The 57,671-nt window shown below is 54.7% G+C and carries 50 protein-coding genes (2 of these 50 cut by a window edge); 15 read left to right on the forward strand and 35 right to left on the reverse strand.

All coding sequences use genetic code 11. The features are described from left to right. A protein-coding gene (locus GP473_RS05095) for a DEAD/DEAH box helicase (RefSeq protein ID WP_186276651.1) crosses the window boundary here: on the forward strand, nucleotides 1-739 show its 3' end. The gene continues 1,832 nt to the left of window position 1, outside the view; the window shows 739 of its 2,571 coding nt (coding positions 1,833-2,571); its start codon lies beyond the left edge, outside the window; it ends in the stop codon at nucleotides 737-739. Between the two features lie 78 nt (nucleotides 740-817). Here the strand turns inward: GP473_RS05095 and GP473_RS05100 are convergent, their stop codons facing one another. Both GP473_RS05100 and GP473_RS05105 read right to left on the reverse strand, forming a co-directional pair. Beyond that, a complete protein-coding gene (locus GP473_RS05100) occupies nucleotides 818-1,777 on the reverse strand; it encodes a hydrogen peroxide-inducible genes activator (protein ID WP_186276652.1) in 960 nt (319 codons plus the stop codon). 139 nt (nucleotides 1,778-1,916) lie between these two features. Further along, nucleotides 1,917-4,019 (reverse strand): neutral/alkaline non-lysosomal ceramidase N-terminal domain-containing protein, encoded by a 2,103-nt coding sequence (locus GP473_RS05105; RefSeq protein WP_246394693.1) that lies wholly within the window; start codon nucleotides 4,017-4,019, stop codon nucleotides 1,917-1,919. A 142-nt stretch (nucleotides 4,020-4,161) separates the two neighbouring features. On the opposite strand from GP473_RS05105, the gene hrpA reads away from it, so the two are divergent. Then, nucleotides 4,162-8,223 (forward strand): ATP-dependent RNA helicase HrpA, encoded by a 4,062-nt coding sequence (hrpA, locus tag GP473_RS05110; protein WP_281381079.1) that lies wholly within the window; start codon nucleotides 4,162-4,164, stop codon nucleotides 8,221-8,223. Nucleotides 8,224-8,274: 51 nt separating this feature from the next. Here the strand turns inward: hrpA and nrdR are convergent, their stop codons facing one another. After that, on the reverse strand, nucleotides 8,275-8,751 hold the full coding sequence (nrdR, locus tag GP473_RS05115) for a transcriptional regulator NrdR (RefSeq protein ID WP_185770693.1): 477 nt from the start codon (nucleotides 8,749-8,751) through the stop codon (nucleotides 8,275-8,277). A 950-nt stretch (nucleotides 8,752-9,701) separates the two neighbouring features. Between nrdR and lexA the strand changes: the two genes are divergently transcribed. Beyond that, complete coding sequence (lexA, locus tag GP473_RS05120) at nucleotides 9,702-10,451, forward strand: transcriptional repressor LexA (RefSeq protein WP_185769865.1); 750 nt, start codon at nucleotides 9,702-9,704, stop codon at nucleotides 10,449-10,451. 228 nt (nucleotides 10,452-10,679) lie between these two features. Continuing rightward, the gene (locus tag GP473_RS05125; RefSeq protein ID WP_185770694.1) at nucleotides 10,680-11,492 is read left to right on the forward strand and encodes a DeoR/GlpR family DNA-binding transcription regulator; all 813 of its coding nucleotides are present in this window, start codon (nucleotides 10,680-10,682) and stop codon (nucleotides 11,490-11,492) included. Nucleotides 11,493-11,683: 191 nt separating this feature from the next. Here the strand turns inward: GP473_RS05125 and GP473_RS05130 are convergent, their stop codons facing one another. Both GP473_RS05130 and hflX read right to left on the reverse strand, forming a co-directional pair. Continuing rightward, nucleotides 11,684-13,015, reverse strand: coding sequence for a uracil-xanthine permease family protein (locus GP473_RS05130; RefSeq protein ID WP_185770695.1), 1,332 nt, complete (start codon nucleotides 13,013-13,015; stop codon nucleotides 11,684-11,686). A 39-nt stretch (nucleotides 13,016-13,054) separates the two neighbouring features. Further along, a complete protein-coding gene (hflX, locus tag GP473_RS05135) occupies nucleotides 13,055-14,512 on the reverse strand; it encodes a GTPase HflX (protein WP_185769866.1) in 1,458 nt (485 codons plus the stop codon). Nucleotides 14,513-14,584: 72 nt separating this feature from the next. Here hflX and GP473_RS05140 point away from each other — a divergent pair, with 72 nt between their 5' ends. Further along, nucleotides 14,585-15,385, forward strand: coding sequence for a hypothetical protein (locus GP473_RS05140; protein ID WP_185769867.1), 801 nt, complete (start codon nucleotides 14,585-14,587; stop codon nucleotides 15,383-15,385). Here GP473_RS05140 and dapF read toward each other — a convergent pair. After that, nucleotides 15,382-16,290 carry a diaminopimelate epimerase gene (gene dapF / locus GP473_RS05145; protein WP_185769868.1) on the reverse strand — a complete coding sequence of 303 codons (909 nt, stop codon included), beginning with the start codon at nucleotides 16,288-16,290 and terminating at the stop codon, nucleotides 15,382-15,384. The two genes, GP473_RS05140 and dapF, sit on opposite strands and share 4 nt — an antisense overlap. 24 nt (nucleotides 16,291-16,314) lie before the next feature. Further along, on the reverse strand, nucleotides 16,315-17,247 hold the full coding sequence (gene miaA, locus GP473_RS05150) for a tRNA (adenosine(37)-N6)-dimethylallyltransferase MiaA (RefSeq protein ID WP_185769869.1): 933 nt from the start codon (nucleotides 17,245-17,247) through the stop codon (nucleotides 16,315-16,317). 190 nt (nucleotides 17,248-17,437) lie between these two features. Here miaA and GP473_RS05155 point away from each other — a divergent pair, with 190 nt between their 5' ends. After that, nucleotides 17,438-18,814: a DUF349 domain-containing protein gene (locus tag GP473_RS05155; RefSeq protein ID WP_185769870.1), complete on the forward strand. Its 1,377-nt coding sequence runs from the start codon at nucleotides 17,438-17,440 to the stop codon at nucleotides 18,812-18,814. Nucleotides 18,815-19,055: 241 nt separating this feature from the next. On the opposite strand, the gene GP473_RS05160 is transcribed toward GP473_RS05155, so the two are convergent. Beyond that, a complete protein-coding gene (locus GP473_RS05160; protein ID WP_246394694.1) occupies nucleotides 19,056-19,760 on the reverse strand; it encodes an Rv2732c family membrane protein in 705 nt (234 codons plus the stop codon). Beyond that, nucleotides 19,753-21,285 (reverse strand): tRNA (N6-isopentenyl adenosine(37)-C2)-methylthiotransferase MiaB, encoded by a 1,533-nt coding sequence (miaB, locus tag GP473_RS05165; protein ID WP_221891965.1) that lies wholly within the window; start codon nucleotides 21,283-21,285, stop codon nucleotides 19,753-19,755. The genes GP473_RS05160 and miaB overlap by 8 nt, the downstream gene beginning before the upstream one ends. Nucleotides 21,286-21,496: 211 nt before the next feature. Between miaB and gluA the strand changes: the two genes are divergently transcribed. Genes gluA through GP473_RS05185 form a run of 4 tightly spaced genes read left to right on the forward strand, consistent with a single transcriptional unit; the run spans nucleotide 21,497 to nucleotide 24,789 of the window. Further along, nucleotides 21,497-22,225, forward strand: a complete 729-nt coding sequence (gene gluA / locus GP473_RS05170) for a glutamate ABC transporter ATP-binding protein GluA (protein WP_185770696.1) — start codon at nucleotides 21,497-21,499, stop codon at nucleotides 22,223-22,225. A 51-nt stretch (nucleotides 22,226-22,276) separates the two neighbouring features. After that, nucleotides 22,277-23,146 carry a glutamate ABC transporter substrate-binding protein gene (locus tag GP473_RS05175; RefSeq protein WP_185769873.1) on the forward strand — a complete coding sequence of 290 codons (870 nt, stop codon included), beginning with the start codon at nucleotides 22,277-22,279 and terminating at the stop codon, nucleotides 23,144-23,146. A gap of 18 nt (nucleotides 23,147-23,164) precedes the next feature. Beyond that, nucleotides 23,165-23,851, forward strand: coding sequence for an amino acid ABC transporter permease (locus GP473_RS05180; protein ID WP_185769874.1), 687 nt, complete (start codon nucleotides 23,165-23,167; stop codon nucleotides 23,849-23,851). After that, complete coding sequence (locus GP473_RS05185) at nucleotides 23,851-24,789, forward strand: amino acid ABC transporter permease (protein ID WP_186276653.1); 939 nt, start codon at nucleotides 23,851-23,853, stop codon at nucleotides 24,787-24,789. The genes GP473_RS05180 and GP473_RS05185 overlap by 1 nt, the downstream gene beginning before the upstream one ends. A 137-nt stretch (nucleotides 24,790-24,926) precedes the next feature. Here GP473_RS05185 and GP473_RS05190 read toward each other — a convergent pair whose 3' ends face one another. The 3 genes from GP473_RS05190 to GP473_RS05200 form a co-directional block, all read right to left on the reverse strand. Next, entirely contained in the window at nucleotides 24,927-25,526 is a 600-nt protein-coding gene (locus tag GP473_RS05190; RefSeq protein ID WP_185769876.1) for a regulatory protein RecX, read from the reverse strand. Continuing rightward, nucleotides 25,513-26,622 carry a recombinase RecA gene (gene recA / locus GP473_RS05195; RefSeq protein WP_185770697.1) on the reverse strand — a complete coding sequence of 370 codons (1,110 nt, stop codon included), beginning with the start codon at nucleotides 26,620-26,622 and terminating at the stop codon, nucleotides 25,513-25,515. Before recA ends, GP473_RS05190 begins: the two co-directional genes overlap by 14 nt. A 380-nt stretch (nucleotides 26,623-27,002) precedes the next feature. Then, on the reverse strand, nucleotides 27,003-27,209 hold the full coding sequence (locus tag GP473_RS05200) for a DUF3046 domain-containing protein (protein ID WP_186276654.1): 207 nt from the start codon (nucleotides 27,207-27,209) through the stop codon (nucleotides 27,003-27,005). Between the two features lie 98 nt (nucleotides 27,210-27,307). Between GP473_RS05200 and GP473_RS05205 the strand changes: the two genes are divergently transcribed. The 3 genes from GP473_RS05205 (at nucleotide 27,308) to GP473_RS05215 (ending at nucleotide 29,277) form a co-directional block, all read left to right on the forward strand. Then, entirely contained in the window at nucleotides 27,308-27,871 is a 564-nt protein-coding gene (locus GP473_RS05205) for a biotin transporter BioY (RefSeq protein WP_185769878.1), read from the forward strand. A 74-nt stretch (nucleotides 27,872-27,945) separates the two neighbouring features. Then, nucleotides 27,946-28,647, forward strand: a complete 702-nt coding sequence (locus GP473_RS05210) for an energy-coupling factor ABC transporter ATP-binding protein (protein WP_185769879.1) — start codon at nucleotides 27,946-27,948, stop codon at nucleotides 28,645-28,647. Nucleotides 28,648-28,650: 3 nt separating this feature from the next. Next, nucleotides 28,651-29,277 carry an energy-coupling factor transporter transmembrane component T family protein gene (locus GP473_RS05215; protein WP_185769880.1) on the forward strand — a complete coding sequence of 209 codons (627 nt, stop codon included), beginning with the start codon at nucleotides 28,651-28,653 and terminating at the stop codon, nucleotides 29,275-29,277. Here GP473_RS05215 and GP473_RS05220 read toward each other — a convergent pair. From GP473_RS05220 to GP473_RS05285, 14 genes are all read right to left on the reverse strand, one after another. Beyond that, nucleotides 29,274-30,095 (reverse strand): PspA/IM30 family protein, encoded by an 822-nt coding sequence (locus GP473_RS05220; RefSeq protein ID WP_185769881.1) that lies wholly within the window; start codon nucleotides 30,093-30,095, stop codon nucleotides 29,274-29,276. The two genes, GP473_RS05215 and GP473_RS05220, sit on opposite strands and share 4 nt — an antisense overlap. Before the next feature lie 90 nt (nucleotides 30,096-30,185). Then, nucleotides 30,186-30,560: a helix-turn-helix domain-containing protein gene (locus GP473_RS05225; RefSeq protein WP_185769882.1), complete on the reverse strand. Its 375-nt coding sequence runs from the start codon at nucleotides 30,558-30,560 to the stop codon at nucleotides 30,186-30,188. 44 nt (nucleotides 30,561-30,604) lie between these two features. Next, nucleotides 30,605-31,132: a CinA family protein gene (locus GP473_RS05230; protein ID WP_186276655.1), complete on the reverse strand. Its 528-nt coding sequence runs from the start codon at nucleotides 31,130-31,132 to the stop codon at nucleotides 30,605-30,607. A gap of 26 nt (nucleotides 31,133-31,158) precedes the next feature. Then, nucleotides 31,159-31,698, reverse strand: coding sequence for a CDP-diacylglycerol--glycerol-3-phosphate 3-phosphatidyltransferase (gene pgsA / locus GP473_RS05235; RefSeq protein WP_186277283.1), 540 nt, complete (start codon nucleotides 31,696-31,698; stop codon nucleotides 31,159-31,161). Between the two features lie 80 nt (nucleotides 31,699-31,778). Then, nucleotides 31,779-32,888, reverse strand: a complete 1,110-nt coding sequence (locus tag GP473_RS05240) for a TerC family protein (protein WP_185769884.1) — start codon at nucleotides 32,886-32,888, stop codon at nucleotides 31,779-31,781. A 189-nt stretch (nucleotides 32,889-33,077) separates the two neighbouring features. Beyond that, nucleotides 33,078-36,194 carry a DNA translocase FtsK gene (locus GP473_RS05245; RefSeq protein WP_186276656.1) on the reverse strand — a complete coding sequence of 1,039 codons (3,117 nt, stop codon included), beginning with the start codon at nucleotides 36,192-36,194 and terminating at the stop codon, nucleotides 33,078-33,080. A gap of 64 nt (nucleotides 36,195-36,258) precedes the next feature. Then, nucleotides 36,259-36,945 (reverse strand): TIGR03085 family metal-binding protein, encoded by a 687-nt coding sequence (locus GP473_RS05250; protein WP_186276657.1) that lies wholly within the window; start codon nucleotides 36,943-36,945, stop codon nucleotides 36,259-36,261. 27 nt (nucleotides 36,946-36,972) lie between these two features. Next, the gene (locus GP473_RS05255; protein WP_281381080.1) at nucleotides 36,973-39,084 is read right to left on the reverse strand and encodes a ribonuclease J; all 2,112 of its coding nucleotides are present in this window, start codon (nucleotides 39,082-39,084) and stop codon (nucleotides 36,973-36,975) included. 7 nt (nucleotides 39,085-39,091) lie between these two features. Beyond that, on the reverse strand, nucleotides 39,092-39,994 hold the full coding sequence (gene dapA / locus GP473_RS05260) for a 4-hydroxy-tetrahydrodipicolinate synthase (RefSeq protein WP_186276658.1): 903 nt from the start codon (nucleotides 39,992-39,994) through the stop codon (nucleotides 39,092-39,094). A 138-nt stretch (nucleotides 39,995-40,132) separates the two neighbouring features. Continuing rightward, complete coding sequence (gene thyX, locus GP473_RS05265; protein WP_186276659.1) at nucleotides 40,133-40,885, reverse strand: FAD-dependent thymidylate synthase; 753 nt, start codon at nucleotides 40,883-40,885, stop codon at nucleotides 40,133-40,135. A gap of 230 nt (nucleotides 40,886-41,115) precedes the next feature. Continuing rightward, on the reverse strand, nucleotides 41,116-41,859 hold the full coding sequence (gene dapB / locus GP473_RS05270; protein WP_186276660.1) for a 4-hydroxy-tetrahydrodipicolinate reductase: 744 nt from the start codon (nucleotides 41,857-41,859) through the stop codon (nucleotides 41,116-41,118). 255 nt (nucleotides 41,860-42,114) lie between these two features. Further along, the gene (locus tag GP473_RS05275) at nucleotides 42,115-44,385 is read right to left on the reverse strand and encodes a polyribonucleotide nucleotidyltransferase (protein WP_186276661.1); all 2,271 of its coding nucleotides are present in this window, start codon (nucleotides 44,383-44,385) and stop codon (nucleotides 42,115-42,117) included. 211 nt (nucleotides 44,386-44,596) lie between these two features. Then, a complete protein-coding gene (gene rpsO, locus GP473_RS05280) occupies nucleotides 44,597-44,866 on the reverse strand; it encodes a 30S ribosomal protein S15 (RefSeq protein ID WP_185769890.1) in 270 nt (89 codons plus the stop codon). A gap of 141 nt (nucleotides 44,867-45,007) precedes the next feature. Further along, nucleotides 45,008-46,006 (reverse strand): bifunctional riboflavin kinase/FAD synthetase, encoded by a 999-nt coding sequence (locus GP473_RS05285; RefSeq protein WP_186276662.1) that lies wholly within the window; start codon nucleotides 46,004-46,006, stop codon nucleotides 45,008-45,010. Nucleotides 46,007-46,037: 31 nt separating this feature from the next. On the opposite strand from GP473_RS05285, the gene truB reads away from it, so the two are divergent. Then, complete coding sequence (gene truB, locus GP473_RS05290; protein ID WP_186276663.1) at nucleotides 46,038-47,003, forward strand: tRNA pseudouridine(55) synthase TruB; 966 nt, start codon at nucleotides 46,038-46,040, stop codon at nucleotides 47,001-47,003. A gap of 65 nt (nucleotides 47,004-47,068) precedes the next feature. On the opposite strand, the gene GP473_RS05295 is transcribed toward truB, so the two are convergent. From GP473_RS05295 to rimP, 8 genes are all read right to left on the reverse strand, one after another. Then, a complete protein-coding gene (locus GP473_RS05295) occupies nucleotides 47,069-47,758 on the reverse strand; it encodes a 4'-phosphopantetheinyl transferase family protein (RefSeq protein WP_425488597.1) in 690 nt (229 codons plus the stop codon). A 23-nt stretch (nucleotides 47,759-47,781) separates the two neighbouring features. Beyond that, a complete protein-coding gene (locus GP473_RS05300) occupies nucleotides 47,782-48,654 on the reverse strand; it encodes a metallophosphoesterase family protein (RefSeq protein WP_185770702.1) in 873 nt (290 codons plus the stop codon). A gap of 109 nt (nucleotides 48,655-48,763) precedes the next feature. Continuing rightward, nucleotides 48,764-50,086 carry an MATE family efflux transporter gene (locus GP473_RS05305; RefSeq protein ID WP_185769893.1) on the reverse strand — a complete coding sequence of 441 codons (1,323 nt, stop codon included), beginning with the start codon at nucleotides 50,084-50,086 and terminating at the stop codon, nucleotides 48,764-48,766. Beyond that, a complete protein-coding gene (gene rbfA / locus GP473_RS05310; protein ID WP_186276664.1) occupies nucleotides 50,087-50,527 on the reverse strand; it encodes a 30S ribosome-binding factor RbfA in 441 nt (146 codons plus the stop codon). Between the two features lie 87 nt (nucleotides 50,528-50,614). Further along, nucleotides 50,615-53,476 (reverse strand): translation initiation factor IF-2, encoded by a 2,862-nt coding sequence (gene infB, locus GP473_RS05315; protein WP_186276665.1) that lies wholly within the window; start codon nucleotides 53,474-53,476, stop codon nucleotides 50,615-50,617. A gap of 145 nt (nucleotides 53,477-53,621) precedes the next feature. Then, entirely contained in the window at nucleotides 53,622-53,936 is a 315-nt protein-coding gene (locus GP473_RS05320; protein ID WP_185769896.1) for a YlxR family protein, read from the reverse strand. 158 nt (nucleotides 53,937-54,094) lie between these two features. Beyond that, complete coding sequence (gene nusA, locus GP473_RS05325) at nucleotides 54,095-55,117, reverse strand: transcription termination factor NusA (protein WP_185769897.1); 1,023 nt, start codon at nucleotides 55,115-55,117, stop codon at nucleotides 54,095-54,097. Continuing rightward, entirely contained in the window at nucleotides 55,114-55,662 is a 549-nt protein-coding gene (gene rimP, locus GP473_RS05330; protein WP_186276666.1) for a ribosome maturation factor RimP, read from the reverse strand. Before rimP ends, nusA begins: the two co-directional genes overlap by 4 nt. Nucleotides 55,663-55,843: 181 nt before the next feature. On the opposite strand from rimP, the gene GP473_RS05335 reads away from it, so the two are divergent. Beyond that, nucleotides 55,844-56,695, forward strand: coding sequence for a hypothetical protein (locus GP473_RS05335; RefSeq protein ID WP_222104945.1), 852 nt, complete (start codon nucleotides 55,844-55,846; stop codon nucleotides 56,693-56,695). 16 nt (nucleotides 56,696-56,711) lie between these two features. Here the strand turns inward: GP473_RS05335 and GP473_RS05340 are convergent, their stop codons facing one another. Continuing rightward, nucleotides 56,712-57,671: the 3' portion of a proline--tRNA ligase gene (locus GP473_RS05340; protein ID WP_186276668.1), read on the reverse strand. 819 nt of this gene lie beyond the right edge of the window; the window shows 960 of its 1,779 coding nt (coding positions 820-1,779); the start codon falls outside the window, past its right edge; it ends in the stop codon at nucleotides 56,712-56,714.

Consider the following 57,671-nt stretch of genomic DNA (forward strand, 5'->3'; position numbering starts at 1 on the left):
TTGCCAAGGTAACCCGTGGGCTAAGGATTTTGATATCAGTCCCAAGTCCGTTCTTCGGGATATGATCGAGAAAGCGATGACTTTCTCCGACCTCGTGGCAACCTATGGGCTAGCGCGTTCTGAAGGGGTTGTTCTTCGATATCTCAGCGATGTATGGAGAACACTGGATCATTCTGTCCCAGCTGAACATCGCACTGAGGAGTTAGAAGACATCATCGTCTGGCTGGGCGAACTTATCCGGCAGGTGGATTCCTCTCTTCTCGATGAGTGGGCTCAAATGGGAGATGAAGACTCCCCCATCACGCAACAACAAGTCGCCGAACACGCGTTTGGCGTTGAGGATCCATCCGCTCTGTCCAGCAACCCTCGTGCGCTTATGCGTATGGTGCGCAATTACTTTTTCCGTCGCGTCGAGCTTTTCGCCTTTGAGAAAGAAGCTGAGCTCGAGGAGTTGGATGCGTACCTCGAGTCACCACCAGACTGGCCTACTGCAATGGACGATTATTTTGACGAGTATTCCGACATAGGCCTCGATGCTGGGGCACGCGCCGCGCATATGATTCGGATCCAACAGAAGCAGGGTTGGGATGGTCCCGACGCCAACCTCTGGTCCGTTCGGCAGATGCTCGATGATCCGGAAGGTGACCATGGATGGGCGTTTGAAGGCGAAGTTGACCTTGCCGCTACTGATGAGCACGGCGAAGTTCGTCTCAAACGATTCCGTATTGTTCAAGGCTAGGGTTTCTGTTCACAGCACGCGTCGAAGTGCCCTAGTGTTAGGAGTTCTTGTTCACAAGTCCGGAAATCAGCCTCGCTCCTAACGCGAAGCGAGAACCCTTCGACCTTGTTCAGCTGCGACGTGATAGGAACCGGCGATCATCTCTCCGAGCGAAGCATAGTCCTCAGTCCGCGTGGAACTTGATCGGTATGTCAAGCTAATGGTTCGACCGGCCTGGGACGCCCCTTCAGCAAAAGTAGCCAATGCAATACCATCACGTTGGCATTCCGTGGCCACTGCACTGAGTGGAACAAGGGTACCACCGATACCAGCGGCCACTAATTGCATAACGGTTGGAAGGCTCGCAGCACGGGTCATAGAGCGGCGCGGATCTTTTGCCATATCCACAGTGCGGCACAAATCTAATACTTGGTCACGCAGACAATGTCCATCATCGAGCAACAGCATATCCACGGAAACGAGATCCTCCATGACGAGGTCACGGCGACCGGCGAGAGAGTTATCATGCGGAACAACCAGTACAAACTCCTCGGTGTAGAGGTCGACGCTGTGCAGACCCGTAGTTTCCGTGGATTTACCAATCACCGCTACATCGATCTTGCCTTGCCTGAGAGACTCTATGAGATGCGGTGTCATCTCTTCCACAATGCACGGCGATAGTTCAGGAACCATCGCCGTGGTCGATTGGAGGAAATCCGGCAAGATATACGGGGCTACAGTGGGAATCATCCCGATGGACAGAGTTCCTACAAGGCCCCCGTTCGCGCCTTGGGCATGCGATACGAAAGCCTCGAGACTTTCCAGGGTTGTTTGTGCATAGGGAAGCAATGTCCGCCCGATTGGCGTGATGATGACATTGCGCGTCGATCGTTCAACCAATTGCACTCCGAGCCCACTTTCCAATGCCGCAAGAGCCTGTGAGAGGGAGGGCTGCGAAATACCCAAATGATTAGCGGCTGCGCCAAAATGCCCGAATTCGGCAATGGTGGCGAAGGTACGGAGCTGAGCAATTGTTGGACGAGAGTCTTTTTGAACCACGTGTGGAAGGCTACCTTAGTCTCAACTGAAAATTTATTTAGCGGTCTGGCGACCTTTCTGCCACGAAAAACTCGTGACATGGGGACCGAAAAAACGCGGTTTCCTCGACAGGAAAACGCCTATTACTACTTCCGGCTTATTACAGCACTTGAACAGTTGACACCGCCTCAAACTCGTCAAGGTGACCGAACATCGTGCGCGAATCACCCTTATAACGCAACGTATAGGTGCCAGGGTCATAACCTGTAGAGTTCCAGTCGAGTGTGACCGTCGTCTGCCCCATATTGTTCGCGAAAGTAATTAAGGTTGATTCAGAAGAATCATTGGCCACAACAGTACCGTCACTCTTTTCCACAGTGAAATAACCTTCACCCAACCGCAGATTATTGTTTGGATTGGCACCGACAAGTTTGACGGTTACGGTCTCCCCGGCTGTCACAGTTGAAGGGGCTTCGAGAATATCCCCAAACTTCTTACCCGGCGGCGGGAAATCTGCCCACGTATTGCCTGATGGTGATTGTGGAATCATACCCGTGAGATCGCCCGCTGGCTTGCCATGATCCACCGGATCACCATTTTTCAGCGCTCGCGCGAGCCCATCGAACACCTGTTGAAAAGCAGGGAGCTCATTTCGACCGAAAATGGTAGCGCCACCCTCATAGTTCTGAGTGCTGTATTCCTCCGGGGTCGCAACGTAGTGGCCATATCCGTTCGTATAGCCCTGCGAAACTACAGAATCCAATGAAACGTTAAGGGCCTCTGCGACAACTCGGCGCAAACGCAAACCCGAAGTGATGGTTGCCTCAAAACCATGGGAAATCAGGGTAAGCCCACCGATGCGGTGAATGTAAAAAGGGTGTACCTGCTGAATCATTCCTTCTACGTATCCCAGCGGCAGCAGCATCTCTTTGGGAGCATGAATGGCCATGATTTCGGGCGGAACCGTGACTTTGTTCAATGCCTGAACCCACGGAGTTCCCCCGCGCATCCCTTCATTGAAACCCAACATAGGTTCGCCGCCGCCATCTTCTTGAGAAGAGGCAGCAAAGGCGGCGCCCAAAATGGCGGGGCCGGTTTTTCCAGGTTTGCCGTCGGAGGTCCATTTGGCGTCGACTTGAATATTTGAGCAATCAACCCATTGAAATGTGCCACGCACCTGATTTCCAGCAGTCACTTCAACAGTATCTGAGCCGTCGACTGCCGCCATAATGCGCTCTCCCATGATCCGGGCATGGCTGGTGTCATCCTTACCTGGGCCACTGCCCGGGGTAAGACCTAGATTCGGAGTCTGATCTCCTGGAGAAGCCTGTGCGAAAGCAGCAACATAAGGGGCGCTTTCTGGATGGCGGTGGTCCACTCCCATTGCTTCTTCGGTGGCCCACGCCGCGTAACCCTTGTTGTCGGTTCCGATATGTCGATAGGTGTGCCCCATGCTTGTGGCATGCACGGAAAACCAGTTGATGAATCCTACTGACTGACCCTCGCGAAAAATGTGGAGGGTGATGGAGTTGCGGTCGATACCGTCGGGATTAGCATCCCGATCCTTTTGTGGGTTCTTTTCCCATGCTGCCTTGGAACGGTTCACAGACCCTCCGACCACCTGGCCTTTCGTGAGAGTCAATTCCGAGGGGGCTATATCTTCATGAGCCCGCACAATCGCATTAACGATTCCCTGCACGTTTGCCTCGAACGTCACTGGTCGGAACCCTAAAGTGGTGAGGTCTACCATCAGATGACCGGAAGTTCCACCGGGTGCCACATGGGTATGGGTAGCAGAAATGAGCACGTTGTGCGCCCCATAAAGATCGCCATACTTAGCCTTCAGTCGACGCACTACTTCGAGGAAAATGGATTGAAACATCAAACCGATGTCTGCAATCACCTCGACCACGCGTTCGTTGGTTGCCGGATCAACGAAGATAAAAGCACGTGCGTATTGCCGACGCTGTAGACCGATGGAGGACTGCTCCAGTACCGCGTAGCCATTCATGCCTGCACCCCACGGTTCGCCGGTCATGTCACCGAGGCCGCGACCCACGCTGATCGAACCGACCGTAGCTGCGCCAGCCCTTTCCGCGCCTGAGGATGCCCAAAGCACGGTGCCAGTGACTGCAGCCATCCCGCTAAAGAAGCGACGGCGCGTTATGGGTGAATTGAAAACACTCCCGTTGTCGGGCAAGGCCTCGGCCGAAGCACAGCTGCACGGTGCTGTGGTGTCTTCCATCTGTGACGTCGTACCCATGATCACTTCGCTTCCTCTTCAGGCATAGGTTGAATTCATAGGGGCTTATCGATAAGTCGATGATGCAGCTCATCATAAATCGAGTGATGACTCATTCGTGCCAGAATCATGAATTTTCTTTCTACTTGTTAGACTCTTGAAAGTGAGTTCCCCAGACCAAGACAACCACCACCCAGCACGCCCAACGTCTCGCACACGCAAGCCACGTCATCAGCGTAGGTCGGGGAAGAAGCATCTCCCGCGTGTTGTGCGGCACTTTGGTTCCATGGCATTTCCAGAGCATTTGCCGGTGAGCGAACGCCGCGCTGACATCATGAAGGCTATCCAGGACAATCAGGTTGTCATCATTGCCGGCGAAACGGGCTCGGGTAAAACAACACAGATTCCTAAAATGTGCGTGGAGTTAGGCCGCGGTCGTAACCAAATGATCGGCCACACTCAGCCGCGACGCATTGCCGCTCGCAGCGTGGCCGAACGTATCGCCGAGGAAATGGGGCACTCTATTGGGGACGCCGACTCCCCCGTCGGTTACAAGATCCGATTTGATGACACCGTCAGCAGATCCACTGCCATCAAGTTGATGACTGATGGTGTTCTTCTCAATGAAATCCAACGTGATCGTTATCTTCGCGCGTATGACACGATCATCGTGGATGAAGCACACGAGCGCAGCCTCAATATCGACTTCCTCCTCGGTTATATCAAACAGCTCTTACCTAAGCGGCCTGATCTCAAAGTCATCATTACCTCTGCGACAATCAATCCCGAAGCCTTCGCCGAACACTTCTCCGATGATGCCGGTAACCCAGCTCCGATTATCGAGGTATCCGGACGAACCTACCCGGTAGAGATACGCTATCGCCCTCTAGTCAAAGAACAGCTCAACGAGGAAACGGGCGAGGTAACTCGTACCGAGACTGATCCTCTCGATGGCCTCGTCGCAGCGTGTGCAGAACTCATGGCTCATGGACCTGGAGACATTCTCTGTTTCTTCTCAGGTGAACGCGAGATCAGGGACGCAGCCGATGCACTTTCGTCCGTTGTCAGTTCCGCCGGGCACGAACCGATCGATATCCTTCCTCTCTACGGCCGACTGTCTAATGCCGAGCAACATAGAGTTTTCTCGCCGGGTGGAAGGCGCCGCATCGTACTAGCTACTAACATTGCAGAAACCTCGCTCACTGTTCCAGGCATCCACTACGTGGTGGATACTGGCTACGCGCGTATCTCACGCTACTCTCACCGTACGAAGGTCCAGCGGCTGCCCGTTGAGGAAATTTCTCAAGCTAGTGCTACTCAGCGCTCGGGTCGTTGTGGCCGTACCGCCAACGGCATCGCCATACGTCTTTATTCTGAAGCAAATTTCCTAACTCGCCCCGAATTCACTGATCCCGAGATTCTTCGCACGCACCTCGCCTCTGTCATCTTGTCGATGGCGGCCTTAGGGCTGGGAGACATAGAGCAATTCCCTTTTCTCCAAGAGCCTGACAATAAATCTATTCGAGATGGCATCATGCTCCTCCAGGAGCTCGGCGCACTCACAGTCCCGGCGTCGGGCAAGTCGGAGAAAAAGAAGATGGGAACTCAGAAAGGAGGTTTTACTTACCACAATGCGCAATTGACTCAGATCGGCCGAGATATCGCGCAAATTCCCACTGATCCTCGCCTCGCGCGCATGCTCGAAGCAGCACATCGCAACGATGTACTCGAACATGTTGCAGTCATAGTCGCGGCTCTCAGCATCCAAGACGTGCGGGAACGACCACTAGAACAGCAAGCTCGAGCAGATCAGCTCCACGCCCGTTTCAACGCAGATTCTGACTTCATCAGCCTGCTGACACTGTGGAATTATCTCCAGACTCAACGGCGCGAGCTCTCCGGCAACCAATTCAGAAAGCTGTGCCATAACGAATACATTCACTACATGCGTGCCCGTGAATGGATGGATCTTGTGCGACAGTTGCTCAACGTAATTCAAGATCTCCACTGGCACATACCTAATATCAGCCATGTACGAGAGCTGACTTTTCAGGAGGACTCCTACAGCGAAGATGCGATACACAAATCCATTCTGACGGGTCTGCTCACTCATGTAGGTATGAGGGAAGGTAACACCAAACAATTTACCGGTACTCGTAACTCACACTTCCTCGTACATCCTGGCTCCCACCTCGCCAAGAAACCGCCCCAATGGATCATGGCAGCTGAGCTTGTGGAAACATCCCAGGTGTTTGCTCGTACCGTGGGGCCGATTGATCCAGCGTGGATCGAGGATATTGCACCGCACATGGTCAAGTATGTGCATTCTGAGCCTCACTGGTCGTCCAAACGGGGTGCGGCTATGGTGCATGAGAAGGTATTGATGCTAGGTCTGCCGCTGATAGCGGACCGCCGCGTCAACCTGGGTCGTATAGATAGGCAATTGGCACGCGAGCTGTTCATCCGGCACGCTCTTGTAGAGGGAGACTGGACCACACGGCATCATTTCTTCAGCCGTAACCACACATTATTGGAACAAGCCACTCAATTAGAGGATAAAGCCCGCCGACGGGACATCATCGTTGATGACGAGACCCTCTTTAGCTTTTATGACAACCGCTTACCGGCTAGCATCGTGTCCGCGCGCCACTTTGACTCATGGTGGAAGAAAGCACGTCATAAGACACCCGACCTTCTGGACTTTGACCCAGATCATTTGATTGATTCTGCGGAAGGTGCAGCTGCAGCCGATGCGTTTCCTGATGTGTGGCACCAAGGATCACTGCAATTTGATCTCACCTACGTGTTCCAACCCGGTGATGCGAATGATGGCATAACCATGCGTGTTCCCCTTCCCCTGTTGGCAAATGTCGATCCACAGCACACGCAGTGGCTCGTAGCTGGTCTACGCCACGACTTGTGTGTGGCTCTCATTAAGAGCCTCCCGAAGCCTCTTCGACGCACGGTGGTGCCGGCGACCGATTTTGCGCGCACAGCACTGGAACGCATGGTTCCCTTCGATGGCCCTATTGACGAAGCGTTAGCTGGTGCATTGCGTTGTTTGGGCGGGACGGGGATACAGGCGGATGATTTCGATTGGTCACGAGTCCCAGACCATCTTCGGATGAATGTGGCAGCGATTGACCGCCGAGGAAAAGTGGTGGACAAAGATCGTGATCTCGAAGCTCTACAAAGCAGACTGGCCGGCCAGATCACGCGTGCGATTGCACAAGCCTCGGCCCGGTCATTCAGCTCTTCCGAGCTTTCTCAGCCCAACCCTCATGATGCGGCAAACCACAGCAGCATGAAGAAGCACACCGGTAAAACTTCGCGTCCCCGAACGGGAGGTGCCACTACCGGTGGTGTTCTTGCTCGGTCCGAGCAGTGGGATGTAGACGGTATTGGGGTGGTACCGGAAACTGTGGAAACTATTGTCGATGGCCAGTCCGTTGAAGCGTTTCCGGCCGTAGTGAGCGAAGATGGCGGGGTGGTGTTACGTGCTTTTCCGACGCTACAAGCAGCTACTGCCCAGCAATTCAAAACTGTTCATGGACTAATGATGGCGGCGGTTAATCCATCGCCAGCACAGATGGTCAAGGGGTTACCGTTGAGGCAGCGCGTGGCTCTCGAAAACTACCCGCACGGTGGGTTGAATGCCCTAGTGCAGGACATCACCGCTGCAGTGTGTAGTGATAGGCTCCGCGCCGTTGGAGCAGTTATTCGTGATCCTCAGAGATGTAACGAGGTAGTAGATAGCGCGCGACGTGAGGGTGCCTCGTGGGTACGCCGTGGTGTTGTAGAGATCGCCCCTGCCGTACTTGCCGTTACTGATATGTCTGAGGAGTTGAAGGGATGGACGGGTGACGTGATCGATGAGATGAATGAACAGTTGGATTTTTATTTGGGCAATCATGCTGTGGCTCGGCATGGTGTGGCTCAGCTCAAGCATGTGCCTCGTTATGTGCGAGCTATGAAAGCTCGATTGGAACTTATGGATAGCGATCCAGACCGCGAGGAAAACCTAGATGCGCTTGTTCACAGCGCTCTGCAGGATTATCAGGCCACCATCGACCGTCTACCGCGTAACCGCGTCGCATCGCCACAGCTCAAGGAAGTGAGGTGGATGATCGAGGAGCTGCGTGTGAGTTTGTTTGCTCAGAACTTGGGTACGGCGCGTTCGGTATCAGTGCCGCGCATCCGAAAGGCATTAGCGAAGATCCACTAGCAGCACTCCGCCAGGGCATACGGTTTCTGATACCTGGTGCATACGTGTTACTTACTCCCTTAGATCCGAGGCTTGCTGCGCCCGTCGATGTGCACGGAGGGACTCGATTTCATGCTCGAAGTCCTCTGCGCTATCGAATGATTTGTACACGGATGCGAAACGCAGATAGGCGACCTCATCTAAGTTTCGAAGAGGCTCGAGTATGGCAAGTCCAATTTGATTTGCTTGAACTTGGGAACCATGTACAGCACGAACGCTTTGCTCAACTTCATGAGCAAGACGTTTGAGCGCATCGTCCGATACGTTACGACCTTGACACGCGCGCCGAACTCCTTTGATGACCTTGTCGCGGCTGAATTCCTCGGTCACTCCTGAACGCTTAGTGACGAGGAGGATTGAGCGCTCCACGGTTGTAAATCTTGTGCCACAATCAATACATTCACGACGACGCCGAATGGAAACCCCATGTTCTACCGCTCGAGAGTCAACGACGCGGGAGTGATCTGAAGTACAGGATGGACACAACACATCAATCATCGTAGCGCGAAAGTCGCCACGACTATGAAGTAACAAATCAGTAGGTGAAGCTAAGCTCGCGCTACGAAAACAGTTTCTTCATGAGCCAAAAGGTCGTTAAATGGAAGCCCTCACACTAACGATATGAAGAAGGTGTTGAGCTTGACATCTCTACAGAGTGCACAGGCGAAGCGGGCGTTGATTCTTCGTCCATAAATAAAGGACTTAGCCCGAGGCAGAGCACAATACTTCCTACAGCGATGCTCACGCCTCCGCGAGACTGCGCCACCTTCAGAGTATTTTCCATCAGACGTTTAAGAGTCCCACCACGCACATTATCGAACATGGCATGTGATCCCTCGGTGAAACGTTGCCGACGACGAATCTGCGATCGAGAAGGAACAAAAGCTCTACCATGTCCTGATGTGTTCGATTTACTCTGCGTATCCCCCTCCAACCATGTTGGCTTGTGAGCGCGCCTAAATATTTCATGGTCAGCACCGACCCCGGTGGTTTTTGGTAAAGTTCGCACCTCGCGATGAGCAGAAACCCGCACGGCTGAGCGTTCTCTGCTGTCAGGAAACATAGTATTCATTGAGCATTCCTTTCATCTGCTGACATGAAAGCCAGGCGAACCAACATGAAAACTTCTGGCACACCCTCGGCGCCGATATGATTCAAGCAAATCCGAGGGACATTCGCTTTGGGTCGCGTTCGAATATCCGCCACCATTCGCCACTGTGTTCTATTTTAGTGATGACTCACAAAATAGCACGGACGTTCGAATCTGTCTAGCAATTTCTCAAACTTTTCGAACAAATGAGTCATAGAGTGTTCGATTTTTCGTGTATGGTGTTCATAGACATTCAGCTCGACGGGCAGTCTTCTCCCCCCCTTGCTCTCCGAGCCTCCGAAGCCCAGTGTTCATTCAGCACATACCCGTTCAGAAAGCAGGTACATCCATGGCACCGCGTGACCTCAACGATGAAGAGCTGCGATCAACCCGCCGTCGTCCAGGACGGCCACCCAAAAGCGCAGCCGATAAGTCTATGAGCGCCGGTAAGGACAAGTTGACTGACAGGCAACGGCGTATTCTTCAGGTGATTACTGACTCCACTGTCCTTCGCGGTTATCCACCAAGCATCCGCGAGATCGCTGATGCCGTGGGCCTTCAATCCACCTCTTCCGTGTCCTATCACTTAGGTCAATTGGAGAAGAAGGGTTATCTGCGTCGCGAAGACAAAAAGCCCCGCGCCGTGGATGTTCGGCACTTGAAAGAGGAGCCAAAGCCACGGCATATCGCCACGGCTGAACCGGCAGCCTCCGACGAACGTCCAGCCGCAACCTACGTGCCTGTCATCGGTCAGATAGCTGCCGGCAATCCAATCTTGGCTGAACAACACGTCGACGCAGTATTCCCTCTTCCTCCCGAATTGGTCGGCAGTGGTGAGCTATTCTTGCTCCAGGTCGTGGGAGAATCCATGCACGACGCTGGAATTTTTAATGGCGACTGGGTAGCTGTTCGTTCCCAAAAAGTTGCTGAGTTCGGAGACTTCGTTGCTGCAATGATTGATGGCGAAGCGACCGTTAAAGAGTTTCACAAAAACGTGGACGGTGTGTGGTTACTGCCCCACAATGATCTCTTCGAACCAATCCCCGCTGAAGAAGCAGAAATCCTCGGCAAGGTTGTCGCCGTGTTGCGTAAGGTCTAACTGCGTAGCTCCACCCGAGCCTTTTCCCCCTTCACAGCTAGCTTTCTGATGCTCGGCGCATAGCTTGTACCCCCGTGGGGGCTGCCTCCATACGTTCTCCACGGCAGCACTCGTTATACGATGAGAGACACGCGTGAATGCAGGGGCTATCGCAGCCCCAGTATTATCTTGTATTTTCCATAAGCCACGTCTTTATCTCACGTCCCGAGAAAGCCTCATTCCATGCCTTTGCAATCCGCCGAGCGTAGACGCCAAATTGCCTCCCTCGCAGCGGTACGCGGACGTGTGACAGTCATCGATCTTGCACAACAGTTCACAGTCACCGCCGAAACTATCCGCAGGGATCTCGCGATTCTCGACGCTGAAGGAATCCTCTGTCGTGTACATGGCGGTGCAGTTCCTGTCCGCAACTATCGAACGGACCTCACCAGCTACGAAGCTCGGGCAAAAGCTTCACTTGCTGCCAAGAAAGCCATTGCACGGCGTGCTGTTCAATTGCTGCCCGTTCCTGGCAGCACTATTTTCCTAGACGGCGGCACCACAACGGCCTTGATGGCTACACTCATGGCCGACATTCCACATCTCCAGGACAACGCGCCACCGTATTCAGTCATAACCAATTCCCTACCTGTGGCATTATCGCTCGCCGATTCCACGCTTTTTGACATCAAGTTGCTTGGTGGCAAGGTGCGGCCTCAGTCGCGGGCAGTTGTAGGCGATACGGCTACTCGGGGTATAGCCGTACTACGCGCAGATGTCGCTTTTGTTGGAACAAGCGCGTTGACGCTCAACCACGGATTGTCCACACCCGATGAACAGGAAGGCGCCGTCAAACGCGCCATGGTCACTAACGCCAGGCAAACCATTGCCCTCTGTGATTCCACCAAGTTTGGCCTTGATTACCTTGTGAGCTTTGCCTCGATAGAGGATTTATCAATGGTTATCACCGATGACATGGCCTCCAATGACTACGTCAGCGCATTAAACGAAGCGGGTATCCACGTAGAATTTGCTGCATCACCCTCTGATAGCACGACATAACCCCTGGCTTTTCCCTACCGTTCCCCCTCTTGTCGGTCACCTGCACCTCCGTTCTCTCACCTGCACTTCCGTTCTCCGAGAAGCTCGCACTGCCCCGCTAAGGGCAAGAAAACCCACTTCCCCGGGGGGCCGAGAACGCCTTCTCAACCGGGTAACGAAACGCTCCCGCTTTCCCTACCCGGAGTCGGGCATCATCGCGGCAAAGTGTACTGCCCCTCTCCCACCTTGCTATAGAGAACACGTAGGATCGGGTAACCCAAGATAACGCCAATAGAACCCCAAGCAATCCCCTCCAAGTGGATGGAGCCAACAGAAACAGTGAGATTGCCGATACCAGCAATCATCGCCACTGAGGCAGTAGTGAGATTCACCGGATTAGTTAGGCTCACGTTATTGTCCTGCCAGATACGGATACCAAGCAACCCGATCATGCCGTAGAGAACCATGGTAGCCCCACCCAATACGCCTTGGGGGATTGTCAGGATCACAGCCCCGAACTTCGGGATGAACGCCAAAACCATCGCTGTACACGCGGCTACCCAGTAGGCAGCGGAAGAATAAACTCGTGTCGCCGCCATCACGCCAATATTTTCGGCATAGGTTGTGGTACCCGAACCGCCAAAACTGCCTGCGAGCATAGTCGACGCCCCATCAGCAATAAGCGCGGGACCTGCCAAATCATCTAAATTTCGCCCAGTCATGGTGGCCACTGCTTTGACATGCCCAACATTTTCGGCAATAAGGACAACCACAACAGGAAGTGTCACTGTGACAGCAGCGATATTGAACTCCGGCGTCGCAAAGTGAGGAAGACCGAACCACTGCGCATCTGCCACAGTCTGCCGTGCAGCCTCTGAAATCCCACCGTAGAAAAATGCAAAAACCCACCCCACCATGAGACCCAAAAGAATTCCCAAGCGAGCAACCATGCCTCGTCCTGCCACTGTGAAAACAAGAATCGCTAGCAGAGTCACCGCGGCGATGAGTGGCTGAGCCTGAAAATTCGATGTCGCGGATGGAGCCAGGTTTAGACCAATCAGTGCCACGATTGATCCGGTCACTGCTGGCGGCATCACCGCGTCGATTATCCTTCGGCCGGCCACGCTCACGGCGATACCGACGACGGCAAGTAGAACTCCAGCAGCCAGAATTCCGCCCAACTGAGCGGCGAAGCCGTGCTGTTGAGACGCGGTCAGCGGAGCAATGAAAGCAAAAGAGCTACCAAGATAAGAAGGCAAACGATTACAAGTGACCAGCAGGAAAATGATGGTGCCAATACCCGAAAACAGCAGCGTGGTGTTTACAGGAAAGCCAGTCAACGTGGGCACCAACAGGGTGGACCCGAACATGGCAACGACGTGCTGCATGCCGATGCCGATGGTGCGTGACCAGGACAGGCGCTCTTCAGGAGCAACCACCCCGCCCCTCTTTATCGTTTTCCCATCTCCATGGAGTGTCCAGCCGAAAAATCGCCCCGCCGGCCCACGTAGTTGGTCCCGCGTTGAGTGTTCAGATGTTCGCAGTTCTTTCACGGACACCTATTATTGCCCATAAAGCATCGCTTACACCACAAACTCTTTGAGCTCTTGAGCGACCGAATCCGGCAAACGCACATCTAAGATAGCCCCGTGCGAGTCATATTCTTCGCCGAGCACAGTGCCATATTCGTGCACGCGCGCCACCACGTCCCCCCGGGTAAACGGAATACGCATGGTCACATGGGAATCGAGACTGTTAAGAAAAACCTCAAGCCGGGTTTCCAGTTCTTCAATTCCCTCTCCAGTTCGAGCGGAAACAAACACCACGTCATCGAGTCGATGCCGTAACTCGGCGAGAACAAGCGGATCAGCCGCATCAATCTTGTTCACCACAAGAATCTCCGGAGGAGCGGGGGTACCCGTTTCCCTCACGATGTCCCCAACAACCTTGTTCACCGCCGCAATCTGCTCCATGGGAAATGGATCAGAACCATCAACGACGTGAAGCACAACGTCAGCTGCCAGAACTTCCTCAAGGGTAGAACGGAATGCTTCGACAAGCTGGGTGGGAAGATGCCGCACAAATCCCACGGTGTCTGTAAATACAACCGCCCGTCCGTCCCTCAACGATGCGCGACGCGTGGTGGGATCCAGGGTGGCAAAAAGAGCATCTTCCACCAGCACGCCGGCGCCAGTCAATGCGTTGATGAGCGAAGACTTGCCCGCATTCGTATATCCTGCGATCGCAACCTGCGGAATAGCAGAATTATCCCGACGCTCACGCTTAATCTCCCGAGATGTCTTCATCGAAGCAATTTCCTTACGGAGCCTCGCCATGTCCGCACGCAAGCGGCGACGGTCAGCTTCGATCTTTGTCTCACCAGGACCGCGCAATCCCACGCCACCATTAGAACCAGCGCGTCCACCCGCCTGGCGTGATAGGGTTCCACCCCAACCACGAACGCGGGTAATCAAGTATTCCATCTGAGCCAGAGCCACCTGGGCTTTGCCTTCTTTAGACTTCGCGTGCTGGGCGAAAATATCGAGGATCAACATCGTGCGATCAATGACCTTGACGTCGAGCGCTTTTTCCAATGCGATCATTTGTCCAGGACTCAGTTCGCCGTCACAAATCACGGTATCCGCGCCCGTTTCGATAACGATAGACCTCAGCTCATCGACCTTGCCCCTGCCAATGTAGGTGCCTGAATCTGGCTTATCACGTTTCTGATAAATCATGTCCACGATCTCAGAACCTGCAGTAGTGGCCAATGCCGCGAGTTCATCGAGACGCGCTTCAATCTGGGCCACTGTCCCTTCAGTCCATACCCCTACCAACACCACTTTCTCGAGGCGTAATTTTCGGTACTCGACATCGTAACCATCCGACTGTTCATCAGTATAGGTACTCACTCCACGCGTGAGCCGGCGCAGACTGGAGCGTGCCTCCAAGTCCATTTCGCCAACGGTCGGTGTTTTCAGTTCCTCCACGGACACATCGTGAAAGCCTGCGGGACGAATATCATGTTCATGCTCTGTCATTACGTACCATTTTTACACTGTTTTACCTGCACCAAAGAAAACGCACCGTGGCTATCCAGCTACAGTAGAACCATGATTCCTGAACTACGAAGTGTCGGCCTCGATTTTCCCAAATGGCAAGACGCTCTCGAGGCTGCATACGCATCCGGCGGGCTCAGTGTCACCGCGGAAATCCGCGAAGGTCAAGTTTTACAGTATGACGATCCCGCCGGTTCCCGGCTCGTAGTATTGGCAGCGGCTCCTTATGGATCCTTCGCCAGTTATAGCGGTGGTGTGGAAACCACTGCCCATGTCAGCATGATTAACGACGTAATCGGCGTTCTCGACATTGTGGAAGATAACCCACTTTTACAGATTCAAGGCCAAGACGCCCCAATAATTGCTTCAGTGACGGCCACCGTTGCTCAAGGACCAATGCTCGCTGACTCTGAACCATTGGAGTACCAACCTATGCAGGTAGCGGCTTTGGCGACCGACGTCACGGTATATCCCGATACCACCGCATTTGCCAGAGATGGAGGACTAAAGATCGGTGTGGTGGAATCTCAGGGGCTCAACGACATGAATTCTGGGGCGCAGCTCCCCCATGCCGGCGCCACCATCGCCGTAGAAGCCACAAGCTTTAGCAAAAAGCACACACAGCTCACGGGGCAAGAATTCTGGGCGTGTACCGTTCGCTTCCCTTTTGAGTTCACGGTACTGATCCCAGCAGACCAGGCTGATCTGGCGGCCCTAGCCCTAGATTCTTCTCCCAATCCAGCGGGAGTAATAGTTGCCGGCAAAGTTCAGTTCACCAGCGGTGCAGTTGATACCGTGTCTTGTGCCTCCGACGGCGGCTGTGGTTCTGGGGCCTGCGGCTGTGGTGGTCACTAAAGATAAAGTTCTCCGCTGGCAACAACCGCAGAGGGACCCGTCAGCATAGCGCCATGTTGGTTGATGGTTACGTCAACGCGGCCTCCAGGTACGTTGACCCCCACGGTTCCGTATTCCTCGCCGTCAGTCGCCAAGGCTGCGACCGCGGAGGCCACGGTTCCGGTACCGCAGGAACGGGTTTCCCCCACGCCACGTTCATGGACCCGCATATGAATTTCCCCATTTTCACGTGGAGTGAGTATTTCTAAGTTCACCCCGTGGGGGAAGAAATCTTCATCCCATGTCACTGACTGCTCGATGGGCAGCGATGCCAGTTTTTCTTGGGTCAGTCCCGGAATCACACAGGCCAGGTGGGGATTGCCCATGTCTACCGCTAAACCAGCTGCTGTGAAATCACCCACTGTCGCTGTAGACAGCCCAAGCACATCAGGCTGCCCCATGTGAACCGACACTGTTGCATGGCAGTCGTCAAAGGTGTGGATAGTTACCTTTTTTCGTCCACCACGCGTGCCGATACCAAAGGTTGCATTGTGCTGAATATCCACCAACTGGTTCCGTACCAGCACATGAGCAAACACTCTCACCCCATTGCCGCACATTTCTGCGAGTGAACCATCTGCGTTGCGATAATCCATGAACCATTCCTCGGCTACGCAATCATGGGGCAGTGTACTGAGAACACCTGCGTCTAGGAGGGATTGAGCTGTCGCCACGCGGATGACACCGTCACCGCCCAGTCCGGCACGTCGATCTGCAATGTTTTGCACACGTTGAGCAGTGAGCTCGATTCGGACGTGCGGATCTAGAAGCACGACGAAATCATTTTCCGTTCCATGTGCTTTGATGAACTCCACGTTGTCTGCCGAATCGGTCTGCGTGCTGGCATGGGCGTTGTCTGCTGTCATGGCTGCCATCCTAACGCTTGTCCGCTATTGACTAGCTAATTCCACTACCTGTGTGAGCATGTCCTCTGCGGAGGCGTCGACCCAGTGGATCCGGTGGTCACGGCGGAACCAGCTGCGCTGACGACGAGCGTACCGTCGCGTTCCGATGATGGTTTGTTCTTTGGCTTCTTCGAGCGACAGTTGCCCGTCAAGATAGTCGAGCACTTGTGCGTACCCTATAGCCTGACCGGCAGTAGTCGTACGGGTGAGTCCTAAGTGTTTTAACCGCTGGACTTCCTCTACCAGTCCGTTGTCGAACATCGAGTTCACGCGTTGTTCAAGGCGTGGATTAAGCCACTCGGCAGGAGCATGTAGACCGATGAGGGTCGTCCCCCATCGGGTGGGGCGATCTTTTGGTGGTTGTGACGCAGCAAAGGGTTTCCCTGTGAGCTCAATGACCTCGAGTGCGCGTACGGTCCGACGTGGATCCTTAGTCTCGATAATTCTAGCTGCCTCCGGATCCACCGTAGCCAGATGAGCATGAAGCGCTTCGACGCCGATTCTGCGCAATTCCGCTTCCCATTTGGCTCTCACATCCGGATCCGTCGGCGGGAACTTCCATTGATCAATGAGGGACTGAATGTACATCATTGATCCGCCCACGATGATGGCCTTCTTATTTCTGGAGGCGATGTCCTCGACCGTCGCAACGGCCGCAGTGGCATACTCGGCGACACTCGCGGGTTGATCCACGTCCCAGATGTCTAAGAGATGGTGCGAAACCGTGCCGCGTTCAGCTTTCGTCAATTTAGCTGTGCCAATATCCATACCTCTATACAGCTGCATGGAATCTATGTTGATTACTTCCCCCTCCAATGCGCGCGCCACAGCGAGAGATGCAGCAGACTTACCCGCACCAGTAGGGCCGATGATGGCTACTGGTCGGGGGCTCAACGTCTTGCTGTCAGGAGAACGCATAAGTGCTCATTCTAAAACACCGCAGGGTGTACCCCGATGGCCTCTCTACCCCCAAGAAGTGTTGGAACCATGCCAGGGGGCGTGTGTGCTCTGTCATAATGAAGCCGAAACGCAGCGCATGCTGACTACACGCATACGGCAGCCGTGACGCGCGGCACGTTGACCACTGACGCACAAGGAGTGCCACACCATGAACTCCCCGACCAATCATTCATCTCTACCTAGCGCTTCTGGGTCTTCCACCTCTGTACCAACGCCGAATAAAGTTGCCATGCCTAAGCCAGGTCCCAAGCCCTCGCCACGCCCGAACGCTCGTGTTACGGGATCAGTGATGGCTCACCGTGCGGTCAATGATCCTTCCAAATTTGGCCGTGTCGATGCAGATGGCACTGCGTGGGTCAAGACCCCCACCGGTGAACGGCAAATAGGAGAATTCAAAGCCGGCTCGCCGGAAGAAGGTCTCAAGCATTTCGGCGCGCGCTATGACGATCTGGCCACAGAGGTGTCCATGCTTGAGGCGCGTCTGAAAAGCCACCCAGAAGAAGCCAAGCAAGTTCGTGCCGATGCAGATAACCTCCGCGGGTCTCTCGCTACCGCAGCGGTCATTGGCGACCTTCAGGCCCTGGATCAACAGTTACAGCAGGTCCGTGCTCAATGCGACACGGCGGAGGCTCGAGTAGCCCACGACAAAGCGGAGCGCCGTGAAAAAGCCATCGCGCGTAAGGAAGCGCTTGCAGAAGAAGCGGAAAAGATTGGCAGGGAAAGCACGGATTGGAAAGCATCCGGTGACCGACTGCGTGCCATCCTAGAGGAATGGAAGACCATCCGTGGAGTCGATCGCGCCACGGATGACAAACTATGGAAACGCTACGCTGCTGGCCGAGATGAGTTTTCTCACCGCCGCGGTGCTTTTTTCTCGGAGCTCGATAAGAACCGTGCTTCGGCGAAACACAAAAAGGAACAGCTCGCAGAGCAGGCAGAAGCTTTGCAGAACTCCACTGACTGGGGAGCCACGGCCTCCAAGTACCGTGCGCTCATGCAGGAGTGGAAAGCGGCCGGGCGAGCAACACGCGATGCCGATGATCGATTGTGGCAGCGGTTCCGGGCGGCGCAGGATAAGTTTTTTGATGCACGCAAAGCGGCCAATGCCAAACGCGATGAGGAATTCGAAGTCAACGCTTCCGCAAAACAGGCTCTGCTCGACGAGTATGACCCAAAAATTGACCCCTCCCAAGGGCTGGATAGGGCACGTACACAACTGCGCGAACTTCAGGAGAAATGGGAGGCTATCGGTTTTGTTCCCCGAGCACGGATCCGCGAATTTGATCAGAAAATAGCTGCTCTCGAACAGCGGGTTTCCGATGCTGCCGATGCAGAGTGGCGTCGTACGAATCCAGAGACCCACGCTCGCGTGGCGCAATTCCAAGCCAAGGTCGACCAACTAGCTAGCGACGCCGCCGCTGCCGAAGCGAAGGGAAACATGAAGAAAGCCACCGAATTGCGCGCCCAAGCAGCTCAGTGGCAGGAGTGGGCGGATACCGCGGCATCTGCTGCGGCGGGAGAATAAATTATTCTGCTGCGGGGCAGATCGCGGAGCTCCTTTCCCCCGGGTGTCTCATCTATCCTCACCCCTCGGAGATCTCAGTCCCCGGGAGAACCCAGGCACGCCCCCAAGAGCCTCATCCCCCACTCCCTAGAGACTGCCGAAGCGGTACAAGCACTGTGTTGACGCTTTGAGCCTCATCCCCCACTCCCTAGAGGCTACCTTCAGAGGCTTCACGCTCACCCAGTCGCCGTGTGCCCACTGGCTAGTTTTCACTATTCTCTTCGCGGTGTTTCCGTCTCCTTTCGCGTGCTCGAGCACGCCGGTCATCCACCAGCTCGTCGGTGCTAGTGCGCTCCACTACCAATCCCGTGCGTAGACGCTGCTGTGCCATCCGAGATTCTTCATCGCGATGGGCTTCTTCCCGTCGTGCACGTGCCAATGCAATTTGCAACGGTGTACGGCGGAACAAAGTGAACGTCATCGTGCCAAAAACTATTGTCATGCCGAAGCACCCGAGAATTAGACCATAGCTAGGGCCGGCACCTGCTGAGGTCACCGGACGTGTCTGGCACATCCAGATTGCGCATGCACTATACCACCAGCCCACGCCTGAAAAAGCCCAGTTAAACCATGCAACAATCCACGAACGGCTGACAATCGTTCCAATCACAAGCAGCACACCGCCCAGCAAAGCCAACCAGGTGTATATACGCTCAGGCATTGTTGTATCGAATTGCTCCGCACGGGGTGTATAGAACAGCACGTCATAGCCCAGCACATGGCCAGAATGCGGCAAAAAGAAACTGAATAAGACGGCGAACATTCCTAACGCCATGGGGGGAAGACTCGCTCGGTAATCAACGAAGTGGCCAGCTTTGCGTTCGGCAGAAGCGAGATCCCCGCGATAAGGCGCGAGCTTATCCTCACTGGAGGTCTGTTTCCCCGTCATCGGTTTTTCCTTAGGCATCACAGCCACATCCTCCCGCGCTCTGGCTATTACCTACCGGAGCGTTAACCTTCTCACTAGTGTTTCGTATCACCGGGATACCAAGTCCCACGCCCACAGGGGCAGTTGTAGGGACCTTACCGGCAGCGGAGTTATCACCCGCTGGTGTTGTGCGGTGTGCAAGTACTCCGGCATCGGCGATCATGAAAAACGCCTCCGCTCCGGTGACAACCACCTCAACAATATCGCCGGGGCGGATTGCGTCCTGGGGTGGTGTGCCGGGGCTACCGCCTAGCCCTGATTCATTGGTGTAGCTAGGAGCCCATACTGGGGTGAAGTGAACCGGTCGGCCATCGCGGGCACGCCCAGTGAGACGGTGTGTACGCTCATTGCGGCGACCGTCCTCCTCCACGAGGAGTTCCTGACGCGTGCCGACCAGCTTCAGATTCTCTTCTTTACTGATGCGCTTTTGTAAGGACAGCAGACGTTCATATCGCTCCTGGACTACCTGCTTAGGAACCTGATCCTCCATCTCCGCAGCGGGCGTACCAGGACGCGGCGAGTACTGGAACGTGTATGCGGAAGCAAAACGCGCTTTTTCAACTACATCCAGTGTGGCTTGGAAGTCTTCTTCTGTTTCCCCAGGAAAGCCCACGATGATATCGGTGGTGATCGCAGCGTGAGGGATGCGGCTGCGCACCTTATCCAGGATATTCAAGAATTTGGTGGAACGGTAAGAGCGCTTCATTGCCTTCAGCACTCGATCGGAACCCGATTGCAGCGGCATGTGAAGTTGCGGGCATACCACGGACGTTTCCGCCATGGCGTCGATCACATCGTCGGTGAACTCTGCCGGATGAGGTGAGGTAAATCGCAAACGTTCCAGTCCCTCAATCTCGCCGCAGGCGCGCAATAGTTTGGAAAATGCGCTGCGGTCACGTTCAAGGGTGGGATCGGAAAAATTCACGCCATAGGCATTCACGTTTTGTCCAAGCAGCGTCACTTCGCTGACACCCTGCTGCACAAGCGCCTTGACTTCAGCCAGAATATCTCCGGGGCGCCGGTCTTGTTCTTTACCTCGCAACGAAGGGACGATACAAAACGTGCAGGTGTTGTTGCAGCCCACAGATACCGAAACCCATCCCGCATAGGCTGATTCCCTCTTCGCCGGCAGAACAGAAGGAAACTGCTCAAGAGCATCAACGATCTCTACTTCTGCTTTCTGATTATGAGCAGAGCGTTGAAGCAGAGTGGGGAGGCTACCGAGGTTGTGAGTCCCGAATACCACGTCAACCCACGGTGCCTTGTCGACGACGACATCCTTATCCTTTTGAGCCATGCACCCACCGACGGCGATCTGCATTCCCGGATGATTATCCTTAACGCTCTTCATCTGCCCCAGGGTGCCGTATAGACGGTTATCAGCATTCTCACGCACCGCGCAGGTGTTGAATACCACGACGTCAGGAACCTCGCCCTCGTCTACCGGAATATAGCCGGAATCTTCGAGCAAGCCGGCCAGGCGCTCAGAATCATGGACGTTCATCTGGCAACCAAAAGTGCGAACCTCGTAGGTTCTGCCCTGGCCAGCAGGTTCTGGTGTAGAAGAGTGCGAAGAGTTAATCGTCTGTGTCACGGACTTAGATCCTACTCACCACCTTCCCCGGGCGACAAAGCTATTTCATCCAATTGCAATATGAATGTGAGCTACGTCGCTATAGGATGTTTTCATGACGAACAACAACGCATCGACCTCGATGATCTCAATTCGAGGCGTGAACAAGCACTTCGGCGACTACCACGCTCTCCGTGACATCAACTTGGAAATACCATCCGGCCAGGTTGTCGTGCTACTAGGCCCATCCGGTTCTGGAAAATCCACGCTCTGCCGCACAATCAACCGCCTTGAGACCATCGATGAAGGAGAAATCCGTATCGGAGGTACGCTTCTTCCCGAAGAAGGTAAAGACTTAGCAAAACTTCGGGCTGAAGTCGGCATGGTCTTCCAGTCTTTCAACCTCTTCAGCCATATGACCATCCTGGATAACGTCACATTGGCTCCTATGAAAGTCCGTAAGCAGTCGAAGGCCGAAGCAAAAAAGCGGGCTATGGAACTGCTCGAACGCGTGGGAATCGCTCACCAAGCTGAAAAGTATCCAGCCCAACTATCTGGCGGCCAGCAACAGCGCGTGGCCATTGCCCGAGCATTGGCCATGGACCCCAAAGTTATGCTCTTCGACGAGCCAACATCTGCACTGGATCCAGAAATGATCAACGAGGTGCTCGATGTCATGGCTGATCTCGCACGGTCAGGAATGACAATGGTTTGTGTCACGCATGAAATGGGATTTGCCCGGAAAGTCGCTGACCGCATTCTCTTTATGGCCGACGGCACAATCGTGGAGGACACCGATCCCGAGTCTTTCTTCTCCCACCCCGAATCCGATCGAGCCAAGGACTTCCTCAGCAAGATTCTGGGTCATTAACCCGCTGGGTGACGACCCACTGCTGAGAAGAGTAGAGAAAGCTACAAGACTATGACATTTTTTCGACGCCTAACAGCCGCAGTTCTTGCCGTTCTTGGCGTGGTTTCACTCACCGCCTGTAGCGGTAATGAGGCACGTAGTCTACTGAGCTCCATTGAATCCGGACACGTGATTCTTGGAACAAAGTTTGACCAACCGGGCCTTGGAGTACGCACGCCCGATAAGAATTTTGAGGGGGTGGATACAGACGTATCGCGGTATGTCATCAGCTATATCGCCAAACATAAGGGATGGGATGTTCCCGAGATTACCTGGCGCGAAACACCCTCGGCACAACGCGAAACTCTCATTAACAACGGCGAAGTCGATATGATTGCGGCGACGTATTCTATTAGCGCCTCCCGCCTGCGCGCTGTCGATTTTGCCGGCCCCTACTTGGTGACCCATCAAGCACTGCTTGTACGTAAAGACAGCACTATTACCAAGCTCCAAGACATGAATGCATCAACCAAACTGTGCTCTGTCACGGGCTCTACCCCAGCTCAGAAGATTAAGAGTGCTCTGCCCGAAGTCCAACTTCAGGAATTCGACACCTACTCTGCCTGTGTGGAGGCTCTATCCCGCGGCAAGGTTGATGCGCTCACCACGGATGCGACCATCCTCGCGGGATTTGCTGAACAGTACAAGGGTCAGATGCGCGTGGTGGAAATGAGAAAAGATGACGGATCTTATTGGACCAATGAAAACTACGGCATCGGACTTGCAAAGAATCAGCCGGAAGCACTTGCGCTCATCAATGATGCTCTTAACGAAATGCACGATTCAGGCGAGTACAAGCGCATCATGAGTAAGAATCTTGGCGATGCCATCGAACCAGGAGATAAACCAAAAATTGGTGACCTCTCCTTCACTAAGAAATAGGAAGGAGGCTAGTCAACAATGAATGCAGATCTATGGGCTGATATGGCTCCTGAATTGATTCCAGCATTTTGGACAACCATCAAATTGACCTTCTGGTCTGCGCTGGGCTCTATGATCTTCGGAACTATCCTCACAGCAATGAGAGTGTCTCCGGTCGGAATCCTGCGTACTATCGCGACTTTCTACATCAACACCACACGCAATACGCCTCTCACGTTGATTGTGTTGTTTGCTTCTCTCGGCCTTTATGTCAATCTCGATATCACGCTGGCTCCCCAGGGACCGAATTTTACGACGCAGAACAACTTCAACTTGGCTGTCCTGGCGTTCGTTATCTACACTTCATCCTTCGTGGCCGAGTCCTTGCGCTCAGGTATTAACACCGTGCCGTTCGGGCAAGCTGAAGCAGCTCGTTCCTTGGGGCTGACGTTTATGCAAAATTTCCGCTACATCATTTTCCCCCAGGCACTACGGGGAGCAATTGTTCCATTGGGTAACACGCTCATAGCATTGACCAAGAACACGACAATTGCTTCAGTTATTGGTGTTGCTGAAGCTTCCTTGCTCATGAAAACCTCCGTGGAAAATTACGCCGACCAGGTTTTCGTGATCTTCGGCATTATCGCACTCGGCTTTATGATTCTCACGCTGCCGACCGGATTAATTTTCGGCGCAGCCGGTAAGCGATTGGCGGTGAAACGTTAATGTCTGCACACGCAACAGTTCTCTATGACACTCCCGGATCCCGTGGAGAGCGCATCAACAAGATCCTGACCGTCGCTACGGTGGTTATCGCCGCGCTCATTCTCGTCTGGGCGGGACGCATCCTGCACGCCAATGGGCAATTCGACTCCGATAAGTGGTCCCCATTCCTCGAAGGGCATATGTGGACCACATATATCCTCCCTGGCCTATGGGGAACGGTGAAAGCCGCTGTCCTCTCCATTCTTTTTGCACTGGTCATCGGTGGAGCTCTCGGTATTGGTCGGCTTTCGCACAATGTAGTCGTCCGCAGCATCTGTGGTGTGATCGTGGAATTTTTCCGCGCCATCCCCGTCCTGCTGTTGATGATTTTCGCTTATCAAGTCTTCGCTCTCTATGGGATTGTCCTCACCAAGCATCTTGCTTTCGCGGCTGTTGTTTTTGGGTTAACGATGTACAACGGTTCCGTCATCGCAGAAATCTTGCGTTCGGGTATAAAGGCTCTACCTGCGGGCCAAGAAGAGGCCGCTATGGCTCTGGGGCTATCCCGTATGCAAACCATGTTCCGTATTTTGCTTCCGCAAGCTGTCGCCTCTATGCTTCCTGCCTTGATTTCACAAATGGTTATTGCCCTGAAAGACTCTGCTTTGGGCTACCTCATCGGCTACATTGAGGTCGTTCGTTCGGGTCTGCAGTCTGCATCGTGGTTCCGCAACTACTTCGCAGCGATGGCTGTCGTGGCGATCATTATGATCATTCTGAACTACACGCTCAGCGTTCTCGCCGAACGTGTCGAAACTCAACTTCGAGCTGGTCGCGCACGCCGCAATATCGTGGCAAAAGTTCCACATCAGAGGGATGTGGGGCTCGAGACCAAGGATGCCGCCAATGTTGACTGGCACGACGCATCCCATAAGGATCTGCGTCACACCTACGAATAAGCCGCATCAACGAATGAGATGGTCGCGCGCACATAAACCGGGAACGCACGCTACGCTCCGTAGGCGCCCTGAGCTCTGTTATCCCCTTGAGATCAGAGCGCGGTTCTTAAGTCTTTCGGCTAAGCAGGTGCAAGTCTTTAACCCTTGAGTTCATCTATTCGATGGTTCAATGCACGCTGCGCGGCGGCAAAGCTCTGGGCCTGAGGAAACCCTCGCCTCGCCGCTACGCCGAGAATACGACGCAGATATTTGTCGTATTCAGCGCGCGTCTCAGGCACCGTCTTCACACTTTGAGCTTTCTTGTTCACAAGCGCCGCGAGAACTGCTGCGTTGTCTTCAGCCGTGATGTCTTTGAGAGCATCGTCAATTATTTCTGAGGCTACGCCTTTAGCTTGCAGCTCGTGCCGTAACACTGCAGCAGACTTTTTCTGATTTTTATGACGCTGACGCATCCACTCGACTGCGAATCGAGAATCATCCACCATTCCGTTGGCGACGCACCGCTCCACCACAGCATCAACGAGATCGCTGTCAAACTCAGCTTCCAACAGCCGGGAACGCAACTCATAGGCAGAGCGATCACGGTGGTTGAGGAGCCGAATGGCTTTGGCTTTCACAGGCGCTAGAGCTCTCTCCTCATCAACGTCTATGAGAGAGGGAGTCTCCTGCGACTCCCATTCTCGCAGTGCTTCTTTCAGCTGAGAAATTTTCTTGTCGAGGCTGCTATTCGTCGTCATCGTCAAAGTTAGGAGCCAGATCAATTGGCTGATCGTCAGGATCAACGTCAACCTCTTGATCCTTCTTGTTCGCATAAGGCCCTACTTTCAAGACCTGCATGATGCGATCTTCCAACTTCTCAGCCAATTCCGGATTGTGCTTCAGGAAGTCACGGGCCTTTTCCTTCCCTTGTCCTAGCTGGTCGCCCTCATAGGTGTACCACGCACCGGACTTCTTAATAATTCCGGCCTCAACGCCGAGATCAATAATGGAGCCTTCGCGGGAGATGCCTTCACCATAGAGAATGTCGAATTCAGCAATCTTAAATGGTGGGGAAACCTTATTCTTCACCACCTTCAAACGCGTGCGATTGCCCACCACGTCAGTGCCGTCCTTCAGAGCTTGAATGCGGCGAATGTCACAGCGCACAGAAGCATAGAATTTCAATGCCTTGCCGCCTGTCGTGGTCTCCGGCGAACCGAACATCACACCGATCTTCTCTCGCAACTGGTTAATGAAAATTGCAGTGGTTCCGGTCTGGTGGAGAGCACCGGTCATTTTGCGCAGAGCTTGACTCATCAGACGTGCTTGTAGACCTACATGGGAATCTCCCATATCGCCATCGATTTCCGCTTTCGGGGTCAGTGCCGCGACGGAGTCGATGACAATGATGTCAATCGCACCGGAGCGAATAAGCATATCTGCGATTTCCAATGCTTGCTCGCCTGTATCTGGCTGAGAGACCAGTAGCGCGTCGGTGTCCACGCCCAATGCGCGAGCGTATTCAGGATCCAAAGCATGCTCGGCATCGATGAACGCCGCGATTCCCCCGCCCTTTTGCGCCTGAGCAATTGCATGCAAGGCCACCGTGGTTTTACCGGAGGATTCTGGACCATAAATCTCTACTACGCGGCCGCGTGGGAATCCACCAATTCCGAGCGCGACGTTAATAGCAATGTTGCCGGAAGAGATAGCGCTGATCGGAGGACGATTATCGTCACCGAGACGCATGATTGCGCCCTTGCCAAAGTCTTTCTCGATCTGCGCCATTGCCAAATCAAGAGCCTTTGTGCGATCATTACCCGCCGTCGCAGTACTCTTCTTCTTCGGTGGCATGTCCTCTAGCTCCTTGCTGTTTTCCTTAGGTACCCCATCATGGTCACAATGCGCATTGAGAGTATAAGTATCCGGTTGCGTCTGTGAATGAGTCATGCACTATTGAACTCCGGACGCCGCCGTTTCGTTCACCCTTATTTGCACATCGTGAACATTTCTGGTGGGTATTTCAACTCTGGATTCATTTCCACGGAGTATTTCTACTCTGCACTACGTACAGACCAACACCTTACACGAACCTCTGTTCGAATACTTATTTGAAGCCCTTCGTGGCCTTTCCTATCTCCACAGCCTCCCGCCCCAAACGTTACCCAACCACTTCATGTGGGTGGCATTCAGGCGTTCTCTCTATTATTCCAAATAACTGCAGGTGGACAGCCCTAAAGGTCAGCCCCAAGCCGTCTCTGTGGCGGAACCTCAAAGTCATCACACAAAGCGCACCAGACATCTCTAAGATCGACCCCTTGTTCGATGAGCTTTTCGGTCGTGTCCCCATATGCCTCTAAGACGTGAGTGCTGGCAATCCACGTACCGAAAGAGTCACCAAACTCTCCATCTACCAACCGATCAAACTCTGCTCTCCGCATGGGGCTCAACCCTACACCTCAGTGACATATGCGGAGTTTATTGAACACTGTTCACATCATTCTTGAACAGCGTTTAATTCCGTGGTTAGATAATCGCCATGACATCTTTTAAGACCGTGGATATCGCATATATCGCCACATTCGCTGCGCTCATCATCGTGCTCGGAGCTGTGGCAGTCCCCATAGGCAGCACAGGTGTCCCCATCGTTCTCCAAAACATGGGAATACTTCTAGCCGCCATGCTACTCGGTTGCGTTCGCGGGGGCCTCACCACCGCTCTTTTCCTAGCTGTGGGGTTAGTTGGCGTGCCGAACCTAGCCGGCTGGCACCCAACCATCAGCGCGCTCGCCGGCCCGACGGTTGGCTATCTCGCCGGCTACCTCATCTCTGCCTTCGTTGTTGGGGCTATAGCCGAACGCGCACCACGGGATGCAACGAAAACGGGTTATCGCTTGGCCACCTTCGTCATTGCCGGCATTATTGGCGTAATCATCCAGTATGCATGTGGAACCATCGGGCTCATGGCTCGCCTCGGACTTGATTTTCCTGCCGCTGCGGGCACGAACCTACCGTTCATACCTGGGGATCTGCTCAAAGTAGTCCTAGCCGCGAGCATCGCAGTTGCCGTCACTAAGGCAGTGCCCGACCTGCTCCGGCGCTAATTTATCCCCGCCACACGCCACTTCACCCATGTGCCATCACTGACACTCCAACCAGAGCCCCACCAACAGATACCGTGCCTACCATCACTTTCTCTGACGCCTCACTCCGCATCGGCCAAAGAACGATCCTCGAGCAATTCTCGCTGTCCCTTAGCGAACACCGAATAGGAATCATCGGCGCTAACGGGTCAGGAAAATCGACCATGGCACACATGATTAATGGACTCATCTCTCCGTCTTCCGGAACCGTCTGCGTCGATAACCTCAACGTCGAGACACAAGGAAAAGAGGTACGCAACAGAGTCGGGTTTATTTTTTCCGACGCAGACAACCAAATCATCATGCCCACCGTAGAAGAGGATGTCGCTTTTTCTCTACGCCGCCGCAAGCTCTCCCGGGCACAGCGTAATGAGAAAGTTCACCACGCTCTCAACACTATGGGTCTAGCAGACCGCAAAGAACAATCACCCCATCAACTTTCCGGGGGCGAAAAACAATTGCTGGCCCTCGCCTCAATTACTGTGCTGGAGCCAGAACTCATCATTGCTGACGAACCAACGACGCTACTTGATCTGCGCAACCGCAAGAAAGTCGCGCGCATGCTGCACTCACTTCCCCAGCAGATGATCATCGTCACTCACGATCTCAATCTGCTCACCGATGTCGACCGCGTAATTTGTCTTGATGAAGGACGCATAGTCGATGATTCAGCAGATCCACGTTTGCCCTCGCCCAGCCCCCGCGCGGTCATAGATGCCTATGTGGAGCGTATGTAAAACATGAGACCTTCTCTCCATCTCCGCGTCCCAGATTCAGCCTATATTCCAGGCCGATCTCCCCTTCACCGAATGTCGGCGGGGACAAAAACTTTAGGGCTCGTTCTCTTTTTGCTCGTCACCGCGCTTTTCGTACACACAGTCCCGTGGGCTGTAGTAACTCTCGGAGTCACTCTAGGTAGCTACGTTCTTGCTCGGATCACTCCCCGTCAAGCAATGTCTCAACTTATTGTTCCACTGCCGGTCTTATTACTGTTGGCGGCTCTACTCTGGTGGCGCACCTCATTTATTCACGCTGCAGTGCACTCCATGGTGATATTCTCCGCAGTGGCATTCGCCATCCTACTGACAATGACTACCAAGGTCAGCGACATGATGGACACCTTGGAACATGCGCTTCATCCCTTAAAAAGGTGGGGCGTACCCGTTGAATCCATCTCCTTAGCGATGTCGCTGACGATGCGGCTCATCCCCCTACAGATGCAGACGGTCAACGAGGTTCTCGATGCACGAAAAGCCCGCGGCGGAGGCGCGTCAATCGTGGCTTTTGGCGTACCGGTGATTGTGCGTTCCCTCCTGCGGGCTAAAGCAATTGGTGAGGCTCTCATGAGCCGCGGCGTCGGAGACTAAGACTCTTCACGCAACTCCCGCATACGCTGTGCAACAGGGTCATCCGCAACTTCATCCTTCTTCGATTGAGAATCCGGAGACGCCGAAATTTGATGCTGTGTGGCATTCATTTCCGAACGGAGCTGTTCCAGGCGAGAATGACCAGCCAGTTGGACACTAGCTTGCTCCACTTCCATCATGCGATTTTGTACAGAACTCTGAGCCAGCTCAGCCTGACCCAGGGCGTTCGCGTAGCGAGACTCAATCTTCTCCCGAATCTGATCCAGATTTGGACCGGAGGCGGTCGTGAGCGAATCCATCGAAGTGAGTGTCTCAGCCACCTGCTCTTGCATCTTCGCCTGCTCCAGTTGGCTCAGCAGCTTGGTGCGCTCAGCAGTTTTCTGCTGAAGTTGCATGGCGTTACGCTCCACAGCCTGACGCGCTTGCTCTGCGCTGTGCAACGACTGATCGTGCATGACCTTCAGATCTTCGACATTTTGCTCCGCGGTGACCAATTGCGCAGCGAAAGCCTCCGCGGCGTTCTCGTACTCAGTGGCTTTTTGTGTATCGCCCTCAGTGCGTGCCTTATCCGCCAGTTGCAACGCGTTCTTAGTACGGGCTTGGAGGTTCTCAATATCCTCTAGACCACGGTTAAGCTTCATCTCCAACTGACGCTGATTGCCAATTACCGCGGCAGCCTGCTGGGACAACGCCTTATGCTGACGCTGAGCTTCCTGGATGGCCTGCTCAATTTGAATCTTTGGATCTGCGTTTTCCTCAATCTTGCTGTCGAACATGGCCATGAGGTACTTCCAGCCCTTGGATAAAGGGTTCGCCATTGAATACTCCTTGTAGAAAACGTGCACGGTGAGTTGGCGCACGCTCGATCGTCATACGGTTAATTCTTAAACATCCGGCCTCACGCAGGTCTACCGTGACGTGTTCACCGGCACCATCGACGCAGCTAGTTCCGCGGCCGCTGCGTCCAAAGCCATCATGGATGCTGCCTCTAAAATGACAGAAGCAACCGAAACTCCCATAGCGTGGCAAACACTCGCCAGAAGTTCGGAGGAAACTTCCTTTCGCCCACGCTCCAACTCGGACAAGTAGCCAGGGCTTACGCTGGCTACTTGTGCGAGTTCGCGCAGCGTGAATCCACTCTGGGAACGAAACTCTTTAAGGGTTGCACCGAGCGCCTCGCGCAACAGCGGCTCTTTGCCAGACAGATTGAACGAAGCAGCACGCACCTGGGAATCGGAGACATCGCTTTGAGCGGCATCTCTCACAATTGTTTGTTGTGTCATCACTCATCCCAACGGATTAACCCACTGATTTGTTCCCCGCTATCCTAACTTTTTATCGTACGCAACGCTGCAACCAGCGCCTCATTCACAGCTTGTAAACGGATAACTTGCCGTGCACTCTCAGAATCCATAGAATCCGCACGTTGTGAGGCACACATCGTGTAAACACCGCCTTCTCCCCTGTAACTCACCCCGATAAAGACATCACCGACGGGATGCCCATCCTGAGGATCCGGCCCAGCCACCCCTGTCAGACCAAGACCTAGATCCGCTCCGCAACGACGCGCGGCTCCCGCGGCCAGTTCGATCGCAACGCCAGGATCCACCGCCCCAACCTGTTTGAGAAGAGAAGCCGACACACCAGCTAAGTCGTGTTTCAGCTCCGTGGCATACACTACAAGGCCACCCCGCAATACCGAGCTGGCCCCAGGAATATCAGCAATGGTTGCGGCACACAAACCGGCAGTCAACGATTCAGCCGTGGCCACAGTAAGACCTTTAGCGCGGCAGAGTTGTACCAATTCTCGGCTCAGGGATCGCCCCTGGTTGCGGAGTTGTTCACTCAAATTCATCTGCAATAATCACCGGTGAGCACGGGCTACTGTTTCTTGCTGTCTACGATGTATTGAACACCAGTGACGACGGTGACCAATAGCGCGGCGGCCATAAAGAGATGCGCAATCCACGTAACTACCCCCGCAATAGGCAGGATGTACCAAGCCACAGCTGCAGTCTGCAAAACAGTTTTTAGCTTGCCGCCCTTAGACGCTGGCACCACTAATCCTCGCCGAGCCAAGACCATTCGCCACAACGTGATTCCTAGCTCACGTATCACGATGATTGCGGTGACCCACCACCACAACTCCCCCAAGAGGTTCAGGCTGAGCAGGGCGGCAATCATCAGTGCCTTGTCCGCGATGGGATCAGCTAGTTTGCCGAAATCGGTGATAACTGAGTACTTGCGCGCCAAAAAACCGTCAAGCTGATCGGTCAACATCAGCAAGCAAAAAGCCACAAGAGCCCACCAACGGTGGGTATAGGAGGCGCCGAAGCCGTCACGCCACCCCTCTGTGGTGAGGATCAGCCAGAGGAAAACAGGGATGAACACAATGCGTATCGTGGTCAACACATTAGGCATGCTGGTCTTGCGAACCAATGTTCCAAACGTGGACGCCTCACCGTGCGTCCCTGCCGAACCCTCAGTCTTACTCACGGTGACTACTCTACCGAAGCATCGGCTCGGGCACCGTTGACGGTCGTGCTTTGAGCATTGCTCTGCTCAGTGTTTCCTTTCATCTCTTTATCCAAACCTGCAGTCGGTTCCTGAGCGTTCTTTTCCGCTTCCAGGCGGTTACCTACCGTCAGAGATAGGAAGGTAGTGAGTAGCAAAATCCCGAGGATCACAACCAGGGACAGCTCCACCGGAACCTCGAAAACCGTGACGTTTTCTCCACCATTGATGAACGGAAGTTTGTTCTCATGCAAAGCATGAAGCAACAATTTCACACCGATGAACGCCAAAATTAACGAAAGTCCATAGGACAGGTACACGAGCTTATCGAGGAGTCCATCCAGCAGGAAGTAGAGCTGACGTAGTCCCAGCAAGGCAAAGGCATTCGTTGTGAAGACCACGTAAGGTTCTTGAGTAATGCCGTAGATAGCAGGGATGGAATCGAGTGCAAAGAGGACATCCACAAATCCAATAGCTAGCAAGGCAACAAATAGTGGCGTCAATACACGTTTGCCGTCTTTCTTAAAGGAAAGCTTGTCTCCGTGGTAGTCATCGTGAACCGGGACAACTTTGCGGATCATCTTCACCACAAACATGTCGTTCGGATCAGTTTCTTCCTTATCGGAAATCTCATCCCAGAGAAGTTTTCCAGCGGTCCACAGAAGAAAGATACCGAAAATGTAGAAGACGTCGGACCACAATTCGATAACTGCAGCACCGGCTATAATGAAAATTAAACGCAATAACAAAGCGATGGCAATGCCAATGAGCAACACTTTTTGCTGGTACTTACGAGGTACCTTAAAGCTCGTCATGATAAGCGCGAAGACGAAAAGGTTATCTATACTCAGAGCTTTTTCGGTCACGTACCCAGTGAAGAACTCTATGCCGTGCTGGTGAGGATTGCCCGGCTCGCCCCAAGTAGCCCAGAGGAATAGCCCGAACAGACAGGCGAGGCCAATATAGAACAGCGACCACCCGGCGGATTCCTTAATAGATGGCTCGTGCGGCGTACGCACATGTGAAAAGAAATCGAAGATGAAGAAACCGGCGATCACCACGATGGTGAGAGCCCAGACAAAACCATTAACTTCCATGATAAAGACCTCCGGTCTTTGACGACGACAAAAAACCGGAGGTCTCCCCCACTAGCTAAAAAGCTAGCCGGCAGAACCGGGGCCACAATGTGTCTGCACAATGTGCGCAACCGTGTTGACGATTCTTGCCGTAAGGGTGGGGTACTCCCCTCCACCAGTCCCACTGTACATGGGATTGAGCGCGAGCGTTTAGAACGCGCCGGCTGGTGGATGTGCCTGAACGATGCGAGTCCCGTCACGGCCCGATTCTCCCGTGCGGCCTGCGGTTCCATTGGAATCAGTACCACTACCTTCGTCAATCGGAGCGTCAGTGGCAGACTCCTCCACCGCCACATCCTTCGGCGCGTCCTCCGGCTTAGCTCCCTTAATCATCCAGATAATTGTTTCAAGTTCTTCCGGCTTCACCAACACTTCGCGCGCCTTAGAGCCCTCCGATGGGCCTACTACCCCTCGGGTTTCCATCAGGTCCATGAGACGACCTGCCTTGGCAAATCCGATGCGTAGTTTGCGCTGCAACATAGACGTGGAGCCAAACTGGCTGGTTACGACGAGCTCTACGGCCTGGAGCAGATCCTCCATATCATTGCCAATATCAGAGTCAATGTCCTTTTTCGCCTCAGCCGTCTTGTCATCGGTCACACCCTCTGTATAGTTCGGCTGGGCTTGTTCCTTCACCGCATCGACAACTGCTTGTACCTCGTCGTCCGTCACAAACGCCCCCTGCAGACGCTGAGGTTTTCCAGCTCCCTGAGGGATGAATAGTCCATCGCCCATGCCAATGAGCTTTTCAGCGCCTGCTTGATCCAAAATCACGCGGGAATCAGTCAAAGAACTGGTGGCAAATGCCAAACGGGATGGCACATTCGTCTTGATCAACCCAGTCACTACGTCCACAGAAGGGCGCTGGGTAGCTAGTACAAGGTGAATACCCGCTGCCCGCGCCTTTTGGGTGATGCGCACAATCGCATCTTCAATCTCTTTCGGAGCGGTCATCATTAGATCGGCCAACTCATCGACGACGCAGACAATGTACGGATACGGGCGGTATTCGCGTTCACTGCCCAACGGCGTAGTGATCTCGCCAGATTTAACTTTCCGGTTGAAATCTTTGATGTGGCGCACGCGGCAAGACTTCATGTCCATGTACCGCTGTTCCATCTCTTCGACCAACCAGGTCAGAGCGGCGGCTGCCTTCTTAGGCTGCGTAATGATCGGCGTAATCAGGTGGGCAATGCCCTCATAAGGTGTGAGCTCAACCATTTTTGGATCCACCAAAATGAGCCGCACTTCATCAGGGGTGGCGCGAGTAAGCAAGCTAACGAGCATGGAGTTAACGAAAGCCGACTTACCGGACCCGGTAGAACCCGCAACCAAAAGATGGGGCATCTTTTGGATCGAGTGAGCCACAAAGTCACCCTCAATGTCTTTTCCTAGGCCGATGAGCATTGGATCATGGTCGGCGACAACCTTTGGGGCATGAAGGACATCTCCCAAACGCACTAATTCACGGTCAGTGTTTGGCACCTCGATACCGACCGCAGACTTTCCCGGAATAGGCGTCAATAAGCGTACGTTATCGTTCGCCACGGCATAGGCGATGTTCGACTGCAAGTTAGTGATCTTGGAGACCTTCACTCCCGGACCCAGCTCGATTTCATATCGAGTGACAGTTGGTCCTCGAGAAAAACCAGTCACCGTGGCATCGACTTTAAATTCCTCAAACACGTCTGTAATCGCTTCGATCATTCGATCATTCGCCTTGGAGCGTGTCTTAGGAGCCTCACCAGGGACCAACAAATCGGTTGAAGGTAACGCGTATTCGCCCTCAGGTTTCCGAGCGATGACCCCACTGTCCTTTGGTTCGGTCTCTGATTTCGGGGTGGATGCAGGTACAGCAGAGGCGTCTATTCCGGATCGGGCGATAATCGCTTGGCGAACAGCCTCCCGCGATCCCTCCACTGGATCATTCTTAGCTCTGGGAGCGTCATTCCTGCCTGCCTTCTTGCCCGCCGCCGCAGTGTCTTTCGCTGTCTTCATGGCTGCCATCGAAGCGTTGCGGGTCAGTGGTTGATTACCCTGCGCGGATGAAGCGTGACAGACATCATCATCCAGCAGCTCAGCCACGTCATCCAGCGGTGCAGCGGAGGCTTGTGCGCTCCCTACTTTTCTGCGGGTGTTACGCCGCCGCGGTTTTTGTGATTCCCCGGATTCGGTCCGCAGCTCTGGTTCCGATTCATAGTTCGACGCCGCCCTGCCGGTAGGCAGCACCTTGGTCTGTTGCTGCGGATCGATGGGATAGTTGTCCATAGGGCTCGAGGACAGGGTGCGTCGAGGACGTGAGGCTCGACCACCACTCGCAGGACGATCTTCTTCTATCGCGCGCTCGATTTCTTCATCGACATCTCCATAAGCGTCGTCCTGATCCTGGTTTTCACGCCGCGCAGTGGAATCCGCATAGAGTCCTACCCCCAACCAATCACGGACTGCACCATACACCTGAGCGATAGTTAAGCCCGTAAGCTGGAGCGCTCCATAGAACACGAGGAGGATGAGTAATGGGATAGCGAGGTATTGGGAGAATCCCACCACCATCGGCGTGCCAACAATCTGTCCAATTACTCCGCCTGCCGCGGCTCGACCAACGGTGTCCGTCGGTAAACCAGCAAAAATGTGAATCATTCCCAACGTCGCGGCGATGATCAACACTGAACCCAACCATAATCTGCGAGTGGAGTGCTGCGTGGTGCTTACGCCCACCATCAATACCCATGCGCCGAATACGAGAATGACAGGAACTACCATTGCGCCTGCACCGACGAACCACTGGAGCAGGTTGGCTATGCCGTTACCCACTGCGCCGCCGACTTTGAACCACAGAGTTCCAGCCAAAATAATGGCGAAAGCAAAGAGAGCGATCGCCGAGCCGTCAGCTCCGCCTCCAATACGCACCCGCTCTATGAAGTCGGTACCGTCTTCCTGGGAGTCTGGAGATTCCATAACTTCCGTCGGAGTATCCATATCCTCCTCGTAGTAGTTATCAGAACCGTGATCGCTTGATGCAAAACGCCGAGTGAGCCCTCCGATTCCCCGGGCAGCACCAGAGAAAATGGATCCCAAAGAACTACCGACAGCACCAAATGCGCTACCCGTACGCTCAAATTCAGGGTCATGGCGCGAGGTGCTACGGCGAGCCTGTGGACGCGTCGACCGTGGTCCAACACCGTGGGCAGTTCGCCGCGCGGTAGAACGCGGAGAACTACCTGATCGGCTGGACGTGCGATTACGCGAGCGACTCGAGACAGACATAGCGCCCACTCTAGTCGCTCAAATAACACCAGTCACATTTAAAACACGCGCCTCAGGAATAATTTTAGAGAATACGGCGGTGAATTTTTTCTCTCGCCCCCGGTTGCGATTCGGTGATCTCGACGTGAGCCGCAGAGTCCCGGCCGTAAAGCCACAGCAGCAATTCCCCGGCGTCACCTCGGACACGTACTTCTTCAGCGGTATGAGCTCCAGCATGCTGAATGTCCGGCTCGGAACTTGCGGCGTCGGTTCTTTCTAACACCACATGCACCTTCGCATTGCGTAAGAACACGCGTGCAATCTGGGAAACAACCCGCCACAAATCGTCCCGAAGCGTGCGGTTTAGATCACGAGGAACACCCTGGCCTCCCCCGCGCCGCACATCCTCATGGTGAATGAAATTCTCGGCAAGGTTCACAAAAGAATCCATATAACGCATCGGATTCCACTTCGGCGGCCCCTGGCGATAATCCTCCACGATAGAAGCGTAATCACTGGACTCAATATCGCGAGATACATCGCCCAGGTGTTTACGCAGTCCTTTGATGAACATGCCTGCTGCCGCATCCGGCCGGTATTCACGGACGACGAGATGCACAGCGAGATCACGAGTGGTCCATCCCTCACACAAGGTTGGTGCATCGGGACCAACGGATAGCAAAAGGCTCGCAAGAGCTGCGCGCTCTGCCTGAGCGCTCGTCAGCTGCTTGCGAGCCGGCTGTTGCCAATGGGAATTCTGCTCGGAGGTCATACTCCTCTACACTAGCGCAGGAACCGCCTACTGAGACGGACGGGAAACATCCTCCTCCAGTTCCTCCACAATCTCCGAAGACATAGGAACCACCGTAGGAACGATAAATGGCTTGCGCTTCCACTTATCGGAGATCAGTTTACCGACGCGGCGACGGATGGCCTGAGCCATGCGATAAGGATCATTTTCGCCCTCACCGGCGAGATCCATCATGATGTTGTCCACCCGCTCAGTGATTTCCTTCAGCATGTCCCGAGCATCATCTGAGAAGCCCTTAGCTTGAACTGACGGTGCCTCCAAAGGACGACCAGTGCGGTTATCAATTACGACAGTAATAGACACCATGCCACCCTCAGCCATTGCGGTACGATCCTCGAGAACCTCGGAGTCAATGTCACCCATGCGGGTGCCATCGACATAGAGGTTACCCACTGTCATCTGACCAACGGCCTTCGCGTGGCCGTTAACCAGATCCACAAACACACCATTTTGGGCGAGAGGGATGTTGTCTGGATTGACACCCGTACTGATCGCAAGCTCCTTATTAGCTCGCAGGTGACGCCACTCGCCGTGTACGGGCATGGCATTGCGCGGACGCGCCGCGTTGTACAAGAACAGCAATTCGCCAGAATAACCGTGACCGGAAGTGTGAACCTTCGCGTCTCGACCAGTAATCACAGTGGCACCAATCTGAGACAGCATATTGATCACGCCAAATACGGCCTCTTCATTGCCAGGAACCAGCGAGGAAGACAAGATGATCAAATCCCCACTGCGTACGGTGATCTGGCGATGTTCACGGCGAGCCATACGTGACAGCGCTGCCATTGGTTCGCCCTGGGTACCGGTAGTCACCAGCACGACTTTGTGAGGCGCCATCTTCGAGGCTTCATCCATGGATACGATCGTTCCACGCGGAGCATTCAGGTAGCCCATGCGTTCAGCAATCTCCATGTTCCGGATCATGGAACGCCCATTGAAAGCCACCTTGCGCCCAGCAGCCACGGCTGCATCCACTGCCGACTGCACACGAGAGACGTTCGACGCGAAGGAAGCAATGATCACACGCTGCTTCGCCTCGGACACGAGACGCTTCAAAGTGGGAGCGATCTCAGCTTCAGATCCCGATACCCCCGGAGTGGTGGCATTAGTGGAATCGCAAAGGAAGAGATCAATTCCCTCGTCGCCGAAGCGGGAAAGTGCAGGCAAATCTGTCGGACGACCATCCAGCGGGGTCTGATCCAGCTTGATATCACCGGTGTGTACGACCAAACCAGCACCCGTCTTCAGAGCAATACCCAAGCATTCTGGGATGGAGTGGTTCACAGCAAAGAACCGAATATCAAACGGTCCACGAGACTCATGCGAGTTCTCATCAACTTCAATCAACTTTGGACGCTGGCGGTGCTCTTGTGTCTTTGCAGCAATCAGAGCACAGGTGAATTTCGAAGCAATAATCGGAATATCCGCCCGTTGCTTCAACAGCCACGGAATAGCGCCGATGTGATCTTCATGACCGTGGGTAACGACGAGCGCTTCTACCCGATCCCACTTGTCCTCTAAGTAGGAGAAATCCGGCAAAATCAAATCCACGCCCGGTTCACCGGAACTTGGGAAAAGTACACCACAGTCGATAATGAGCAAGCGGTTGTTGTACTCAAACACGGTCATATTGCGACCGATTTCGGAAATACCGCCGAGAGCGACAATGCGCAAACCGTTCTTTGGTGCCTTAGGTGGCTTGGGTAAGCGCTGGGTCAAGTCCACACCCTGCATCGCTTTCAGAGCACCCTTACGGCGATCGTTATTGTTTCCACCACCACGTCGATTGTTGTTCCCGCCGCGGTTGTTGCCACCCCGGTTGTTATTTCCGCCGCGGTTGTTGTTTCCGCCGCGGCCACGGGATCGACGGCTACGGTTGCGGTTGCCGCCGCCGTTGCTCTCACTCTTGTTAGCGGTGTTGTTGTTGGAGTTCGCCGCACCGCCATCATTAAAGGTGGTCGCAACGGCCTCGTTGGAAACGTTAATGCTTTGTGCCTCAGCATTCACGTTTCCAGCTTCAGATGCGGCAGCGGTCTCTGCACTCGGCGGAGCTGCCTTCCGGGTGACCTTACGGCCCCGGGAACGCTGTTCAGTCATATTTTCCTTATACTCCTGCATCCTGCAGGTCTTGTTCCAGCTGATCTAGTTCAGCTTGGGTTGGTTCGATAATCGGCAAACGTGGTGCTCCCACGTCGATGCCACGAAGCTTCAAAGCGGCCTTGGAGAAGGTGACTCCTCCGAGACGTGCCTGCGCACGCTGTAATGGAACCATGCTGACGGCGATTCTGCGCGCCTCGGCCACATCGCCTTTGTCGTATGCGTCGCGAAGAGCTTTCAAGCGATCTGCCGCCATGTGTCCAATCACAGAGATGAATCCGGTTGCACCAGAAGCCAACCAAGCCACATTCAGCGGATCGTCACCGGAATACCAGGCGAGGTCCGTGGTTTCGATCAATTCCATAGCCGCGGCGAGATCTCCCTTGGCATCCTTCACCGCACGAATGTTGGGGTGGGAAGCCAGTCGACGCACGGTATCCGGTGCGATAGGAGTCACCGAGCGAGACGGAATGTCATACAAGCACACTGGGATGTCAACAGCATCCGCAACTGCTGTGAAATGCTGAACCAGGCCTTCCTGACTTGGTCGAGAGTAGTACGGAGTCACTACCAATAGAGAGTCTGCACCTGCCTGCTGGGAGGCGCGGCAGATCTCGATGGACTCGGCCGTATTGTACGTTCCGCCACCAGCGATCAGTTTTGCGCGATCACCCAGCTCGGCACGTACAGCTCTGAGCAGGTCCAATTTCTCTTCCAACGTCACTGTTGGTGACTCACCGGTGGTTCCGGCGAGAACCAGAGAATCACAGCCCTTGTCTACAAGGTGGCCTGCAAGCGCCACGCCTGCGTCAAGGTCGATAGCTCCGTCCTTCGTAAAGGGCGTGACCATCGCCACCGAGATCGTGCCGAAATGCTCGGCTCCTCGAATCGCTGCATTACCTGTGCTCATGGATCACCAGATTACCTTCCTGCCCGACTTTTGGGCGCATTAGGGTGACAATAGCCAGTCGCTGACCACCGTAGCCACGGGTCTTCACCAGAATCTTCACAAGAAATATGAGGCAGATTAATTGTAGGCATTCAGAGCCTAGATGTCGCTCACATATGGGCTCGTCGCCATTTCCGCTCCATCGCGAAGAGCAGTGATCGAAAAGTCACCGAAAACCTCTGGTGCTTCAGATCGAAGCAACCCCAAACACTGAACAGCGATGCGTCGAATTTCCGGGTCGGCGTGTTCCGCGGCGCGCATGCCAATGAAGTGTCGCCAACTACGCAGACTGCCGCTCATCACGAAACGTGTCTCCGCACAATTGGGCAATACGGCACGTGCTGCTTGCCGCGCCTGCTTCATCCGCAGTACAGCATTTGGTTCGTGGGCGAAGCTCTCGCTTATCCCGTCGAGCAGTTCACCATAGGCCTCATAAGCCACATCCGCTGTCTGCAGGAATAACTGTGTGAGACGCTCATCCTTTAAGACCGCCTCGGGAACCACAACTCTCGCTTCCTCAGCCGGGACGTAGCGCTGCGATAACTGGCTAAAGGAAAAATGTCGATGCCGCATTATCTCATGGCTACAGGAACGCGACACCCCTCGGAGATACATCGTCGCACTCGAATGTTCCAAAACCGTCAAATGCCCCACATCCAAAATATGCCGAACGTAGGCATCATTAGCGGCGGTGTGCGGATTCGGTTTGTCCCATGTTTCGTAGCACGCGCGCCCAGCAAACTCGACCATGGCGGAACTATCGGAGGCTTCAGTATCCCACTGCACGCCCTCGGGCTTCGTAAAAGAAGTCGAACCTATCAGCTGAATATCAAGTTCCGCAATCGTTGCCATGGCTATATATTCTTCCGGTGTACTCGGTGTTATTAGATGTGCTTATACCGCTGGGGTGCTGTACTGACGGGAATCGCCTGCATCGCCAAACCAGGGAGATTGCTTCTTCCTCCCGACGACACTAGAGCAGTGTCCCCATACCCCCAGCGCACGGGGAATCGCGCACCTTCCCCGACACGTGCGCGCTGGAGAACTAGAGAGATAGAGCGAGAAAGGCGCCAGGAACATCCCTACAAGCCGAGGAAACTCTCCAAACCAATAGTCAGTCCAGGATGTGCAGTGATCTTCTCTACACCAATCAAAACCCCCGGGACGAAGGAGTCACGGTCATAAGAGTCTTGTTTGATAGTGAGGGACTGGCCGCGGGTGCCGAAAATAACCTGTTCATGCGCAACCATTCCGGTCATACGTACTGCATGTACTGGAATACCATCCACGTTGGCACCACGAGCTCCTTCCAGACTTTGCTCAGTTGCGTCGGGCTGGGTTCCTAGACCAGCGTTTCGGCGGCTGCGAGCAATCCCTTCTGCTGTATGAACAGCGGTACCGGACGGAGCATCCTTTTTGTTCGGATGATGCAGCTCAATGACTTCAGCAGACTCGAAAAAAGGTGCAGCCATTTCCGCAAACTTCATTGTGAGAACCGCGGAAATTGCGAAATTAGGAGCGACAAGCACACCGGTTTGGGGAGAGGCTTTCAGCCACTCACGCACTTGCTCGTACTTTTGCTCAGTCCAGCCGGTCGTTCCAACTACACAGTGAATACCGTTATTCACGCAAAACTCAACGTTGCCCATCACCGCATCGGGAACAGTGAAGTCGACGACGACCTCTACTCCATTGTCCACCAAAGTTTGCAGATCATCGCCACTGTCTAGCGCTGCGGCAAGAGTGAGGTTCTCATCGTCCTCGACAGCGGCAACGATTGCTGTTCCCACGCGGCCTTGTGCGCCCAATACTCCGACCTTTGTCATGAAACGCTCCTATTGATCAAGCTGTAGGTTCAGCCCTTCAGTCTAGGCCTCAAGGTGAAACCCATCGCGAAGCGACAGGCAGCTTCGATAAGGAAAACTCATAGACAGGCACACGCGCTCCTCACAGCACACAGAGCAATGCCCCGCCCTCCATTGCGTGGACGACGGGGCACGTACTGGTTGATGAGCGACACGCGGCGCACAGCCAGGCTATGCGACTCTAGTCCTCAACTAGTCCTCAACAAGGATCAGAGTCTAGTCCTCGACGAGAACCAAAGAAATCTTGCCGCGGTTATCGATATCAGCGATCTCTACCTCGATCTTGTCACCAACATTGACCTCGTCTTCTACCTTTTCCACGCGTCGGTCGCCGCCCAGGTTTGAAATGTGGAGCAACCCGTCGCGATCTGGAAGCAAGGAAACGAAGGCACCGAAAGCGGTCGTTTTGACGACCGTACCGAGGAACCGATCGCCAACCTTTGGTAGCTGTGGATTGGCAATCGCATTGATGCGCTCGATGGCAGCTTCCGCGGCCTTACCGCCCACAGCAGAGACGAATACAGTTCCGTCTTCTTCGATCGTAATGTTTGCACCGGTTTCTTCGGTGATGGTGTTGATGTTCTTGCCCTTCGGACCGATCACCTCGCCAATCTTGCTGACAGGGATGGAAATCGATGTAATGCGTGGTGCGAACTCACTCATGTCATCAGGGGAATCAATGGCGTCGGCCATTAAGCTTAAGATTTCCAGACGGGCGGTACGGGCTTGGCTCAACGCGTCAGCGAGAACATCGGAAGGAATACCGTCCAACTTAGTGTCCAATTGCAACGCGGTGACAAAATCTTCGGTTCCTGCAACCTTAAAGTCCATATCGCCGAACGCATCCTCCGCACCGAGGATGTCAGTCAAGGTGACGTACTTGTCCTTGTTTCCCACTTTTCCGCTGACCAAGCCCATTGCGATGCCAGCCACCGGTGCCTTCAACGGCACACCGGCGTTGTAAAGGGACAACGTCGAGGCGCAAACGGATCCCATCGAGGTAGAACCATTAGAACCCAGAGCCTCGGATACCTGACGAATGGTGTAAGGGAATTCCTCGCGCGAAGGGATCACCGGCGCCAAAGCACGCTCTGCCAAAGCTCCATGCCCAATCTCACGGCGTTTTGGAGAACCGACCCGACCGGTCTCGCCCGTGGAGTACGGAGGGAAGTTGTAGTGATGGATGTAGCGCTTGTGCTCGACCGGTCCCAAGGAATCAATCTGCTGTTCCATCTTCAGCATATCCAGCGTAGTGACACCCAAAATTTGGGTCTCCCCGCGCTCAAACAGAGCGGATCCGTGAGCTCGTGGCACGAGCTGAACCACAATGCCTAAATCTCGGATAGTGGTGTGGTCACGACCATCAATGCGGAAGCCGTCCTCGAGGATGCGACGACGTACTAGCTGCTTAGTGACGTCGTTATGAGCCGCACGAATCTCGGATTCCCGGTCCGGGTAGCTTTCCAGCAGCGCATCCACCACGTCTTGCATGTTTTCTGCAAGAGCCTCATCGCGTTCCTGTTTGTCTGCGATTTTCATGATGCTTTCCAAGTCACTGAGGGACTCGGTTTCCACAGAGGTGCGCACGTCCTCACCGAATGGTGGGAACAGCTCGAACTCACGGGTTTCAGCATTGACGGCCTGGGCCAACACATTCTGTGCCTCACACAAAGTTGCGATGAATGGCTTGGCGGCCTCGATGCCTTCTGCCACCACAGCTTCCGTCGGCGCTGGCGCACCTTCGGCGATGCGCTCGACGACGTTGTGGGTAGCACCAGCTTCCACCATCATGACAGCAACATTCGGTGTCCGAGAATTCTTGCTGCGGCGGCCTCGCCCTGCTTTGGCAGGCTTGTTCTCGGTAACTCGTCCCGCAACAACCAATTCGAAAACAGACTGTTCCTGCTGCTCATGGGTTGGGAAAGCGACCCACTGTCCCTTTGGATGCTTCTTATCAACCACAAGTGCCATCCGAACGCCGCCGACGGCACCAGACACCGGCAGACCGGAAAGTTGAGTCGAAGCGGATGCAGCGTTGATGGCCACTACGTCATAAGAATCCTTCGGATCCAAGGACATGACAGTCACAATGACCTGAACTTCGTTCCTCAAGCCTTTTGCAAACGTTGGACGCAACGGACGATCGATTTGACGGGCGGCCAAGATCGCTTCAGTTCCGGGGCGCCCCTCACGGCGGAAAAAACTTCCGGGGATACGGCCGGCAGCATACATTCGCTCCTCAACATCCACGGTGAGTGGAAAGAAATCAATTCCCTCTCGAGGATTACGAGATGCCGTGGTGGTGGAGAGGAGCATGGTGTCCTCGTCCAGATACGCGGTAACAGCTCCATCGGCCTGACGCGCCAACAGACCGGTCTCAAAGCGAACAGTGCGGGTGCCGAAATCCCCATTGTCTATGGTTGCGACGGTTTCCCAAACACCTGCGTCAGGATCAATCAATTCGGCTTGAATTTTTTGTGCGCTCATAGCGTGTAGTGCAATCGCCTTTCTTGACGTGTTGCCTTCCTGCAAGCGTATCTGGTCATCGGTGCCGATAGCCTACACAGGAAAAATCTGATGGTTCTAGCAAGTCTTCGATACTTGTCCGGCAACGACACTACCAAAGAAATACGAAAACCCGGCACTATCGCCAAGGCTTATGGCAACAGTTACCGGGAGCAGTTACTAGCGACAAAAGCTATCGACGCAGACCCAGACGCTCAATCAGGGAACGGTAACGGTCAACGTTGTTGTCAGCTAGGTACTTCAGCAGACCCTTACGACGACCAACCAGCAACAACAGACCACGACGGGAGTGGTGATCGTGCTTGTGGTACTTGAGGTGCTCGGTCAGCTGGCGAATACGAACCGTCAGCAATGCTACCTGAGCCTCTGGGGATCCGGTATCGGTCTCGTGCAGACCGAACTCCTTGAGAGTCTCTGCCTTCTGCTCCTTGGACAATGCCATGGATTATCTCCTTGTAGGTCGTTTTTTCAGTCCGCGCGAAAACGTACATGTGACTACCGCGGACCACAGTCACAGACTGGTCGAGACTAGCACCTCTTGCCAAGCCTAATCAAGCTGGCTCACCTTCAGAACCCTTGAGAATTAGGGCTTTTCTAACATCTGCCGAGTGCGAGCCACATCCTCGTTTATCGCATCAATGAGTTCTTCCAATGAGGTATACGTTTCCATCCCTCGGAGACGGTGCAGAAACTGCACAGTGACGTTCAAGCCATACAGATCTGCGTCGTGATCGAGAACAAAACTCTCCACGCTGCGCGGCTCATGACCAAACGTCGGGTTTGTCCCGACAGAGATAGCAGCCGGCAGTGCGCAACCGACGGGCATGGTGCCCACCGTCTGCGCACCATCGAGTGTCGGATTCCCCTGTGACTCTGAGTCCACCGTTAAGTAACCGGCGTACACGCCATCAGACGGAAGCGCGAATTTGTCCTGAAAATACAGGTTCGCTGTGGGGAACCCCAGTGCGCGCCCCCCACGTCCTGCCCCGTGAGTAACCTCTCCCCGGACAGAAAACGGCCTGCCGAGCGCCTCACGAGCCGCTGCTACGTCTCCGCCCTCCAAGCGCTCACGAATATAGGTGGAGCTAATAGTGTGCCCATCATCGTTGAGAAGTGGTATCACGGTGACCTCCATGTCACGCTCACGCCCGAGCTGGCGAAGGGTGTCAGGTTTACCACTAGCCTGGTGCCCAAATGTAAAATTCTCGCCCACGATCACGGCCCGTGCTCCCAGCAGATCTACCAACACATTGTCCACATATTCCTCGGGACTCCAGCGGGCAATCTCGGAAGTAAAACCCACCACGACGACGTGGTCTATTCCCAACCCCAGAGCCAGCCGTGCGCGATCTTCCACAGTACCTAGTAGTGCGGGCACTCGATCGGGACGAAAAATCACTGTGGGATGAGGATCGAAGGTAAACATCACGCTCGGGATGTCCAGTTCTTTGGCCTTTTCAACAGCAGCGTTGATGAGCTGTTGGTGCCCGCGGTGAACACCGTCAAAAACACCGATGGTCACCACGCTGCCCTGTGCGCTAAGTTCTTCCGGAATTCGGTCCAGTCCATACCAGATACTCACGGTGTTTCAGCCTACGGCATAGACTGTCTCCATGACTGATTCCCTCCCTCACAAGCCTGGTCAAGCCTTAGCAAAAGGCAGTGTTTTGGAACGCTCGGGTGTGGTTGTCGTGGACAAACCTGCCGGCATGACGAGCCACGATGTCGTGGCATCTATGCGCCGCATCATGGGCACACGGCGCGTGGGGCATTCGGGAACTTTAGATCCCATGGCTACGGGAGTTCTTGTCGTCGGAATCGAACGCGGCACGAAGCTCCTAGCGCACGTTGTCGCTCACGATAAGCGGTACGAAGCGACCGTTTCGCTAGGAGCGTCCACCATTACTGACGACATGGAAGGGGATATTCTCACGCGCTCCTCCGCTGAGCAACTAGCGGCATTGAGTGAGCAGAGCATTCGCGAGGCATTCGCTGCCCATGTCGGCGATATTATGCAGCGTCCTTCGTCCGTCTCCTCCATCAAAATCAACGGCCGCCGTGCGCATGAACTTGTCCGCGAGGGGGTCGATGTTGTTTTACCCGAACGCCCTGTCAGCGTGTTCTCTCTCGATGTTCATGACATCTCTTTTATTTCCGACACCACACATGATTATCCGCACTGGAGTGTGAAGATATCGGTGCATTGTTCATCGGGTACGTATATTCGCTCCATCGCACGAGACGTCGGTCAGGCTTTAGGAGTCGGTGGTCACCTCACTGCGTTACGGCGCACAGCCGCAGGCCCCTTTGATCTCTCAGAAGCACTGACATTGGAAGAAGTTCAGGATGCTCCCCGACTGTCACTGAGTTTGGATGAAGCGATGGTTCGGTGTTTCCCTGTGCGCGCAATTAGCGAAGCTGAGGGCAAAGACGTGGCGCGTGGGCAGTGGTTGGAACCGATAGGTCGCCGTGACGTATATGCGGTGGTGACTCCTAGTCAACATGCCATCGCGTTGCTCAAAGATAGGGGAAAACGCGCAGCCAGCGTTTTTGTCGCCCGTCCGGAGGGCATGACTTAGGCCACGAGCGCTGAGACGCCCCCCGCCACTCGGGTAAGTCGATAGGCATGGGGGTGAGTTGTGACCTAGTGCCGGCGCACGCCAGCTACCGTCACCACAAACCCGTGACGAATAGCCCAGCGGCCTTCAATGAAAGGCACGGGAACAGGGCGTAGCAAGAGATAAGAAGTGAAAGTTCCGTCGGGACGAATGTCGATGTCTGCCTGATCAAAATCCAGAAACCGACGGGTCAGAGGGAACCAGGCCTTGTAGGTAGATTCCTTGGCGCTGAACAAGACTTTATCCAGGTAGTCCAGGTTATGAGCGCGCGCAAGGCGGCGCAGTCGCCGCTGTTCCTCCGGTCTGGCGACGGTATTGAATACTCCTTCCGGCAAAAAACCGGCAGGTTCGGCGTCGATTCCCAAAGACCTCCACCGGGAGCTTCGCCCCACGAGTGCGGCGCGGAAACCGTCCGTATGGGTAAGAGAACCAGTCACTCCATCGGGAAAGACTGGCATTCCCCGCTCGCCGCGCATAATTGGCTGATCGTCTACGAATGCGCGCATGGCTTGGTGGGCGCACCAACGGGAGTCTCCAAAGTCAGCCTTCCGACGATCAACAGCGTGTTCCACAAGCTGCTGCTCCGTGGGGTGCAGTCTGTAGTAATTGCTCAGATCCGTCGCTGAACTGTGCATCTCCACACAACGAGTACCACGTGGCAGCATATTCTCAGAAATGACCGATGGGACGCGTTGGCCAGCGAAATCCACCGCCATGGACTGAAGCAATGTCACGCTTCTCATCGATTCACCTCCTCTGTCAGAACTGGGTAAGGCCACATGCCTTGTGTGATGCGGGGCGAAAGCGTGCGCTCTCTTTCCCTCGGATAACCGAGCGACACCTCCGCATGCGTTACGTGATCCACGAAGTGTTCTACAGGAATATGCAAGTGACCGTAAATCACCGTAGTGGCTTTATAGCGTTTCGGCCATGTCTGGGTATGCCGTGTTCCAGACCATAAAGCGATCTCGGGAATCTGAACATTATCCATTACCTCCCTCACCAACGGCCAGTGGTTAATGAGGATGGTGGAGCCTTCCACGTGTGACAAACGCCTTACAGAATATCTCAGTCTCTCCCTACACCACAGTGTTATATCGACAAAGGGTGCGATTGTGTAGTGATCAGTGAGAACCCGACCTTTTTGTTCGGCCTCAGCTATTGCGTCAGCTGGGGCGACATCAGGGGAACGCCAGGAGTGATCGTAGAGTGTGAACAACGGCACGAGCGTGTGTCCGGCAAAGCTCACATAGGGGTCCTCCGGGGTCAGCACACCAAGGCGACGGCAATTAGCTACTAAATAGTCATACTTTGCTTTACCTTTGTATTTGTCTTGAGAACGTGAATAGAGTTCATGATTCCCCGGTACCCAAATGACGGTGGCAAAGCGATCAGCCAGACCCCGTAACGCACCCAACACTGTGTCTTCATCTTCGGCCACATCCCCAGCCACGATCAACCAATCCTCCGGGTGACGTGGACGGACATGTTCAGCAACGACGTCCCTGTTGCCGGGGGCATTGATGTGGAGATCACTGACCGCCCATAGCGTGCGTTTCCACGTTCCGACTGACGCGGCTGTCCGCGCTGCTGCACGGGAACGCGTTCGCATCATAGGGCACTCACCTACTTTCTCCACAGGCACAAAGTTACAAAAGTTACTGGTGTGATTCTAGTTATTTATGAGCCAAAAGTTAATTCGCAGTGGAAAATAACCTGGTTTAGTGAGCCCATGCATCGCTGCGATAACGCCACCACACCGCGAGCAAACGGACAAAGATGAACGCCAACAGACCACACCAGACCCCGCTAAGGCCCCAATCAAAGATCAAGGAAAGCCAGACCACAGGAATAAAACCAACGACCACCGCGCACACCGTAGCGTTGCGCAAGAAAGACACATCGGATGCACCTAACAACACACCATCCAACGCAAAGACCACGCCACCCATAACCACAAGCACAATAAGCATCCACCACGGAGTAGCCATCGCTGCCAGAACTCGCTCATCCGGGGTGAACCAGCGAGGAAAAACTTCCGCACCCACAGCCAACGTCACGGCCAACACAACAGAGGCGGCCACGGAAAAACGAACCACCTGCAAAGCTACCCTACGCGCCGCCACTACAGACTGCGCTCCCAACGCTGCACCCACTAAGGCCTGAGCCGCAATCGCAACGGAATCCAAGAGCAAACATAGGAAGTTCCATAACTGCAGAAGAATTTGATGTGCGGCCAAGCTCGCCGAGCCCATGCGGCCAGCCACGGCAGCCGCGGAAAGAAACGCCACTTGAAAAGACAAGGACCTCACCACGAGATCTCGCCCCATCTGTAACTGAGGCTTGATCACGGACCAATCCGGCCTCATCACCCGCCCATCGCCAGCACGTCTCCAATGCAGACACAACGCACCAAGGAATAAGGCACCAATAATCCACTCTCCCAAGACGTTGGCATACGCCGAACCAGCTAAACCGTAGTTATGTACAAAGATGGGCACCGCAATGGCCATGGGAATCACACCCGCCAACGTGAAATACAGCGGGAGCCGCGTATTGGACATGCCACGCAGCCACCCATTTCCTGCCATTGTGACTAGAGCAGGCACGATTGAGGCGCACGTCACGCGCATCCATGTCGTCGCTTTATGGGCAACGATCTCATTCGACGTCAACCAACCCATAATCTGCGGTGTGAAGGCGAACACCACGCCCGCTAAAACAACACCCACGAACACAGCGACCCATGTCGCCTGCACCCCCTCATAAAGAGCAGCTGACTTTTTCCCAGCGCCGAATAAACGCGCGGCACGAGCCGTCGTTCCATAAGACAGAAACGTCAGCTGGGTCGTGACAGTACCCAGCACCGTGGCACCTGCTGCGAGAGCCGCAAGATCTTCGGCCCCTAGGCGCCCCACCACCGCAGTATCAAGAAGTAGATACAGCGGGGTTGCGGCGAGTACTACCAACGCGGGACCGGCCAAACTCACAATGGAGCGGGCATCGGCACGAACAGCCTGGTGGGAGATTGTTTCTTGTACCATTTACTCTTCATCGTCAGTATGACGGTACGGGTCTGCATCACCCGCTGGCTGCGCGCCAGCGGATTGAGCTTTGATCGCCTCATCATGAGCACGAGCCTGAGCAAGCAACTGTTCCATATGTGCAGAAGCTTCCGGCACGGAATCATAAACAAAGGACAAGGTCGGGGTGAACCGCACGGAAAGCTGATCGCCAACATTTTTGCGCAGCTGCCCCTTGGCCTTGGTCAATGCAGCCTCAGCGAGACGAAGATCCGGCGCTTCATCGACAGTGCGCCCACGCACGGTGTAGAACACCGTGGCATCGTGGAGATCGCCAGTGACCCGCGCATCCGTGATCGTCACGAATTCCAGACGAGGGTCTTTAATCTCCCTCTCAATGGCTGTAGCCACGATCTGTTGGATACGCTTAGCCATTCGCGCTGCGCGTGCATGATCAACCATGATCATTTACTCCTTGAAAAGATTGTGTTTCGGACAAAACGAACCCCGACCCTACAGGGGAGCAGGATCGGGGTCGGGGGCTAGTAGCTAGTCGCGTGGAATCTCGACCATCTCATAGACCTCGATGATATCTCCGATCTGAATATCTGGATAGGACAGAACCATACCGCACTCGTAACCGGCTGCGACTTCCACAACGTCGTCTTTCTCCCGACGCAGAGAGTCAATGTTAGCCTTCTCGGCGATCACGTTACCGTCACGCACCAAACGCACCTGAGCGTTACGGCGAACCTTACCCGATTCGACCATGCAACCAGCGATCAAGCCGACAGCAGAGGCCTTGAAGATGGCGCGGATTTCTGCACGACCAATCTCCTTCTCCTCGTAGATAGGCTTGAGCATGCCCTTGAGCGCAGACTCCACCTCATCGATGGCTTGGTAAATGATGGAGTAGTACCGGATGTCAACGCCTTCGGTGTTCGCCACCTCAGTTGCCTTGCCCTCCGCACGCACATTAAAGCCGATAATAACGGCATCAGATGCGGCGGCAAGGTTGACGTTAGTCTCCGTCACCGCGCCGACTCCGCGATCGATGATATTCAGTGCAACCTCATCATCGACCTCGATCTTCAATAGTGCGTCCTCCAAGGCCTCAACCGTACCGGCGTTATCACCCTTCAAAATCAGGTTGAGGGTGTTCGTCTCCTTAAGCACCTCATCCAGATCCTCGAGGGACACACGCTTACGAGCCTTCGCCTGCAGGGCATTGCGGCGCCGCGCGTTACGCCGGTCAGCAATCTGACGAGCCGTACGATCTTCATCGACCACAAGCAAACTGTCACCAGCACCAGACACCGAGGTCAGACCCAGAACCTGTACAGGACGAGATGGACCTGCCTCCTGCACATCCTCACCGTATTCATCGATCATGCGGCGCACACGGCCATGTGCATCACCAACGACGATCGAATCTCCCACGCGCAGGGTTCCGCGTTGAACCAAGATGGTGGCCACTGGACCACGTCCACGATCAAGGTGTGATTCGATGGCGACACCTTGAGCATCCATGTCAGGGTTCGCTCGCAGATCTAGCGAAGCATCCGCTGTCAGCAACACGGCTTCCAGAAGCTGCTCAATGTTTTGCCCCTGTTTGGCGGAAATGTCAACGAACATGGTATCGCCACCATATTCCTCCGGGATGAGGTCATACTCCGTGAGCTGGCCACGGATCTTCTCGGGCTGAGCGCCTTCCTTATCGATCTTATTGACGGCCACCACGATCGGAACGTCCGCAGCCTTAGCGTGGTTGATCGCTTCAACGGTCTGCGGCATGACGCCGTCGTCAGCAGCTACCACGAGGATCGCAATATCGGTGGATTTCGCACCACGCGCACGCATGGCCGTGAAAGCCTCGTGACCAGGAGTATCGAGGAATGTAACCAGACGGTCATGTCCCTCCAAGTTAACCGACACCTGGTAAGCACCGATGTGCTGGGTAATGCCGCCGGCCTCACCACCGCCGACATTTTCCTTACGGATCGTATCCAGCAAACGGGTCTTACCGTGATCCACGTGACCCATGACGGTGACAACCGGTGGACGCTGGGCAAGGTCCTCCTCCGCACCCTCGTTTTCACCGAATTGCAGGTCGAAGGACTCAAGCAACTCGCGGTCCTCGTCCTCAGGGGACACAACCTCGATCTTGTAGTCCATCTCTTCGCCGAGCAGCATCAGCGTTTCATCTGACACAGACTGCGTGGCGGTGACCATCTCACCGAGATTAAACAATGCCTGTACCAATGCAGCTGCATCAGCATCGATCTTCTCAGCAAAGTCTGACAACGAAGCACCGCGGGCAAGCCTCAGAGTGGCACCCTTACCGTTGGGCAACTTCACGCCGCCAACGACGGAAGGTGCCTGCATTGCCTCGTACTCATTGCGCTTCTGGCGCTTCGACTTCCGTCCTTTACGAGGAGCACCTCCTGGACGACCGAACGCTCCGGCTGTACCGCCACGACGTCCGCCGCGACCACCACGGGGACCACCGCCCGGGCCACCTGGCCCACCTGGTCCGCCACCGCGGCCGCGACCACCGCCGCCACCACCAAATCCAGCAGCCGCCTTCGAAGGCATCTGCCCCGGGCTAGGGTGGCTCGGCATCATAGCTGGTGATGGACGACGTCCACCGCCTTGTCGCTCAGAACCTCCACCACGGTTAGAACCCTGTGGCTTATTGCTTCCCTGAGGTTTATTGCCACCCCGCTGACCTGGACGTGAACCGCTCTGACCACCGCGCGATCCACCTGGACGTGGCATATCCCCTGGACCAGCTTGACCACCACGAGGCCGTGGAGCCGGACGGTCAGTGCTCGAGGAGAACGGGTTATTGGCCACACGCGGCACACGGCCGCCTGGCTTTGGGCCGGGCTTGGCGGTCGGACCAGACTTAGGGCCTGGCTTCGCCACATTCTGGGGAGCAGCCCCAGGGGTTGGTTTCGGCGCAGGCTTCCCACTAGCGGAAGGCTTTGGCTTCGGGCCTGGTTTGTTTGCACTCGGACCCGGCTTTGGAGCACCCGGTTTCGGAGCGTTGCCAGGCTTCACGGAGGAGGACGGGGTGGAGGCAGCCTTAGCAACCACCGAATTCGTCGGCTTCGGGCCTGGCTTCACTCCCTGCCCTGGCTTAGGTCCGGGTCGTGCGGCACTTGGCTTTGGCGTAGGTGCAGGCTTGCTGCTTGTTGGCGTGCTTCCTGCTGGATGCTTGGGCGCTGTGGCGTTTGCCGATTCTTGACCCACGCCATAGTGCTGCTTCATCTTTTTCACGACTGGCGGTTCCACAGTGGAAGACGCAGTCTTGACGAACTCGCCCTGCTCTTTGAGCGTGGCGAGAAGTTCCTTGCTTGGTACACCGAGCTGCTTTGCAAGCTCGTGAACACGTAGCTTTCCGGGCACTACTCTCCTTCGTGTTGATGGAGCCGCAGGCCAGATTTTGGAAACTAGCTACGTACGGCTCCCGTACTTGATGCTGTTCATCGCAGATGCTGCTTCATCGTGCGCTCATCAGTGATCGGGTACTTTCTGTCTTTCGGGTGTACGGTTACGTCACCTCACCGGCTTCCTGCGCCAGCGAGTCGATGTAATCGCGGATCGGTTGGAGATCAGCCGAGGATGTCACCCTCAGTGCGCGACTGAACGCCTGTCGCTTCTGCGCTGTAGCGAAAGCTTCCGGCGTGGGGGTGATCCACGCACCCCTGCCTGGACGGCAGCGCTGCGGATCGGCAATGATTTCCAGAATCCCGTCTTCGCGGGTATGTGCCACCACTCGCAGGAGTTGGTTATCCGGCAGAGTGTTCCGAGTAGCAATGCAGGTGCGTTGGGGTACGTGGCGTGACGATGGCGAAAAAGCACTCATCGTCGCGCACCACTTCCTCAAGGCAATCCGCTTGTACCCACTTGGCACAAGACCGTCTACTAGTCTAACGCGAAAAGTACGTCAAGAGCTAACCAACGCACCTCTCACTCGGTACGGGACGTTGAATGAACCACCGTGATAACGCGCGCAGTCGCTCGCTATTGTCCCTCAGCGGGCTCGTGCCGGTCCTGACGGTCTTTTTCAGAACGAATATCGATTTTCCAACCCGTAAGCCGGGCTGCAAGTCGGGCGTTTTGTCCTTCGCGCCCAATGGCCAGGGACAATTGATTATCGGGGACGACAACCTGCGCCGTCTGCGCCTCGGGATCTGTCACAGAGACACTAATGACCTTGGATGGCGCCAAGGCATTGCCCACTAGCGCAGCCGGATCTTCAGACCAGTCGATAATATCGATTTTCTCTCCATTGAGTTCAGCCATGATCGCGGCCACTCGCTGGCCCCGCGGTCCGATACACGCGCCCTTAGCATTGAGCCCCTTAATAGTGGAACGCACGGCAATCTTGGTACGGTGACCTGCTTCACGAGCTAGCGCCACAATCTCCACAGAACCGTCTGCGACTTCGGGAACTTCGAGAGAAAACAACCCACGGACGAGCTCTGGATGGGTTCTGGACAAGTTGATCTGGACGTTTCTATTGCCGTTGTTGATCACGTCGGTAACAAAAGCTTTCACGCGCTGGCCGTGCTTCAAGCTCTCACCGGGGATCTGTTCAGCAGGCAAGATCTGACCGTCCATGCCGTCGGCCTCGGTGCCCATGCGCACAACTTCCACGCCTCGCTCATTGGCTCTCACATCACGGCTCACGACACCAGAGACAACCGTATAGCGCAGTTCGGAATATTCGTCATAGCGCTTGCTTACGCGCGCGGCAAGAATCTGCTGGCGCATACCATCACGCACCGCTAACGCCCCTGCGCGACCAAAATCGCTGGGAGTGTCATTCAGCCGCCCAATAATGTTGCCTTCTTCATCACGTTCGATCTGGTAAACAGCGACGTCGCCTGTGGTTCGATCAATATCAACATCGATTTCGCCGTCATATTTCGTGATCCCCCGGTAGGCTTCGCGCAGCCCGTTTTGGATAGCTTGAAGCAAATCTTCCATGGCGACGGACTCTTGCTTTTCCAGCGCATGGAGCGCTGCGATGTCAATGTTCACTTATTCTCCTCAGCCGCCGCGATCAGCGACTCATACGCGTGACGATCCAGCCCGATAAGCTGAGCCTCGTCCTGTGGTACTTGGTTGAATTCAACTTCTACCACTGCGCCCTCAACATCGGCGAATTCCCGTGCAACCACCGTCTTGTTTTTCTTCTTTTTTGTGAGCAATACGACGCCAGCCTCATCGACGTGAAGTATCCGTGCAGAACCTGCTTGTGGAAGTGTGACCACGCGCCCGACATTGCGCTTCCAATGGCGTTCAAGTGTCAGCGGGAAATCCAGCCCGGGGGTCGTCAGTTCCAGCGTATAACCAGGACCGAAGTTCAGCGCGCCTGATTCCTCTGCGGCGTCAAACACAGCTGATACTGCCTTACTGACCTCCTCCAATATGTCTAGATCCGGCCGTTCATCTCCATCCACGGCGACGCGTACAGCAGATTTTGAACCCGCCTTGGTGATTTTCAGTTGTTCCAGCTGCATGCCATACTGCGTCACCAGTGGGTTCAGGATATCTTCGAGCTGCGAAGGAGTAGGAAAAGCCATGCCTTGAAGAGTAACAGGCTCACTCAGTGGCACTATAGAACGCGTGATGAATCAAGTCCCCGCCTCCCCCAACCCGTCATCGAACCAGCGCCCGCTTAGCCGTCGTCGCTTTTTCGGTACGCTCGGCCTTAGTGCTGCAGCTTTGTCCCTCAGCGCGTGCGGTAGGGGGAGCGAAACATCGATGTTCGACTCGCTCACACAACGCAAACCCAACGGAGACGTGGTTCGGATCTACGCCGAATACCAGCACCTTGCCAAGTCCGGGGGTCTCAATCGTTACCAGCAGCCTTTCATCGAGGGGCAGATGGAGCTCATTAACGATGAATGGCACCGTCTTTGTGGCACAGATAGCGACGGTAACCAGCCACGAGCGTGCGTCGACCCGGCAAATGCTCAGGACATAAGAATCAACCCGGAATTCACCGCCAAAGATCTACAGGAGGATCTTTTAGCTGTCGCCAGCGGCGTCGCTAAGAAGAAGGTCGATAGTCCTGACGTGGGTCTGCTTGTAGGTTTGGCCTCCGCACTCGGGGCGATAACTGCTGCACCACAAGCACAGGATCTCTCAGAGCTCGCGCCACAGAGCATCACCGAAGAAATCAAGCGCATACACTCCACCGTGCAAGGTGTGATCTTCGCCTGCGGCATTGCCGCAGCAGTTGATGACGGCACATATCGCGCCACCATACTCTCCACAGCCAATGCTCTCAGGGAGTTACGTAATTCCATCGAGGAGGCGGCCGATGGGTTGAACGTCGATCTGGATTCCGCACCCGCCGGGTGGGTACCCACAGATGGGGAAAAAATCCCCTCCATTCCTTCCGAGGTCATGCCCTATATGCAGAAGATCACACACACTGTGGTCAATGCACTCTACCTCGGTGCCACGCAAGCTCATTCGAAAGACAATACTCGCTACTGCGCGACATGGTGTGCAGCTATTGCCCTACAAGAGATAGCACAAGAGCGGGCGATCACGACCAACCCGTTGTTAAAGCTTGTGCGTGGCAATGCCACGGAAAACCGCAAATAGGTTTTGCGTATGGCACCTAGGCGCCGCGCATCTCCTGAATAGTCTGAACCGCGGTTTCATAATCTATCTCTGTGGTCTCGCCCGTCAAACGGTTACGAACTTCAACCTTGCCATCGGCAAAGCCACGGCCCACGATGACCACCAGCGGCATGCCCAGCAGCTCAGCATCTTTGAATTTCACTCCTGGTGATACCTTTGGGCGCTCATCGAAGAGAACCTCCACACCAGCGGTGGAAAGCTTTTCACTCAGGTTTTCAGCGGCCTCTGCCGCTGCCGCATCTTTATTGGCGATCACCACATGAACATCAAATGGTGCCACAGCAGTAGGCCAGCGCAGCCCTTTGTCGTCATGCATTTGTTCGGCAATCACTGCGATCAAGCGGGACACGCCGATACCGTAGGAACCCATCGTTGGAACAGTGCGTTTACCGTTTTCATCCAAAATCTGGACGTCATAGGCCTCAGTGTACTTCCGACCTAACTGGAAAATATGGCCAATTTCAATGCCCCGTGACAGGGTTAACGAGCCTTGCCCGTCCGGCGCTGGATCGCCCTCGAGAATCTCTGCGGCTTCAATAAAGCCGTCCGGAGTGAAGTCACGACCTGCAACCAGCCCCACGACATGGCGGTTCTTGGCATCGGCACCGGTAATCCACGAACTGCCGTCAACGACGCGAGGGTCTGCAAGAATCCGCACACCATTCGCAGCTAACGCACGGGGACCGACGTACCCCTTAACGAGGAACTCATTATTCTCAAAGTCCTCTTCGCTAGCGAGCTCCACAGTCGCGGGATCTAGCGACGCTTCGAGGCGCTTCATATCCACTTCCCGGTTACCCGGAACGAGGATACCGGTGAGTTCAGGCTGATATGCATTACCTTCGTCATCACAACCTGGCTGCGTGACCTTGGTGATAATGCACTTGAGTGTGTCAGCAGCCTCGACGACTCTGCCATCAAGACGTATGTCCTCTTG

Origin of the sequence: Corynebacterium anserum (assembly GCF_014262665.1) — a bacterium.
Classification (GTDB): Bacteria; Actinomycetota; Actinomycetes; order Mycobacteriales; family Mycobacteriaceae; genus Corynebacterium; species Corynebacterium anserum.

Coding starts and splice junctions, on each gene's coding strand:
- truB (WP_186276663.1), top strand. CDS start 46,038: ATGACTGATTCCCTCCCTCACAAGCCTGGTCAAGCCTTAGCAAAAGGC.
- GP473_RS05205 (WP_185769878.1), top strand. CDS start 27,308: ATGACATCTTTTAAGACCGTGGATATCGCATATATCGCCACATTCGCT.
- miaB (WP_221891965.1), bottom strand. CDS start 21,285: ATGAACGTCCATGATTCTGAGCGCCTGGCCGGCTTGCTCGAAGATTCC.
- pgsA (WP_186277283.1), bottom strand. CDS start 31,698: ATGCCTAATGTGTTGACCACGATACGCATTGTGTTCATCCCTGTTTTC.
- lexA (WP_185769865.1), top strand. CDS start 9,702: ATGGCACCGCGTGACCTCAACGATGAAGAGCTGCGATCAACCCGCCGT.
- GP473_RS05295 (WP_425488597.1), bottom strand. CDS start 47,758: ATGGCGGTGGATTTCGCTGGCCAACGCGTCCCATCGGTCATTTCTGAG.
- GP473_RS05225 (WP_185769882.1), bottom strand. CDS start 30,560: ATGACACAACAAACAATTGTGAGAGATGCCGCTCAAAGCGATGTCTCC.
- thyX (WP_186276659.1), bottom strand. CDS start 40,885: ATGGCAACGATTGCGGAACTTGATATTCAGCTGATAGGTTCGACTTCT.
- GP473_RS05240 (WP_185769884.1), bottom strand. CDS start 32,888: ATGGAAGTTAATGGTTTTGTCTGGGCTCTCACCATCGTGGTGATCGCC.
- GP473_RS05175 (WP_185769873.1), top strand. CDS start 22,277: ATGACATTTTTTCGACGCCTAACAGCCGCAGTTCTTGCCGTTCTTGGC.
- GP473_RS05105 (WP_246394693.1), bottom strand. CDS start 4,019: ATGGGTACGACGTCACAGATGGAAGACACCACAGCACCGTGCAGCTGT.
- dapA (WP_186276658.1), bottom strand. CDS start 39,994: ATGAGCACAGGTAATGCAGCGATTCGAGGAGCCGAGCATTTCGGCACG.
- rbfA (WP_186276664.1), bottom strand. CDS start 50,527: ATGGTTGATCATGCACGCGCAGCGCGAATGGCTAAGCGTATCCAACAG.
- miaA (WP_185769869.1), bottom strand. CDS start 17,247: ATGCGTTCTCCTGACAGCAAGACGTTGAGCCCCCGACCAGTAGCCATC.
- GP473_RS05215 (WP_185769880.1), top strand. CDS start 28,651: ATGAGACCTTCTCTCCATCTCCGCGTCCCAGATTCAGCCTATATTCCA.
- GP473_RS05335 (WP_222104945.1), top strand. CDS start 55,844: ATGTTCGACTCGCTCACACAACGCAAACCCAACGGAGACGTGGTTCGG.
- GP473_RS05190 (WP_185769876.1), bottom strand. CDS start 25,526: ATGACGACGAATAGCAGCCTCGACAAGAAAATTTCTCAGCTGAAAGAA.
- dapB (WP_186276660.1), bottom strand. CDS start 41,859: ATGACAAAGGTCGGAGTATTGGGCGCACAAGGCCGCGTGGGAACAGCA.
- GP473_RS05305 (WP_185769893.1), bottom strand. CDS start 50,086: ATGGTACAAGAAACAATCTCCCACCAGGCTGTTCGTGCCGATGCCCGC.
- gluA (WP_185770696.1), top strand. CDS start 21,497: ATGATCTCAATTCGAGGCGTGAACAAGCACTTCGGCGACTACCACGCT.
- GP473_RS05320 (WP_185769896.1), bottom strand. CDS start 53,936: ATGAGTGCTTTTTCGCCATCGTCACGCCACGTACCCCAACGCACCTGC.
- GP473_RS05185 (WP_186276653.1), top strand. CDS start 23,851: ATGTCTGCACACGCAACAGTTCTCTATGACACTCCCGGATCCCGTGGA.
- GP473_RS05200 (WP_186276654.1), bottom strand. CDS start 27,209: ATGCGGAGAGCAGAGTTTGATCGGTTGGTAGATGGAGAGTTTGGTGAC.
- rimP (WP_186276666.1), bottom strand. CDS start 55,662: ATGGCTTTTCCTACTCCTTCGCAGCTCGAAGATATCCTGAACCCACTG.
- GP473_RS05160 (WP_246394694.1), bottom strand. CDS start 19,760: ATGCCTAAGGAAAAACCGATGACGGGGAAACAGACCTCCAGTGAGGAT.
- GP473_RS05155 (WP_185769870.1), top strand. CDS start 17,438: ATGAACTCCCCGACCAATCATTCATCTCTACCTAGCGCTTCTGGGTCT.
- GP473_RS05180 (WP_185769874.1), top strand. CDS start 23,165: ATGAATGCAGATCTATGGGCTGATATGGCTCCTGAATTGATTCCAGCA.
- GP473_RS05230 (WP_186276655.1), bottom strand. CDS start 31,132: ATGAATTTGAGTGAACAACTCCGCAACCAGGGGCGATCCCTGAGCCGA.
- GP473_RS05220 (WP_185769881.1), bottom strand. CDS start 30,095: ATGGCGAACCCTTTATCCAAGGGCTGGAAGTACCTCATGGCCATGTTC.
- GP473_RS05140 (WP_185769867.1), top strand. CDS start 14,585: ATGATTCCTGAACTACGAAGTGTCGGCCTCGATTTTCCCAAATGGCAA.
- GP473_RS05245 (WP_186276656.1), bottom strand. CDS start 36,194: ATGTCTGTCTCGAGTCGCTCGCGTAATCGCACGTCCAGCCGATCAGGT.
- GP473_RS05275 (WP_186276661.1), bottom strand. CDS start 44,385: ATGAGCGCACAAAAAATTCAAGCCGAATTGATTGATCCTGACGCAGGT.
- GP473_RS05255 (WP_281381080.1), bottom strand. CDS start 39,084: ATGACTGAACAGCGTTCCCGGGGCCGTAAGGTCACCCGGAAGGCAGCT.
- hflX (WP_185769866.1), bottom strand. CDS start 14,512: ATGACAGAGCATGAACATGATATTCGTCCCGCAGGCTTTCACGATGTG.
- dapF (WP_185769868.1), bottom strand. CDS start 16,290: ATGACAGCAGACAACGCCCATGCCAGCACGCAGACCGATTCGGCAGAC.
- recA (WP_185770697.1), bottom strand. CDS start 26,622: ATGCCACCGAAGAAGAAGAGTACTGCGACGGCGGGTAATGATCGCACA.
- GP473_RS05300 (WP_185770702.1), bottom strand. CDS start 48,654: ATGCGAACGCGTTCCCGTGCAGCAGCGCGGACAGCCGCGTCAGTCGGA.
- GP473_RS05250 (WP_186276657.1), bottom strand. CDS start 36,945: ATGACCTCCGAGCAGAATTCCCATTGGCAACAGCCGGCTCGCAAGCAG.
- rpsO (WP_185769890.1), bottom strand. CDS start 44,866: ATGGCATTGTCCAAGGAGCAGAAGGCAGAGACTCTCAAGGAGTTCGGT.